This is a genomic window from Posidoniimonas polymericola, assembly GCF_007859935.1.
Classification (GTDB): domain Bacteria; phylum Planctomycetota; class Planctomycetia; order Pirellulales; family Lacipirellulaceae; genus Posidoniimonas; species Posidoniimonas polymericola.
On the sequence record NZ_SJPO01000005.1, the window covers coordinates 403,701 to 461,371 of the forward strand.

The window sequence follows — 57,671 nt, forward strand, 5'->3', positions numbered from 1 at the left end:
ATTGGCGCCGGTTACGAGGCGAGCATGGTCCGTGTCGGCCGGGCCATGATCGAGACCGCCTCGTCCATCGGCGAGTCGTTCCCGGTCGCGGCCGAGGCGTGGCGCCAGATCACCGCCGGCAACGCGGCCGCTTTAGGGTGGCAAGACGCGGGCCACTTGCGGGTCGGGGCCCCGGCCGACCTGGTGCTGATCGAACCAAGCGTCCCCTGGCTGGGGGCGAACGTCGACCCGCTGTCGATGCTGATGTTCGCCTGGGACGACCGCTGGCTGACCCACTGCTGGGCGCGGGGCGAGCTCGCCTACTGCCGCGGTTAGGCCGCGCCGCACAGGTCTTGGCCAGCGAACTGGTGGCGACGGGCGTCGTGGTTGGACGGCCTCGTATTGTCCGAAATATACAGCCGAGGGGACAAAACCCAGGCCGGGCTGGTCCCTTAAATTGCGTTTTACGCTTGTCTCGAAGCGTTCTCACGATCAGCGGCGCACCGCGGCGAGGGGGTTTTGTCCCTGGTTCTTGTCCCTCGTGGCATCCGCCGAGCAGGATCGAACCGCCCCCCGGTCGCCGACCACGCCAACGGCGCAGCACTCCCCTTACATACGGCGTCAGCCGTGGAATTGAGCTGAAGATTCGGCGTTGCGACACCCCATTTGACCGCGTCCGGTGGCGACTTTCTACAACAATCGGGGAGCAGCTTGGCGCCCGACTACGCCCTCGCACCTGGCTCTACAGCTCGTCGTCGGAAACGAGCTCCTGCCCGCGGATCGTCGACAGGGCCTTGAAGGTATCGATATCGATCTGCCGGCTCAGGCCGTGCACCGAGCCGTCCACAAACACAAACTGCACGACGCCCGAGTGCAGCGAGCTGAAGTACGACCACTTGGTGTCGTAGTCCTGGTACTGGGCGGAACTGGCGAACGCCTTGTCCCGCCCCAGGTCGAGGCCCAAGTAGGTCGGCAGGATGTTGGTGCCGATCCACGCATACCCTAGCGAGAAGCCGCTTACCGGCACGGGGCTGCCGCCGTCGTTCACCTCGTAGGCGCCGCCCGTGCTGCCGGGGCACTCGCCAAACATCAGCGTGTTGGAGGTCCCGTCGAGCACCTTGCCGAGCTTGGTCTTAGAGCGGATGCCGAACGGTCCAATCAGCTGCTTGTCGACCTCGTAGGTGTAGCCGTCGGCGGCAGTGACCTTGGTCCCCGGCCCGACCTCGCCGTACACGCCCCAAACGCCCTGATAGTGGGTCAGCCCGAATGCCGACGCGACCGCGCTGGTCTGGGTGTCCCAGGACTTCGACTCCTGAAAGTAGTGAGAGCCGCTCGTGTCCTCGAACGTCGCGACAGGAACCGCCGAAGCAGAGCTGCCCTGGTCGCTAACCAGAACCTTGTCAATTACGCCACGGGACGGCGACTCGGTCGGCGCCGATGGGCAGAGCAGCGCGGGCACGGGGGTCTGGGCCGCCCTGCGGATGGGGATCTTGAAGGACCAATTCAGGTCGTACTGGTCCGGGCCGATCTGGTAGTCGTCGGTCAGGATCTGGTGGAGCGAGGCCTCCTCCAAGAACGGGAGCAGGTTGGCGTAGACGCCGACGAACTGGTTGGACTTGCCGTTGGTGTCGACGACCGATCCCGGGTTGCTGTAGTCACGCCCCCCCATGTAGCCGGGGGGCAGGCGCCGCTGCGACGACTCGTAATTTAGCGCCGCCAGCCCGAGCTGCTTGAGATTGTTGCTGCAGGCCGAGCGGCGGGCCGACTCTCGGGCCGCCTGCACCGCCGGCAGCAAGAGCGCGATCAGGATGCCGATGATCGCGATCACCACCAGCAGCTCTACCAGCGTGAAGGCCGGCAGGCCACGGCGTGACTTGTGGGCAAGAAGGGGCTTCATCGTTTCCATCCTCTGAATCGCTTTGCTCGTGCGTGGGGTAACGGGAGGGCCGTCAGCCCAGGTCCCCGGTAGACTGGAGTTGCTTAGCCTGAAACTCTGCCTGGACCGCTTTGTCCGAGGCGCCCAGGGCGCGGTAGGCGGCGGCCAGCGCGCGGTGGGCCTGGGCGTGGCGCGGGGCCTGGCCGATGCAGAGCTGCAAGGCCTCGACCGCGCCGTCGTAATCGCCGAGGGCGAGCATCGCGCGACCGACCGTCAGGTGCGCCCGCGGGAAGTAGTGGGTCAGCTCGGTGGCGCGGAGGGCGTAGTCGAGCGCTTCGTCTGCAGCGCCCAGCTCTAGCTTCGCTCGGGCGACGCCCGCCAGCGCGACGGACGAGTCGGGGTCGTGCTCGAGGTGTCGCTGGAACGCCTCGAGGGCCTGGGGGCATCGCTTGTCCGCCAGGTAGGCCTCGCCGAGCTTGTTGTCGAGTTCCGGCAGGCGGGTGCTGGCGGCCTCGACCCGCTCGAACAACTCGATCGCGCGCTCGAGGTTCCCCTCGGCGTGCTCGATCACGCCCAGCATCATGTGCACCCTGGGCAGCTCCATGCCCGCGGCCTGCAGCGCCTCGAGCCGCTCGCGGGCGGCGGCTCGGTCCCCCATCGCTAGGTAGCAGTTCGCCAGGAACACCTTGGCCGGTGTGGTGTCGCCGAGGCAGGGATCGATCTCTTCAAGCACCTGGGCAGCCGCCGCGAAGTCACGGGCGTCGAACAGCGACTGGGCCAGCGAGAGCTGGTTCTGAGCAATGGTGTCGCGGACGGTTTTCTCGGATTCTTCGCTCGGCGGCTCGATGTACCCCAGCTCGACCAATTGCTTCAGGGCTTCCCGGGCCTCGACCGGATCGACGCGGACCGAGCCGTCGTGCATGCCGCTGGGGCCGTCGATCTCCTCCCAGCTCTCGATCCGCCGCGGCTCGTCGGGCGCGTGGAGCACCTCAGACAGCACGCGGCCCGGCATGTCGTAGCCGGCGGGGAGCCCGAGCAGGTGTAGCACGGTCGGCGCGATGTCCAGCAGCGTGCCGCCAAACACCCGGCCGCCGGCCTTCACCCCCGGGCCCTGGGCGGCGAGCATCCCGAACGGACGGTGCCAATCGACCGGGCCCGACTTGCCTTCTCGCGGGTCGGGGCGGAGGTGGTCGTTGTGGTAACCGTGGTCCGACATCACGATCACGGCGGTGTCGTCGCCGGCGAGCGTCAGCAGGGTCTGGAGCATCATGTCGTGGAAGCGGTAGATCCCAACCATGCAGTGCTGGTAGGCGTCGAAGTCCTCCCGCGACACCTGCTCCATCTTCGGGGGGTGGAACTCCATAAACTCGTGGCCGAAGCGGTCGATGCCCTCGTAGTAGACCGCGGTCAGGTCCCACTCGGTGTCGGTCATCAGGTGGGTGGCGACCGCGTGCACCGTGGCGGTCTGCGCGAGCATCCGCTGCAGCTGGGCGATCCGGTGAGATGGCAGCTTCGCAACAGCGGCGGCGTCCGGGATAAACGGCAAGATCGCCGACGCGTCGATCTCCCGGGGCCGCACCCTGAGCTCGCCGAGCTCGTCGGTAAGCGTGGCCGGGTGGACCGATTGCTTCGGTGGCGGCGTGATCCCCTCGGCGGTCGCGTTGAAAACCTCAAACTGGTTCGAGACCATCACGCCGTCGATCGGCTCGGCGGGGTGCGACGCGTACCAGCCGACCACGTTCGAGCGGAGCCCGCTCTGCGCAAGGATGTTCCAGAGGGCTTTGCACTTGCGGCTGGTGCTCGCGCTGGGGCGGACGCCCTCGCCGTCGGGGTCGGGCTCGGTAAAGCCGAGCACGCCGTGCCCCGCCGCCCGTTTGCCCGTGGCGATGCTGTTCCAGAGGATGGGCGAGAGCATTGGCTGCAGGCTCGCTAGGTTGCCCCAGCTCCCCCGCTGCATCACGCCGGCTAGCGTGGGCATCAGCCCCTGCTCTACCAGCGGGTGGATCAGCTGCCAGTCGGCGGCGTCCCACCCCACCAGCAGGACGCGGCGCGGCGATCCTTCGGGTTGGCGTCGCTCAACGGACATGCTAGGCGTGGCCCTTGGAGCGACGCAGGGCCATCAGCCCCAGAGAGCCGGCCGCCAGCAGCCCCAGCGTGCCCGGCTCGGGGGCTGCGCCGGCCGCGGTAGACACCACCGGGCCGAACGCGCCGTGGCGGATGGCCCACAGCTCGTAATCCGCCTGGTCGACGACGCCGGCGCTGTCGCCCTCGTAGTCGTCGTTGTCGTGGAAGTCGGGGTTCTGGCCAATGTTGTCGCGGTAGAGCGTGTAGTCGGCCGCGTCGACAACGCCGTCGTTGTTGAAGTCGCCCGGGTTCACCCCGGCCCCGATCTCGCCCGCCAGGATGCCGACGCCCGACTTCGACTCGAACGCCCAGTCGTTGATCACGAACGTCCCGGCGGCGTTGTTGATCGTGACCCGCACCCAGCCGTAGTGCAGGCGTTCGCCGGTCGGGAACGCGAGCCCGATATACGCGTCCTGAACGTCGTTGAACTGGGCGTAGGGATTGAACGGGCCGTACGCCATCGAGCCCAAGAACTCCGGTCCGGCGGTGGTCGCGTCGATCGGGGCGTCCGCGTCGAGGGCCGAAACGTACTTCAGCAGGTCGGTGAAGCCGACGATCTTGCCCGGTGTGTAAGTCACCGTGGCGCCCTGGTAGTTGCCCTGGGTAAAGACGTAATTCTTCAGCTGGATGTCGCCGTAGGCGTCGTTGTCGAGGTTGAGGTTCTGCAGGTTACCCTGGTCGATCGAGAGGTCTTGCGCCCCCGAATAGACCACGACAGCCGAGGCGTCCGAGCTCAAGAACGCGGCCGTGGCGGCCGCGGAGTAGGCGGCCCTGCAAGCGGTCTTAGACCGAGACATGGCGCGTTTCCTTATTTAGTCGGGCGGGCCCAAACGAGCAGACCCGCTTGAGTGGCGTCACGCCGCAGGGAGCACGGCGTGTCGGGTTGGTTAGGCGGCCGCCGCCCCGGGGGTGCACCCCGGGTGGCGACCGTCGCAGCGAATTGTCTAGGCGGCGTCTTGCCGGCGGCGGCGAGCGGCTGCCAATCCAGCGGCGCCGGCTGCCAGCAGGCCCAGCGTGCCGGGCTCCGGGGTTTGACCAGCGGCGATGCCCGCACCAGACACCGTGTTGTAGGCCCAGTCGTTGACGACAAACGTGCCCGCGGCATTGTCGATCGTCACCCGGATCCAGCCGTAGTAGGTATCCGGACCGCTCGGGAAACTCAAGCCAATGTAGGCGTCGGTAGCGTTGTTGAACTGGGCGTCAGGGTTCACGGCGCCGTACGCCAGCCCACCGAAGAAGCTGGGGCCGACCGTCGAGCCGTCGATCGGGTCGCCCGCTGAAAGAGCAGTCGCATAGGTGAGACCCGTCGTGAATCCCACGAGCTGACCGGGCGCGTAGGCAACAGTCGCGCCCTGGTAGTTGCCACCGCCAAAGACGTAGTTCTTCAGCAAGATGTCGTTGTAGGCGTCGCCGTCGATGTTGAGCGACTGGGAAGAGAACTGGCCAATCGCCAGATCCTGCACGCCCGAGTAGCTGATCTGGGCGTCTGCCGTCGTGGCGGCAAGAGCGGCCGCGCCGGCGGCGGCGGAGTAGGCCACCCGCTTGGCGACCTGTGAGGTGGGGAGGGGGCGCTGCTGCGCGTCTTGTTGTGGTGACGTCATTAGCTTGTCGTTCTGAGTGAGACCAGGAACAGATACCTACAGTAGGCCAACCGGGGTCCCGCCCAGACCACGTAGCTTCGGCCAATCAAATCACAAGCTTCAAATGTAAATGTGGCGTGTGCGGGAAACAATCATCGAGGTCGATCATCGACCAAAACGCGGCAATCCGAAACCTCGCGACAGGGGAGCCTCTGCGCAATCGATCGAATGGCGTGCGCAACCGTGATTGGTGCCCGCCAACCGTCCCCCCATTGAGTGTGAGTTCCGATGCTGCGACGGACGACGCCGAGCGACCATTCCGGCGTCGCCGACTAGCCGCGGCTTGGGTCTCCCGACCGCCACAGCGAGCCTATTGCCGAGAGAAGTCCTGCAATAGCAATCGCGGGCGGCAGCGGCGCCGCGGTCGCCGCCGCGGGCGAGGTCCCGTAGGCCTCGCTCCAGGCAAGGTAGTCCTGCGCATCGGTAATTCCGGATGACGCGGTCTCGTTTGCCAGCAGCTCACCGCGCGTTACCGCGTCACGCCACGCCGTGTAGTCGGCGGCGTCGACCAGGCCGTCCTGGTTGTAATCGCCGGGCTTCGCAGGGCGGGCGGACAGGGTCAACGCGTAAAGCTGCACCGCGTCCGAGTCGCCCGCGACCCGCAAGAAATACTCGCCGGGCGAGTCGAGCGCAACGCCTAGCAACTGCTCTGATTCACCGAGCCCGGCAGACGCGGCCGAGGCAACCAGTAAAGGCTCGGCGGCGCCCGCTTGGAACACCTCAACCAGGAGGTCGCTCTGGCTGGACGCGTTCACTAAGTGGTAGAGCTCGTTCGAATTGGCCCGTTCGGTGTAGTTGCGGCCGCGGGGGTCGAGCGTCACGTCGACAACGATGGGCGCGGCGACACTCAGGACGAAGAAATCCTCGTCGGCGGCGCCGGTGATGCTGACGAAGTCCTCGCCGCCAGGCGAGACCATTCCGACCGTGTCCGGCGTGTCGAGCCCGAGGGTGATCGTTTGCCCCTGCAGCAAAGTCCCGAGCGGGGTGGCGGCGGCGAAAGAACCGTTGCCACCCAAGGCGCCCCGCTCGTGCCGATCGCCGTAGAGCGAGTGGATCCCACGGATGTCGTCGAGCTGGGGTCCGTCGTAGCTCAAGGAATTCGACACAAACGGGGACATCAGCACGTGCGTGTTGGACGAGTCCATGTGCGCCAGGCCGAGGCTGTGGCCTGCCTCGTGCATCAGCGTGTTGCGCAGCAACGCGTAGTCGTCCGCTGCGTCGCCGAACCGGACGACGTCGCTGGTGTCGAGGGTCAGGTCGGCGTTGGGAATGAAGCCAGACTGCCCGTAGGTCCCGCCCACGCCATCGAGGGTTGCCCCGCCGAGCCGGATATCGCCCCGCACGCCCAACACGCCCAGGTTCGCGTTGGATCCGTGGGGCACGCCGTCGTCATTCGGTTCGTACACCAGCGAGACGCCGCTCACCTCGGCCCAGCGTTCGAACGACTGCTCGACATAGGCGAACCACGGCCGCTGCTTAAGGTCGGCGCCGCCACCCGCGTAGTTGAACAGCGCATCGAGGTCAGCGATCAGGTCGCTCGAACGACTCTGCGAGCCAACCGCGTTGAGCAGCGTCGAGCCGTCGGGAACGATACTCCACGAAAGCGTGACCGGGAGCCCCGCCGGCTGGGCGAAACTGTCGGTCGCGGTGCTGGACCACCGGCCGTTGGAATAGAAGGCGTTCGACTCCACCGGAACGCAGAACGCGCCGCCAAGGGCTAACAACAGGAGCAGCAGAGCAGATCGCAAATCGAAGAATCCCAGGCAGGCGACACGAACGGGCAGAGCCGTTATTAGAATCACCCGCAAAGCCGCGGACAACGAGATTGTCTCAGCCGACAGCCAGCTTGTCGCCCGCAATCGGGAAATCGCACAGAGCGATCCCGTCGCGAAGGGCGGCGCCGACGCCCCCCACGAATCGATCTGCGCTAACACGAGAGCGGGGCGCCAAGAATCGACCGCCCGCGTCCATTACGATGGAGACCTGGCTAGCAACTCGACCACGACAAACCACAGCGATGGAGATCCATCAATGCGGCGACTACTCACAATCGGCATCGTGATCGGCGGGCTCGCCGCGCTTGCCGCCGCCGCATCGGCGCGAGAGGTGCTCGACGTCGCCCGCCAGTACGACAACGGCGGCGGGTACCACTGGACCGCCGGCAACTCGGGGACGCCCATCGAACTACGATTCGAAAACCGGGTATTGCTCCCGCGGGGCAAGGGCTCGTTCTGCTGCGGGTACACCCTGGCGATCGCGTTCGAGGTCGCCGAAGAACGCGGACTGCTCGCAGGCAAGACGTTCGACGAGATCAGGGCGTTCCAGAAGGACTGGTACGGCGACGGCCCCGACAGCCGCGAGACCTTGATCGTCAAAGCGGTAGAGCGGCTCGGCATCGGCCGGCAAGTCGCCCACCCCGATGCCATGCCAGGCGACTTCGTCCAGCTCTGGCGGACCAGCGGGTCGGGGCACAGCGTCGTGCTGCTGGATTGGGTGAGGGAAGACGGGAAGATTGTGGGGCTGAAGTACCGCAGCTCACAAAAGTCGACCGACGGCATCGGCGACCGCGTCGAGTACTTCTCCGACTCCCCCGGGCACGACGGCAAGGTCGTGCGGGACCGGACCTACCTATGTCGGCTGTTCAAGAACGCGTTGGAACCTAGCATGCAAGAAGCACAGCAGCTCGCCCTCGCTGGCGAGTACTCCCGGGCAGAAGAGATCCTCGCAGCGGCGGCCGCCGACTCTTCGGCCGCGGACGCAACGGCCGCGGCGATTGAACTCGAACGTATCCGCCGCGCCCGCCACGAGTTTGGGCTCAACGGCGACGAGCTGCTCGCGCAGATCCAGAAACAGATCCCCGACGCGACCCTCGCCGACATGGCCCGCTGGCGCGACGCCGGCGACCTGCAGCACCGCACCATCGACGGACAAATCAGCTACTTCCGCCGGGCGGCGTCGAACCTGTTCCGCTTCAACGCCGACGCAAAACGGCGTAGCAATCCGCAAGCGGCAGCCGGCCGCTTCGACCAGACCGGGCTCATCGCCGAGCTAGTCGACTTGGCAGAAGCGTCGGCCGCTCCCGCGGTGTACCCCGTCCGGCACAAGGTGAAATACACCCTGACAATCAAGCCGGGCAACCCGCTAGCGAAACCGGGCGCCAAGGTCCGCGTCTGGCTGCCCTACCCGCAGGAGTACCAGCAGCAACAACAGGTGAAGCTCCTATCGTCCTCCCCCGGGCATCAGAAGATCGCGGCGAATGGCCATCCGCACCGCACGATCTACTTCGAGCAGGTCGTCCAAGACGAAGCGGCGCCGCTGGCGTTTAGCGCCGAGTACGAGTACGTCGTCTCGGCGTGGGCGCCGATGCCGTCGGCCGACGAGGTCCAGTCTTATGATAAAGCAGGCGAGCTCTACCGCGAGTTCACCGCCGAGCGTCTGCCGCACATCGCGCTCGACGACGCGACCCGCGACCTCGCCGCAAAGATTGTCGGCGATGAGCCCAACCCCCTGCTCCGCGCCAAGAAGATCTTCCGCTGGGTCTCCGCCAATATCCCGTGGTGCGCCGAGATCGAGTACTGCCTGATCGACAGCCTGGCCAAGAAGGGCATTGCCGCCGGACGCGGCGACTGCGGCGTGCAGGGCATGGTGTTCATCACCCTCTGCCGGGCGGCGGGCGTCCCCGCCCGCTGGCAGAGCGGCTGGCAGACCAAACCGGGCGAGGAGAACATGCACGACTGGGCCGAGTTCTACGTCGAGCCGTGGGGCTGGCTGCCGGCCGACGCGTCGCACGGCGTCCGTCGGCACGACGATCCGCGTGTGCAGGACTTCCTGTGCGGCGGACTCGACCCGTACCGCATGATCGTCAACCTCGACTTCGCCCGGGAGCTCGACCCGCCGAAGTCCAGCTACCGCAGCGAGCCCAACGACTTCCAACGCGGCGAGGTCGAAATCGACGGCCACAACCTCTACTTCGACCAGTGGAAGTGGGACTTCGAGGTCACCGCCGACCCGCGCGAGTAGGCGACCTCGGCAAGAAGAGTCGGCGACGCGTCCCACGTCAAGGAAAGACGCCGCACGGCAACGGCGTCGCGGACTAGGCGTGGAAGGGGAACCACCGCACCGAGCCGGTAATCGCGGCTTTGGAGAGCGTAATACGCTTCGCCATCGCACGCCAACCAGCAGTCGCAAGAGGCGACTCAGAAACAACTTAGGTCAAGTGGGCACGACAGAACTCGAATCTGTGACCTCTTGCATGTCAAGCAAGCGCTCTAACCAACTGAGCTACGCGCCCTAAGTGCGTTCCGGCTTGCGGCCGGGCTCCTCAGTATAGCGTCGGCTGCGCGGGCGGCTAGGGCTTAGTCTGGACCACGCCGGGAGTGGTTTTGCCGAACAGGTTGGCTGGGAAGGGACGCAAACTCTTCCTAGTTGCCCCACATTTCACGAAATTGTCGGAAATTCTTGCCCGGCAAGGAGTTCCGCCGTTATCCGCCTTGCCGTCCGCCCACTGATGCGGTGTAATCACGGATTGGAGGAACGGCAAGGAATTAGCCGCCGCCTCGAAAACGTATGGAAACTCCCTCCAACTTGGGCTCGGCCCCGATGAAGCGTCTGAACTGGAAGAACGCGATTTATTACGGCGAGGTGTTTGGGTTCGTTTTCGCCTGGGCCGTAGGCTTGGTGATTGCGCTCAGCAGCTCGCGAGACGGCTCCGCCGCGCAAGATACCAACACGGTAGTTGCCGCGGGCGCCACGCCCCGGGCGATTGACTGACGGTCCGCCCCCCCGGGTGGTCCAATTGAATGACGGGCCCCGCGAATGGTGGGACCGGCTGCCGCCAACCAATCTCGCAAGCTCTTCTCGACGCGCCCGCGATTCTGTCCCCGGCCCTGCTCTTGTTGCTTCGGCCGCGCACTTTACGCTACAGCACTATAGGCAAGCAGTAACGATTCTGCTGGCTGCTGCTAGATTGGCGCCCGCCGGTGGTTCGCGGTTTTCGCTCGCTGGCAACCCTGCGCGGCATCCGAAAACCGCGTGCTCCGGCATTGCGGAAGAAGCTGGCGGAACCGCTGGCTGCCCGGCTCTAATTGTCCGCCGCGATCTTGGCGTCGATCTCGTCGGTGAGGTCGGTCTTGTCGCGGCGTCGCAGGTAGAGCTTGATCGGCACCTCCGCAAAATCGCAGACGTCCCGGCACTTGCTAAGCAGGTACCGCTGGTAGGGCGCCGCGATGGCCGATGGTTGACTGCAGAACATCACGATCGTCGGCGGCTCGACCCCCACCTGCGTGGCGTAGTAGATCTTCGGCCGTCGGTTCTGGTAGACCGGCGGCGGGTTGACGCGGACCGCGTCGCGGAGCATGCGGTTGAGCTGCCCGGTGCTAGTGCGCTGCCGGGCCTGCTTGAACAACATCTGCGAGTGGTTCAGCAACGCCTTGACGTTCTTGCCAGTCTGACCGGTGATGAACGCGATCGGCGCGTACCGCAGCGTGCGGAAGGTGTCGTGCAGGTAGGTGACCCACTTCTCGGTCGGCATGGTCTCTGCCAGCAGATCCCATTTGTTAACCACCAGAATGCACGGCTTGTACTGCTGGGCGATGTAGTCGCAGAGCTGCTTGTCGACCTTGCTGATCCGCTCCGAGGCGTCCAGGAACAGCAGCACCACGTCGGCCCGGCGGATGCTGCGTTCGGCGCGGTGGGTGCCGTAGAAGTCGATGTCCTGCTTGCGTCCCTGCCGGCGGCGGAGGCCCGGCGTGTCGATCGCCACGAACGACTTGCCATCGAGCTCAAACCGCACGTCGACGCTGTCGCGGGTGGTGCCCGGAATCTCGCTGACGATCATGCGCTCGGACTGCACCAGGGTATTAATGAAGGTGCTCTTGCCGACGTTGCGACGGCCGACGATGGCGACCTTCATCTCCGTTTCTTCTTCGCCGTCCGACTCCTTGGCCGGCGGCAGCCGTTCCAGGATCTGGTTCATCAGCACCGCGCGGCCGCGGTTCTGCATGGTGCTGATCTTGTCGGCACGGCCGTGGCCCAGGCGGGCGAATTCTTCAGCGGCGCCGTCGAAGGTGTGGTCGTCGGTCTTGTTGGCCAGGCAGATGACCGGCGTTTTGAGGTACCGCAGCCGTTTGGCGACCTCCTGATCGAGGGTGGTCACACCGCTGCGGCTGTCGACAACAAACAGCACCACGTCCGCGGAGTCGATAGCGAATGCGATCTGGTTCTCGATATGTTCGGTAAGGTCGTCCTCGTCGAGGTGCCCCATGCCGCCGGTGTCGACCAGCTCGAAGAACCGACCCTCGTGCTCCATCAGGTGCGTCATGCGGTCGCGGGTGACGCCGGGGCGGTCGTCGACAATGGCGATCCGCCGACCGGCGAGCCAGTTGAAGACGCTGCTCTTGCCGACGTTCGGACGGCCGACGATGACTACCTGGGGGACGCCCATAAAGGGATCGCAGTCGCGACTTGGTGAAGAATCTGGTGAGGGTTAACCCATCTATCATAAGCAGAGCGGCGCTGGCGGTGTAGCGGGCTGAGGGCCGCGGCTGGCCGGATTCGCCGGGGAGACGTAGACTCAGTGCCTTGCCAATCCCCGGAATCTTGCCATGGACCAGCCAGACTACCGCCGCGCACTAGAGCAGTGTCTCGAGGGCCTGCTGGCGGCCGGCGTTCGCCAGCTGCCACGGTCCACCGCCCCGCTGACGTTGCAGGAGACCGCGGCCGAACCAGCGCCGTCCCCATCGACGGGGCAGACTACGATCGACCCGCCCCTGCCCGCAGCGGCGGCTCAAACGCCCGCCGCCCTGCCCGCCTCGGTGACCGCGGCGCCAACACTCGATGTGCTGCAGGGCCAGGTGGCAGACTGCCGACGCTGCGACGAACTGGCCCGCACCCGCACCCAGACGGTGTTTGGAGTCGGCGACCCCAATGCCCGGCTCTGCTTCATGGGCGAAGCTCCCGGCGCCGACGAGGACCGGCAGGGCGAGCCGTTTGTCGGCCGCGCCGGTCAGCTGCTGGACAAGATTATCCAGGCGTGCCGGATGCAGCGATCGGAGGTTTACATCCTCAACACGCTGAAGTGCCGGCCACCGGGCAACCGCAATCCGAAGCCGGAGGAGGCCGCCAACTGCAGCGGATTCCTCAACCGCCAGCTCGAGCTTATCGACCCTGAGTTCATCTGCTGCCTGGGGGCGGTCGCGGCCCAGAGCCTGCTCCAGACTCAAACCCCCATCGGTCGCCTGCGGGGCGGCGTGCACGACTATCGCGGCATCAAGGTGGTGTGCACCTACCACCCGGCGTACCTGCTGCGGAACCCAGCGGCCAAGAAGGACGCGTGGGACGACATGAAGATGCTGATGTCGCTGATGGGGGTCGAACTTTAGGCGTTTTCACCAAGCCTGCTGCCCCGTCGGCGACGACCCTGCCGGTTGCTCTGCTAGCGCAGGTAGACCTTGCCAGTCGTGCCGGTCGTGCCGACGCTAGCCCACGCAGACTTCTCTGGTGGGGCCTCCAAATGCTTTCGATGCCCCGGGTTCGTTGGTAGAGTCAGAGTCATGGCCGCCGGCGTCTGCAGGCGGGCTTACTCGGGGTTCGGAACCCCTCCCGTATGGCTGCCGGCGCCCGCCGAGACCCGCTAACTTTGAGCCTTGATTGATGCTGCCTCACCACCAATCACGTCCCGACGCCGTCGAGCTGCTGCTCCGCAACGCGCAGCTGCGTGACGAACTCGAGCCGTTGTACGACGAGTCCATTGGCTGTGTCGACGTCAACCGGATGACGACCCACAGCGAGAACGAATTCCTGCAGTCGATGCTGGAGTGGGAACGGGCGCCGATGGCGCCGATCTGCGAGTGGTTCGAGCCGCGGCTCGCCCTGCCGTCGCCCGAGGGCGTCGGCGTGGACGAGTTGCCGGCCTTGATTACCGAGGTCACCACCAAGCTGTTCGAGAAGAACATCGTCCTGGACTTCACCGATCACCTGTCCGACCGGCAGCTCTACACGCTAATCTACCGCGACATCCTGCCCTCGTTCGAGAAGAAGATTGACCGGCGGGACAGCTACCTGCACTGGGACTGCGCCAACACCGACGGCGACCCGGAATCGTGGCTCCGCTACTACGCCAACGACGCCGAACGCGAGATGTGGGAACACGAAACAGGCGGCGAACTGCCCGCCAAACAGGAGCTGATGCACCGCCGGCGGCTGCCGGTTGCGCCCCTGTAGCTGACGGCCGTCGAGCCGCCGCCGCCGGACGCCGGGCGGCCTGCTACAGCAGGTCGGGCCAGATGGCGTCGCTGACCAGCAGCCCTTCGCGTGTGAGCCGGAGCCGGCCTTCCACCTGTTCCAGCAGCCCCAGTCCGCAGAGCCAGTCAATCTGCGGACCGGCAAGGTCTTGCACGGCGTGGCCCGTCGCACCGGCGAATGCGAGCAGATCGATCCCTTCGAGGCGGCGGAGCCCGAAGACCAGCTGCTCGCGGGCCCGCATCTCTGGCGATAGCTCCTCACGGAAGGCCACCGGCGATTCGCCGGCAAGCACCCGCTTGAGGTAGGTGGTGGTGCTCTGGTGATTAGTCTCGCGGACGCCGTTGACGTACCGTGCGGCGCCGGGCCCTGCGGCGTAGTAGCCGCGCCCCGACCAGTAGGCCTCGTTGTGCCGGCTCCGCCGCCCCGGGCGGGCGAAGTTCGATACCTCGTAGTGCTCGAAGTCGGCGGCGCCCAGCCGGTCGATGGCTGCCAGGTACATCTCTCGCTGCAGGTCTTCGTCGACCTCCAGCAGGGCGCCCGACTCGCGGCGGGACCAGAAGGCCGACCCCTTGTCGAATGTTAGCCCGTAGGTCGAGATGTGGCCCACGTCGAGGCTCACGGCGCGGCGGAGATCGGTTTCCCACTGGTCGAGCGTCTCGCCGGGCGCGGCGAAGATCAGGTCAAGCGACGCCCGCAGGCCACGCTCGTGGCAGGCCTCGATGGCGTCACCGATCTGCTCGGCCGAGTGGTCCCGCTCCAGCACGGCCAGCTTGTCAGCGTGGAAAGACTGCCCGCCCAGGCTCAACCTCGTGACGCCCGCGGCGGCCAGCATGTCGAGCAATTCACCGCCGACATCGGCCGGGTTGGCCTCAACGGTCCACTCGTAGCCTGGCGCGGGCGGAAACCACTCCCGTGCCGACTGCAGCAGGCGACCTAACAAAGGCGGGCTCAGCCGCGTGGGGGTCCCGCCGCCGACATACAGCGTGTCGACCGGGCACGGCCCCCCCAGCCCGGCGAGCTCCCGCTCGATGGCGTCGAGGTAGACAGTCGACAGGTCTTCGCGGCCGGCGACGACCGTGAAATTGCAGTAGCCGCAGCGGTGCGCGCAGAACGGCACGTGCAGGTAGGCCGAGCGCGGAGGGGATACGGGCATTGCTTGCGGGGCCGGCCCGTGAGGGATCAGCGGCTACTTCTTCTTTTTCTTCGGCGCCGACTTCTTGGCGCCCGCGGCCAGGGCCTTGGCGACTAGCGCTGAGGAGTCGGCCGCGCTCATTCCAGACAGCAGGACAAACGCCTCGGAGATTACGCGTCGCGTCTCGGCGGCGTTGATCTTCGTCTTGGCGGTGTCGGTCCGTCTGGCAACCTCGTTGTAGAACTCGTTAAGCGTCACAGCTTGACTCCAAGTAAAGCAGAGAAGTTGGGATTGGCTTCCTGTGTTTGCACGGCATTCTAGCGCGGTTTGCCGTCCGCTTGAAGAGCAAGCTGGCGGGATCGCGACCATCATTCGACCACGGCAGTCGGTATTCCGTAGAACGCGCGTCGTACAACCCACAATGGTGGCCCAATCTCGGTGATCACGACTTGGTAAACGGCTCCGTGCCTGGTTACCGGGCTATGGTTTCAGGCACAGGGCGACCACCCTCCGGACCGCCCCGCGGTCCCCCGATTTTGACGCATCCCCCACCAGTGGCCCATGGCCGAGCCCCTCCCTCAAACAGCCGATAAGGGAGCGCAGATCCGGCGGAAGCTCACCGCGCGGACGCTCGTCGCCCTGGCAGTTTCTGGGGGGATCCTCCTGGCCGAGCAATTGCACACCTACCAAGGCCTGCGTCACCGGCTGGTGGACGCCGAGCTGATTAACAGCTTCGGTCGCCAGAGGATGCTGTCGCAGCGGATCGCGAAGCACCTGTACGCATTGCGAGACGCCAACTCCACCGCTCCCCAGCTGCTGGACGACCTCAGCCGGACGCAAGCAGAGTTCGACGCCGGCCACCAGCGGCTACTGGACTGGATCCCAGAGGAGGAAGATCCCACCCGCCGCATGGAACTGGAACGAATGGCGGCGCAGCTGACCCCGATCGCCGACAAGATCAACAACGCCGTCGGCGCAATGACTGATCGCGGCGGGGACGCCGCCGAAGCCACCCCGATTGACAACGAACTCGCCGGTCTGATCGCCTCGTGCGACGAGTTCTGCGCGATGATGGAGGAGGTCACCGGGGGACAGTCGACGCACCTCCAAGCAAACCTGGGGGCCGACGCCTGGACCCGCACGATCCTTCAGGTGTCGCTGCTGGGCGGGCTGGCGGTGCTGCTGATAATGCTGGTAATCCCCACGATCGCACACGCCGCCGAGAGCCACCGAAAACTAGCCGACGAGCTGGCGAACAGCCTGGTGCAGCAGGCCAAACAGGAGAAGTTGGCATCGGAGATCCGCCGGATGTCGGCGCTGGACCACGCCGTGCTCGAGACCGCCGCCGACTCGATTGTCGTGATCGACAAGACCGGGACCATCCTCAGCGCCAACGGCGCCGCCCACCGGACGTTCGTCGCAGAGCCAGGGTCGCTCGTCGGCTCGAACGTCGCGCGGCTGATGCCTGAGCCGCACGCCGGCAACCACGACGGCTACGTCCGCCATCACCTCGACACGGGCGAGAAGCGGATCATTGGCACCACACGAGAGCTGGTCGCCCGGCGGCTCAACGGCGAGGCGTTCCCGATGGAGCTATCGGTCGCGTCCACCATAGTCGACGGCGATGTCTATTTCACGGGTTTTGTTCGCGACATCAGCGAACGCAAGCGACTCGAGCTGCGGCTGCTGCAGTCCGAGAAGCTTAGCTCGGTGGGCCGACTCGCCGCCGGCATCGCCCACGAGATGAACACGCCGCTACAGTTCATCAGCGTCAACACGAAGTTCCTACAAGAGTCGCTTGAGGCCTTGGTGAAGGGACCCCGGAGACCGATAGGAGAACCCGCCCGTCCTTCGATCGACACCGATTTCTGCACCATGCTCGAGTGCATCGACGAGAATATCGAGGGCGTCACTCGGCTGGTCGACATCGTGCGGTCGATGCAGGAGTTCAGCCACCCGGGCGATCTGCGCAACAGCAGCTTCGACCTCAACCACTGCGTGGAGTCGGTGTTGAAGATCAGCCGCAACCGCTGGAAACACGTGGCGTGCTTGGACCTGCGGCTCGGTAAGGATCTACCTCCATGCGAGGGGTCTTCTAATGAGATCGGACAAGTGATCCTGAACCTGATAGTCAACGCGGCAGACGCCATTGCCGAGCAGCGCGGGGTCGACCCAGCCGAGCTCGGTTCCATCACGATCCGCACCACCCAGGAGGGGGGCAACCTGCTGCTGGAGGTAGGCGACGACGGGCCTGGCATCCCGGCCGATGTGCTGCCCCAGATCTTCGAGCCGTTTTTTACGACTAAGCCGGTCGGGGCCGGCACCGGACAGGGACTGGCGATTGCTTACGACATTGTGGTGAACAAGCACGGCGGCGCCCTCGATGCGGAAAGCGCTGTCGGTGCAGGATGCTGGTTTACCGTAACTCTGCCGGTTTCCCGTCCCGACCCTGCCGTGCAGGAAGTAGATTCTTTGGTGTCCCCGGCGGCGCCCGAAACCACAGCCCCTTAGTGCGCAACAGAACGCGGAGCGAACTCTGATGACGAGCAGAATTCTTTTTGTCGACGACGAAGGCATCGTGCTGAAATCGCTTAACCGCGCGCTCAGCACCACCTATGACATTACGACTGCATACTCGGCCGAGGAGGCGTTGGGCCTGCTCGCCGATCAGAAGTTTGCCGTGATCGTCACCGACATGCGCATGCCCGGCGGCGACGGCATGTGGCTGATCCGGAAGGCGAGCGAGATCTGCTCCCACTGCCAGTTCATCGTGCTGACCGGAAACTGCGACGACGCCACCCGCGAGAACGCGATGGCGACCGGCAAGGTGTTTGCCTTCCTCAACAAGCCTTGTCCGATTGAGCTGCTCGAAGAGCAGATCGAGAAGGCGATCGCCGCCCGCATGGAGGCCTACCAGGTGTAGCGCGGTCTGCTACTCCTGAGCGTCGTGGCCTTCCATGCCAAGCGAGCCCATCTTGCGGTACAGGTTGGTGCGGAACACCCCGAGCAGCTTCGCGGCCTGGCTGATATTGCCACGCGTCTGGTCGATCGCCTGGGCGATATAGCGGCGTTGGAATTCCTCGGTTGCCTGGCCGAGCGGGAGGCCCAGGTCGAGCAGGGAATCGCCCCCCGAGTTCGGCGCGGCAATGAACGCCAGGTCGTCGGACTCGATCTTGTCGCCGGTCGAAAGATAGGCCAGCCGCTCCATCATGTTCCGCAGCTCGCGGACATTGCCCGGCCACCGGTGGGCCGCCATCAGCTTCTTCGCCTCGGCGGTCCACACCGGTTTTTTGCGCCCCGCGGCCCTGCAGAACTGACGCAGGAAGTTGTCGGCCAGCAGCATCAAATCGTCACCTCGCTGTCGCAGCGGCGGCAGCTCGAGCGTCACGACGTTCAGCCGAAAATACAGGTCCTCGCGGAACCGCTTCTCGCGGACCAGCTTGGCGAGGTCCTGGTTGGTGGCAGCCAGCACGCGGACGTTCACCGGGATCTCCACCGACCCGCCCACCCGCACGACCTTCCGCTCCTCGAGCGCCCGCAGCAGCTTCGCCTGCCCGCCGAGGCTCATGTCGCCGATCTCATCGAGCAGCAGGGCGCCGCCGTCGGCCAGTTCGAACTTGCCCGCGCGGGTCTCGCGGGCGTCGGTGAAGGCCCCCTGCTCGTGCCCGAACAGCTCGCTCTCGAGCAGCGTCTCGGCGATGGCGGCGCAGTTGACCGCCACAAACGGCGCGCTGCGGCGTTTGCTGTTGTAGTGGAGCAGTCGGGCCACGACCTCTTTGCCGCACCCGTTCTCTCCCAGGATCAGCACCGAGAGGTCGGTGTCCGCGACGCGTTGCACCGTTGACCGCAGGGCCTGGATCGCGGGGCACTCGCCTACCAGTTGGATCGCGGACGCCTGCTCCTGAACGTACAGTTCCTGCCGCTCCAGGAGGGACTCGAATTCCTGAGTCGCGGCGAGCACGGCCGAGGCGTGCTCCGCGAATTCGAGCAGCCCCTCCTGGTCCGCGAGGGAGAACCCCGGGGCAGACTGCTTGTTGATGAGCTCGAACACGCCCAGCTTTTCGCCGCTGGCGGTCTGCAGTGGAACCGCGAGCAGCGACTCGGTCCGGTACCCCGTCTTCGCATCGATGGAGTGGTCGATGGTGTGAGCGTCGTTGCCGGGCGAAACCCGACGGGGCTCGCCGGTCGCCAGCACCTCACCGACGACGCCGGCCGAGTCCGGCACGCGGAGCTCGCCGCTCTCAATGCCAATCGCGGGGCGGCCGACGAGCGTCGCGGACTTGCTGTCCCACAGGAAGATGCTAGCCCGATCTGAATCGAACAGCCGGCACGCCGCGTCCGCCATGCTCTGCAAGAGCTGCCCGAGGTCGTCGGACAGCCGCCACTGCCGACTGAGGTCCAGGAGCGTGGCCGACCGCTCCGCTTTCCCTTGCAGGCTTTTCAACCGGGCTCCCGCCGCCAGGCAGCTCCCCACCAGGTCGGCCAGGTTGGCGAGGTCGCCTGCCTCGATCGCCGGCCGAACGAGCAGCACCTCGACTCCGCCGGCCAGGGGCGCGGCGGACCACTCTCCCTGGACGCAGGGGCGCCCCGCGTCGAGCGCTTCGGCGGCCAGTTCGATTGGGGCCGTCTTCCCCACAGCGGCCAGCACTTCCCACTCTGGCGGCGAAGCCCTCAGCAGCGTCACCGCGTCGACGCCAGGCTGATCAACGACCGCCTGGGCTAGCACTACGGGGACCTCCTCCGGACCACCACGCGCGAGGGTTTTGAGCAGGGCGGACCACATAGACGAGGACGCAGCAGGGATGAGATCGGACATTCAGTCGCCGCGCGGCCGCGGCCAGTCTGGACATCATGGGGGATCGCGGCCGCCCGTCAAGCGTCGCAGGCTGCCGCCCATCAACTGCGGCGGCCATTTCGACAGTCACGCACGTCCCCGAGAGGGGGCGTGAGCTGGTCAACCGGCGGCGCACCTGAACGGCCGCCGCTCAGGGCAAATGGTGCAGCCGCTACAGACGGAAGAGTTGTTTCCGAAGAGTGCGGTTCTCCCCCCTTCGGTTGCAACCGTTTTGACATGCACGCATTCAGCCGTAAGCTTCCTGAGTAGAACTCCATCGATTGTCCCCGCGCATTCTGAACTGTCGGACGCCGCTAATCCACACCTTCTGATCATTCGGCCGGCGTCCCGGACAAGAGTCACGGCCTACCTAGAGCACCAGCGAACCGAATGAGCTCACCGCAGCCGCCAGCGATCGATCTCGATGAATTACTCGGGCGGTGCCTCGGCAACCTGGAACTAGCGGAGAGCGCTGTCTCGGCGTTTCTCGAAGAGTTCCCCAGCAACTACCAACAACTGGACGCCGCGGCTAGCCGGTTTGAACCAACGACGCTCGCGGCGGTCTCGCACCGGATGAAGGGCGCCGCGCGGAATATCGGCGCCACCCCGCTGGGCGACATGCTCGCCTCGCTCGAGCAGCTGGTCGACGAGGCGGGGCACAACGAGATCCGAACCTTGGTAGACAACATAGCCCTCGAGGCCCGTCGCCTCGAGGAAGCACTCAGCTGAACCAACGACAGCTGGGCCGAGCGGCGATCTGCATCGCCAACCCACCGCTCTCGAGGCCGACATGCAAGTCCTGATCGCTGAAGACGACCGCAGCAGCTCGATTGTCCTGCAGGGCGTGCTCGGCGCGTTGGGTTACGACGTGCTAGCCGCGACCGACGGCCAAACCGCTTGGGAACTGCTCCGCGACAACGATTGTCGGATCGTCATCTCCGACTGGCAGATGCCGCGGATGGACGGGCTCGAACTCTGCCGACGGGTCCGCGCTCGCGACGTCGGCTGCTACGTCTATTTCATCCTGCTCACCAGCCGGTCCGGGTCGCACAACCTGGTGGAGGGCCTGCAGGCAGGCGCCGACGACTTTGTCACCAAGCCGTTCGACGCCGAGGAGCTGCGGGTCCGCATGAAGAGCGCCGAGCGGGTCGTGTCGCTCGAGAGCCGCGACCTGATCATCTTCACCCTCGCCAAGCTGGCCGAGTCACGCGACCCAGAAACCGGCGCCCACCTCGAACGGGTGCGTGAGTACGTCCGGATCCTCTGCAAACGCCTGCAGGACGACAAGGCCTGCCGCGGCAAGATCGATCAAGACTTCATTCAGCTGATGTACCTGTCGAGCCCGCTGCACGACATCGGCAAGGTCGGCATCCCCGACAACGTGCTGCTCAAGCCCGGGCGGCTGACCGACGAGGAGATGGACTGCATGCGAGAGCACACGGTTATCGGAGGGACCACCCTCGACGCCGCGCTCGCCTCGCACCCGTCGGCGTCGTTCCTGCGGGTCGCCAGCGAGATCGCCTGGACCCACCACGAACGCTACGACGGCCGTGGCTACCCCAACGGCCTGGCGGGCAAAGACATCCCGCTGTCGGGCCGCATTATGGCTCTGGCAGACGTCTACGACGCCCTCACCACCAAACGCGTCTACAAGGACGCGATGTCCCACGAGACGGCCCGCGAGATCCTGCTGGAGGGACGGGGCACCCAGTTCGACCCCGCGGTGGTCGACGCGTTTCTCGCCGGCGAGTCGGACTTCCTCCGCATCAAGAAGATGCTGCAGGACTCCGAGCCATTGGCGCCGCAGGCGACGCCCGCACTTGCCCCCACCGCCAGCTGACCGCTGCGTCAGCGGCTCGCCTCTGGGTTCGGTGTGCGGTCCTCAACGGCGGCTGTCGCAGGCCCGACCGAGTGCGGGCTGTCAATCCGACGCCGCGCAGAGTCTCTGGCGGCGAAGTTGAGAATGATGCCAGAGGCGTCGCGGCTCATCCCGAGGTCGGCGTCGGAGTAGCCCGCCTCGACGAACAGCCGCCGGCAGTCGGCCTCCTCGCGTTCCAGGAAGAACCAGTCGGTAAGCCACTGGTAGTCCGTCTTGTCATACCGGTGACGGTCCTTGAACGCGACGTACAGCACGCCGCCGGGCCGCAGCATCGACTTCCAACCCTTGAACATCGCAATGAGCTGGCGGTCGCTGAGGTAGTCGCAGAGACCGACGCTGTAGATCACGTCGAACAGGCCGTGCTCCTCGATGAACCTCTTGGGCGCCTGCATGCGCAGCGCGTTGTAGCGTACAAAGCTGTACTCGAAGGGGCCCGGGTTCTGCGTCAGCTGCTGCTCGGCGAACGCCAGCGAGTCCTCGTCGTAGTCGACGAACGTCACCGAGACGTTGGACTGCGGTGGGCAGGCGACGCCGTCCTCGAACTCGCGGCACGGCCCGCACGCCACGTTCAGCACTCGCACGTCCCCCGACCGCTCTTCAAACTCACCGGCCAGGAACTCCCGGACGGCGTCCTTGCGAGCGGGCACGGCCCTGCCGAGCTCGGTGGCCAGGAAGAACAGGTCCAGCAGGCCGCCGATCCCCTTGGACTTGGGCTCGGCCTCGTAGATGGAGGTCAGCATCGCGTAGTCGCCGGCGTAGCCCTGCGGCTTGGTCCGGGCGCGGTCCATCATCCAGCTCTGAGAGAACCAGGGCTCGATGGCCTCCTGAAACCGCTGCTGCACCTCGCGGAGCGCCGGCTCGTCCCCGGCAAGCCGCTGCTCAAGGAGACGGCAGGCCTCTCGGCTGTCGGAGAGCAGGCTGAGCAACTGTTCGTACGCTTCGTCGCGACGCGCCACGGCCTCGGTATCGACCCTCTCCGAGAGTGAATGGAGCCCTCCTGTGAGACGGGCGACGTCTTCGCGGAAGAAGGTATCGATCAGCGTGACTTGTTCAACGTCGAGCATAGGGCGTCCTACGGTAGTTGGGCCTCGTAGCGATAACTCGTTGGGATAAGAAGAGACGCCTAGCAGGTCTCGCCGCCCCTGTATCAGCGTTAGGCTTGCGCACCCGCCGTTCACGGCGCCGCGCAAGCCACATATCCGGTTATAAATACGGCCAGGACGCGTCGCAATGAACTACGCGTACACCTCTAGCTTTTTGGCCTACGGATTCACGCGAACGGACGGCCCAAGCGGCAGATGCCGAAGCCGTTCACTAGCCTGAGCAATTCAACATCGACCGGAACTGCCGCTACTACCGCTGCGATCGTAACCCGGGCGGTTTCAATTCCACCACGCCCGCCGCCGTGGCAGACTGATCGCCGTAGCGCGCAGCGGAGCGACATAATGTTGTATGGCCCATTCCTCCAAGCCTGCCTCCAACCATCGCCCTGCCATGCCCTCGCCCCCCGATCCGCACGACGACTCGCCGGTCGTCTGCGCGTACATCGCAGGGGAGGACCACCGAGCGATCCGTGCCACACACGAGGCGTACCCCAATCGGTTCTCAAGCCTCAAGTTAATCGACTCGTGGCCCGAAGTCAGCACGCTGGTCGGCTCAGAACGCGTCTCCGGCGCCAGGCGCCTGGTCAGCGTGCTCGACTACTCGGAGATCTCGCACGGTAAACGGATGCGGCTCGACCGCGACTCGATCTACCTGAAGCGGGTTCGATCGGACGCCGTCGCCGGGCTTGTCGCGTGGGAGGCCTGGGCCGACTACCGCGTCGCGGTCTTCTCTCACACCGAAGGTGACACGCTCGAGGCCGTCCTGGCTGGCCACCGCCTGGGAGTCGAGCAAACGCTCGAGCTGGCGGTCCGGATCCTCGACGGGCTCGACGCACTGCACGAGCATAAAATCACCCACGGCGACCTGAATCCCCACTGCGTCACGCTCGTCGACGGCGAAGCCGCCTCGGCCGTCCTGCACGGCGCCGGGGCGCCCCCACCAACCAGCAACGTCAGCGAAGATCCGCGGGCCCTGCTCCACGCTCTGTACTGCTCTCCCGAAGCCGCGGGCGCCATTGAGTACGACACCGGTCCTTGGTCCGACCTCTACTCTCTTGGGATTTTGCTGTTCCGCGCCGTGGCCGGCGTGCCCCCATTCAGAGCCGAGGATATCGGGCAGATCCTGTTCGAGCACGTGACGGCGCCGATTCCATCGCTGGAATCGTTCGGAGTCGAGGACGCGCCGTCGGCGTTCGAGGCCTTCCTCGGGCACCTCCTCAAGAAAGACCCCCGCGATCGGTACCAGACCGCCGCATCCGCCATGGCGGATGCGAACAGGTTGGTGGCGGCGTTGCGGGCAGGCGACACCGAGCCTCAGATCGAAATCGACGCGTCCGCACAGCGGTGCAGGATCGCCGAGCCGGCGTTCGTCGGGCGACAACGCGAGCTCCAGGCGTTGCTCGAGGCGGTCGAGGACGCCAAACGTGGCGCCGGCGGGGCCGTCCTGCTCGAGGCGCCGTCGGGCGGTGGCAAGTCGCGGATGCACTCCGAACTCATGCAGATCGCCCGACGAGAGTCCGTGTGGGTCCTCACGGGGCAGGAGACCAACGACAACGGCCGCCGCAACCTGACGATGCTCAATGGCGTCGTCGCCGACATCGTGAGTCTGGCGTCGCGGCAGCCGGAGGTGGCCAGCCAGTTCACGTCGTCCCTGCGGCGGGAGTCCACGACGCTCACCTCGGTCCTGCCGAACCTCGAACCGCTGCTGGGCGACCACGAGCACGTGTCGGCGCCCGAAGAATTCGGCGAGACCCGCGCCGTCCGGGCGCTGATAGCGCTGCTCGACGCCCTCGGCGCCGCCGAACGCCCTGCCCTGGTCTTCTTGGACGACTGCCAGTGGGCGGACGCGATGTCGCTGAAGCTGCTGCAGCAGTGGTCGCGGGCCCAGCCGGAAGGGGGACGCTATGTCACGGTCGTGGTCGCGTTCCGCTCCGAGGAGGCGGCCCCCGACCACCCGCTCCGCCGCGTCGCGGCGATGCGACAGATCAAACTCGATCCACTCGACGAAGCCGAGATCCGTCAGCTGGCCGAGTCGATGGCCGGTGAGCTGCCCGAAGAGATTCTCGAACTCACCGTCCGGCTCGCCGAGGGCAGCCCCTTCATGGCGTCGGCCGTGCTGCGAGGCCTGAATGAAAGCGGCGCCCTGGTAGCCGGCTCCAAGGGCTGGCTGGTCGACCGCCAGAAGCTCGACGACTGCCAGTCATCCGACCAGGCGGCCAAGCTGCTGAGCCGACGCGTCGACCTGATGAGCGAGCCCGCCATCCGCCTGCTCTCGATCGGCGCCGTGCTCGGCAAGGAGTTCGACGTCTCGCTCACGGCGAGACTAATGGGGGTCGAGCCGGAGGCGTTTGTCGAGGCGCTCGACGAGGCCAAGGAACGGCGGCTTGTGTGGGTTCGACCCGACCGCACCCACTGCGTTTTCGTCCACGACAAGGTCCGCGCCGCCGCGCTCGAACGGCTCGACGACACAACCGCCCGAACCGTCCACCGCCAGGCGGCGGTGCTGTTGTGCGGACATCCGGGCAGCAGCACCGCGGAAATAGCCCACCACTTCGACGCTTGTGGCGACTCGCACGCGGCCCTGCACTTTGCCATGACCGCGGCGGTCCACGCCCGCAAGCGGTACGCGCTGGATGTCGCTGAGGATCAGTACCGGATCACGCTGCGGGGCGTGCCGGACGACGACCGGGTCACCAAGTGTCGGATCAACGAGGGGCTGGGCGAAGTGCTCATGCTCAAGGGGAAGTACGACGAGGCGTTCGCCTGCTTCACCAGGGCGACGCCGCTGGCGAACGGCAAGCACTCGCAGGCGTCGATCCGCGGCAAGCTCGCCGAGCTGAGCCTGAAGCGCGGCGAGATGGAGCTGGCGGCCAGTGAGTACGAGTCGGCCCTGCGTCGGCTCGGCTACTTCGTGCCGCGTCACGCTCTGATGTGCGTCCTGTTGCTGGCCTGGCAGGGGCTGGTGCAGCTGGCGCACACGCTCGCCCCAAGGATCTTCCTGCACCGCAAGCAGCGGCTGCCGGACGCGTCGGAGAGGCTCCGTCTGCAGCTGCTGAGCGGACTGTCGCACTCGTGCTGGTACGGGCGGAGCCGGACAAAGATGTTCTGGTCGCACCTGGCCGGCATGAACCGGGCGGAACGCTACCAGCCGTCGGCCGAGCTTGCCGACGCCTACTCGAACCACGGCGTCGGGATGTCGCTGTTCGCGCTCACCGGCCGGGCCGAGACCTACTGTCAGAAGGCGCTGGACACCTACGCCGCGTTGTCGGACGCCTGGGGACAGGGCAAGACGCTGCACTACTGGGGGATCGTACTGTACGGCGCGTCGCGGTTCCAGGAGTGCATCGAGAAGTGCCGGGAGTCGGTGCGGCTCCTGGAGCGGATGGGCGACTACCAGCAGATGCACCTGGCCAGGTACCAGATCGCCGCGTCGCACTACCACCTAGGCGACTTCTTCAACGCGATCGAGCAGGCCAAGCTAAACCGCCAGTCGGGGCTGGTCACCGGCGACACGCAGGCCGCGGGGATCAACCTTGAAATCTGGGCGCGGTCCACCAACGGCGACATGCCGCGTGACCTGATCGAGGAGGAATTCAACCGCGACCGATTCGACCCGCAGGGCGCGGCGCAGGTGACGCTCGCCAACGCGGTGGTGCTGCTGCGGGATGCGCGTGAAGAAGAAGCAATCGCGATCATGCGCGACGCCCTCCACAGCACTCATGGCAGGGGCGTCAAGAACTTCTACACCATGCCGCTGCTGGCGTGGGTCGCCACCGCGTCCCGCAGCCTGGCCGAGCGATGCAGCCCCTACGACGCCCACCGGCTCAGGCGCCTGCTAAAGCAGACGCTCGCCGACGCTCGACGGGGCCTGCTGCAGTCGTGGGCCTGCCGCAACGACGCCCCCCGGATGCTGCGTGAGGCGGCGGTCGCGTCGGCGATGCTCGGACGGCCGGTCCGCGCCAAGCACAAATTGTACGCGGCGCTGCACATCGCCAAGAAGCAACGCGCCCGATTCGAGTTCGCACTCTGCCTGCAGGCGTACGGCAAGATTGGCGAGCCGCTCGGCTGGGACAAGGCGTCGGCGCGACTCGCGTCGGCGCAGAGGACGCTCGACCTGCTGGCGTTCCGCGCCCGCGGCGACCAGGCCTCGGAGGCCGATACGGGCCGCGAGTCACTCTCCCTGGTCGACCGTTTTGACACGGTTCTCGAGTCCGGACGCAGCATCGCGTCGTCCCTCGGCTCCGAGGCGATCTACCAGCAGACCCAGCGGGCGGCGCTGCGTCTGCTGCGTGGGCAGGAGTGCGTTGTCTGGGACGCCGACGCCAGCAGGGTCCAGGTGCAAACACACGTCAGCTCGCCCGAGCAGGTGCGGACGCTCCAGATCGAGCACTACCGCGACCTCATCGACGAGGGTAGCTGCTGGGGCCCCCAGCTAGCCCCGGTCTTCTCGGCGGATGGCGTCGAGAGCGACCACGGTTCCTGCCTCGCGGCGCCGATCCTCGTGCGGGGAAGGATCACCGCCATCATGGTTGTCGCGCACCGCGACCTCGACAACCTGTTCGGCGAGGACGAGCTGAGGCTGGCGGAGTTCATCGCCACAATCGCCGGGGCCGCGCTGGAAAACGCCGCGGGCTTCCAGCAGCTCCAAGAGCTGAACGCCACACTCGAGGCCCGCGTCAGCGAACGCACCGCGGTCGCCGAAGGCAAGGCCCGCGAGCTGGCCGAGTCCAACCAAGAGCTCCTGCGGGTCGCGACCGAACTCCGCGAGAAAGAAGAGCAGCTGCGGGTGGCCATGCAGGCGGCCGAGGCCGCCAGCGAGGCGAAGAGCCAGTTCCTCGCCACGATGAGCCACGAGATACGCACGCCGATGAACGGCATCCTCGGCATGGCGGAACTGGCGCTGCGGAGCGAGCTCACCCCACAACTCTCGACCTACCTGCAGACGGTCAAGCAGTCGGGCGAGGCGCTGCTGATGCTGCTCAACGACGTGCTCGACTTCTCAAAGATCGAGGCCGGCAAGATGGAGATCGAGGAGATCGAGTTCGACCTCCGCGCCGTGGTCAGAGATGCGGTCAAACTGATGTCGGCCGCGGCCGGCAAGAAGGGGGTCGAGCTGCTCTTCCAGGTCGCCCCCCGGGCGCCCAAACTAATCCTCGGCGACCCCAACCGCCTGCGTCAGATCATCGTCAACCTAGTAGGCAACGCCGTAAAATTCACCGACGAGGGCGAGGTAGTGGTCTCAGCCGAGGCGGCGCCCAAGCTGGGCCGAGGCTGGGTGCTGCGGTTCTCGGTCCGGGACACCGGCCCCGGGGTTCCGGCGGAAAAACAGAACGAGATCTTCGAAGCCTTCCGGCAGAGCGATGGCTCGACCACCCGCAAGTACGGCGGTACCGGCCTCGGACTCTCGATCTCGACCGAGCTGGTCGGCCTGATGGGCGGCCGTATCTGGCTGGAGAGCGAGGTCGGGCAGGGCTCTACCTTCTTCTTCGAGATCCCGCTGCGGACCGATGCCGCCGCCACGCCACCAGCAGAACCCGAGCGGCGGCTAGAGGGCGTGCACGCGATGGTGGTCAGCGACTGCCAGAGCGGCGCGGACCTCTACGCACGCACACTCGAGCGGCACGGAGCCTCGGTGTCCCAGGTCGGCCCCGAGACCGACCTGGCGGCCGCCGCCGGCGCGGCTCCAGGCGAGCGGCGCCTTGCGGTTGTTGACCTCTCGAATCGCGGAAACTGGGGACCTGAGCTCGCGGGCCGGTGGCCTTCGCTCAGCCGCGAGCACGACTGGGAGACCCTCTGGCTCACGCCGGTCGACTGGGTCGACACGCCGGACCACCAGCTGCAAGGGGTTCGCATCACCAAACCACTGGCCGACGGCGATCTGATCGCGTCGGCGATTCAGGCACTGCGGCTGATGACCGCCGTCGAGGCAGCGGAGCCAGAAGACGAATCAATCGATTCACGGCCCCTGAAGATCCTGCTCGTCGACGACAGCCAAGTCAATCAGCAGGTGGGCGCCGGCCTCCTTGCCACGCAGGGGCACAAGATCACAACCGCCGACAACGGCGCTGAGGCCCTGCAGGAACTTGCCGCGGCGGACTTTGATATCGTGCTGATGGACCTGGAAATGCCGGTCATGGACGGGCTGCAGGCCACCCGCAAGATCCGCGAACGGGACGCGCAACGCGGCGCGCACACGCCCGTGGTTGCGATGACGGCCCACGCACTCCACGTCGTTCGTGAAAAGTGCGAGCAGGCCCAGATGGACGCCTGCCTGACCAAGCCGATCGACCCGCGGGTGCTGTTCGAGGAACTGGCGCGCCTCGTGCCGAGCGGGGTGGAGGCCTGAGGGCGCCCCACCGTGGCCCGCCCTACCAACGCGCCTAGTAACGCACGGTAAAACCGGCTGACAGGGCGTCCGCCGAGACCTCGCTCTTCACCGAAGACCCCGGTATCGCGCCGAAGGTGGGCAGCGTCCACGGTCCCGAAGCCTCGCCCTCGAAGCCGTGCAGGTAGGCGATGTTGAAGCTGGTCTTGGCCGAGACGTCCATCGTGGCGCCGATCGAGACAATGTGGCCGATCACCAGCGGCGAGCCGACGTTGAAGAACGCGGTCGAGTCGCTGATCGGATTCGACTGGTAGTGGTAGCCCATCCGCAAGATCAGCCGCTCGGTGGCCTGAATCTGAGCCGCGGTCGAAACCGAAAACACGTTGTCCCAGCCCAGACCGGTCGCCGCGCCAAAGGCGTTGTATCCGGCGGTCCCGAAGCCCTTGGTGTTCTTGTAGTCGAAGTACCTCAGGTCGAGCCCCCAGGCCACGTGCCTGATGCCGGTGTAGCCGAAGCCCAAGGAGGCGACCATCGGCAGGTCGACATCGAGCTTGTCCAGCCGGGGCGCACCGACCTCGTCGGTGGTGTTGAACCGGAAATCCTCAAACCAGGTCGGCGACTTCAACGACGCGCCGACCGTCCAGTCGCAGTGGGAGTCGTAGTACACGCCGAGCTGGAACGCGCCGCCGTAGTGGTAGCGTGTGCCCAGGCCGTCTCGGTAGGTGAAGGCGGTATCGGTGTTGGCGTCGTCGGGCGGGGCCAGGAACAACGGCGCCGCGTTAAGAGTCCCCATCGCGAGAATCGGCGAGAAGCCGACCGACAGATTCGGCGTCACCTCCAGCGCGGCGGCGGGCGCGACCTCGAACACCTGGAACTCCGCGAACACGCGGCCCAGTCCGTTCGGCTGGGGCGCGAGCACCGGGTTCGTGAGGCTCGAGGGGTAATTCGCCTTGAAGCCGGCCACGCCGTACATGCCGAAGCCGAGCGTGAGCGGGCTGCAGCAGTTGCGTTCCACGAGGCCGACGGCCGGGATGAGTGAGGCCCCGGTTTCGGCTTCGGTCGAACCGGAACCGGCAGCCGGGAAAGCGGAGCTGAGGGTCTCGGTCTGGAGCAGCAACTCGGCGCCGACCGTCACTTCCGAACGCCGCAATCCGGTCATCGTGGCCGGGTTGCGGAAGATGGCCCCCGCCGCGTCAACCGGCAACGCCGTGCCGACGCCGGACATGCCGCGGTTGACGGTGCCAACCCCGGGCATGATGAGCCCCTGGGCGTTGGCCGCAGGCACGAAGACCGAGCATGCAACCGCCGCAACGCAGCAGGCCAACCATCGCTGTTTCCGGTCGCTAGTCATCGAGGATTCTCGCCATGCACCTGGAAGGACTCACGCTCGAGGAGGCGAACCGACGCCCCGCGTCTCACGGTCGGTATCGGCCGGCGAGCCCGGTCCTAGCGAACGTTCCGGTCGTGCGGCGTGAGGGAATCCGCGGAGCGGGTCGAACAACCGGCAAAGTTTGCGCAGTCGGTCCCCGGCGTCGACTCCGCGTTCGCCTTCCCGCCGCTAGCATCGACGCGGCAAGAGCGATCAACAGCCCACGGCGAACGACCTCAGGCAGACGCCCCGGCGTTCGAGGGTGAGCCGCACGCCGGCGGCGTAGCCGACTGCCCATGGGGTGTCGCCGTGTAAGCAGATGCTGTCGCACCGGACCGCGGCGTCGGGCCCATCCACCGTAGAAACCGCGCCTTCTAGCGCCAGGCGGAGCGCCTGACGGACGACCTCGGCCTCGTCCTCGTGCAGCGCCCCCGGCTCGTCGCGCGAGACCAACCGCCCCGAGGAATGGTAGGCCCGATCGGCGAACGCCTCGGCGTAGAAGGGCACGCCGGCGGCTCTGGCCGCCGACTCCATGCAGGAGCCCGCCTCGCCCAAGAGCGCCAGCGGGCGCGGCCCCTCGCCGGCGATCGCCGCGGCCGCTTCGGCAAGCGCGGGGTCCGTTCCGAGCTGGTGGTACAGCGCGCCGTGTGGCTTGACGTAGCCAACCGACCCGCCGGCGGCTTCGGCGATTTCCGCCAGCGTGTCGATCTGCCGCCGCAGCAGATCACTCGCCTGCTGCGGAGTGATTGGCAGGTTCCTACGCCCATAGAACTCGCGGTCGACGTGGCCCGGGTGGGCGCCGATCGTCACGCCGAGCTCAACCGCCCGGCAGGCCGCGGCCCGCATCGACGCGAGGTTGCCGGCGTGTGCACCGCAGGCGATGTTGGCGGAAGTCACGTAGGCCAACAGCTCGTGGTCGTTGCCGGCCCCTTCTCCGACGTCGGCGTTGAGATCGATCGATCGCATCAGGCTCTCCGGATGGCCTCTCTGACGCCTGCGTGCACCGCTTGCAACTCTCTCTCGACCTGGTCGTAGAGACGCTCGGCGTCTGCCAGGCTCACCTCGCGGAACGTCAGCGATTCGGCTGGCCGCAACTGTGCCAGTATCGGTAAGTCGACCGCCGCAACACAACCCGCAACGGGGTAGCCGCCGAGGGTTTGGCTATCGGCAGCCAGGATAATTGGCTCCCCCCCAGGGGGGATCTGCACCGCGCCGGGAGCGACGGGACGCGACTCGCTGGCCCCGGGAGTGTCGGCCGGAATGGGGTTCCCCTGCAGCCGCACGCCCATCCGATTCGACTCCGACGCGACCCGAAACTCTCCGCCCAGCAGGCGACGCCAAGCGAGATCGCCGACCGCCCCAATGCCGCCGTGGCGGACGATCCGCAGCGTGGCGGCAGCCCGGGGGGACGCGGGGACGAACCACCCGGTCGGGTCGCCAGAGTCGGTCAGCTCGCCCAGACAGGCAAGCTGGTCCCCCGCCGCCAACGCCCGACCGCGATGGCCGCCGAACCCACCCTGCAGATCGGTGTCCGCGCTGCCGAGCACACACTCCGCGGCAAAACCGCCGGGCGCCGCCACGTAGGCCCGCGCACCGGTGAGCCCGCGCAGGTCCAACTGCTCGCCCGCTCGGAGCCTAACACGCCGAGCGCCGCCGAGGGCCTCGGTCACGCCACCGGCGAGTCCCAGCACTACATCGTGCAGACACTCAACAACCGGGCCCACGAGCGTCGACTCGATAGCGACCGCATCCGGCGCGTTGCCGACCAGCTCGTTGGCAAGCCGCAGCGACGCTGTGTCCATCGCCCCCCCTGCCGCGACGCCCCATTGCCGCACACCGGCTCGGCCCAGCGATTGCAGACTGCTCTGCACGCCTGGCGAAGCGACCCTCAACACCGCCCTGCCCTCGCGATGAAGTGGACGCTCCTCTCGGCCCTGCTCGGTGGCGGCTAGCTGACCACGGTCGATAGGCTCAAACCGCACCCGGTCGCCGGCCTGCAGCAGGCCAGGTGGGTCGGCGTAGGGATCAAACAGCTTCTGTGGGCACCGGCCAATCAGGTTCCAGCCGCCCGGTGACGCGTTAGGGTACACCGCGGTGTACGGGCCGCCGATCGCCACCGCGCCCGCGGGCACGCGGGTCCTTGGCCGTGCGCGACGCGGCACACGCAACCCCTGGGGCAAGCCCTCCAGATAGGCAAAGCCCGGCGCAAAGCCGACCGCACCGACTCTGTAATCCGCGTCGCAGTAGAGCTGCACGACCTCGTCCACGCCGCACCCGGCGTGCTGTGCTACGAGCGGCAGGTCGGGCGCAAAAGCCTCGTCAAAACAAACCGGCAGCGTGTGCACAACCGGCAGGACTGCGGCGGCTTGCGTCGCCATCGCTAGGCTGCTGCGCACCCACGCGGCCACGGTCTCGTGCCGCCGCCCCCCGGAGCCGCAGGGGATGGCGTCCGGGTCGAAGAATATTCCAAGCGCAGTGAACGCCTGCGTAACATCCGTCACGCCGGGCAGCGGGTTGGCCCGCAGCCGATCAGCGAGGGCGGTCACGCGTTGCCGCGAGTCGGTCGCGTCGGGGTCGAGCTGCACCACCAGCGCAGCGTCACCGAGCGGTTCGATGACAGGGGCGGCGGAGGCGGCAGCAGACGGGGACGAGTTAGGCACGGTCGCTATTCTGGCGGGCAACCGGCCGATCGTCCATGCACCGGCTGTCTTATTGAGACGCGTTCACAACACCGCCGCCGACAGGGCCGGCCGCCTCGCCTGTCCGCTACGCCGTACTCCGCCTACAGCGGCCTAGCCGCGGGCCAGGGCGTCGCTCTGGTCGACGAAGTCGTCGCCGTCCCACTCGGTGTCGGCCTTGACCATCTTCTTCTTTTCGTGCTCGGCCTTCTTAGCGGCGCGCGCTTCGGTTTGCCGTCTGACCAAGTCCGCGTGGGTGGTGAAGTACTGCAGCGAGTGCCCCCGGAAATCGTTGAGCGAGTCGAACTTGTGCTTCTCCATGAAGGCCAGCAGCTGCTCCTTCATCGGCGCCACGACGCCGTAGCCGGACTTCATCACGCCGGTGCAGACCTGCACCGTGTGCGAGCCGAGCAGGATGAACTGCGCGGCGTCCTCGCCGGTCTCGACGCCGCCCATGCCGCTGAGCGTGCGGTCTGGGAACTCGTCGCGGAGCACGGTGGCGATCTCCATACACATCCGCAGGGCGATCGGCTTGACCGCCTGGCAGCTGTAGCCGCCCGGCGTGGTGTAGCCCTCGACCGTCGGCTCGGGCCGCAGGGTCTCGAGGTCGACGCCGATTACGCTGCGGATCGTGTTGATCGCCGAGACGCCGTCGCACCCGGCGCGGAGACTCGCCCGCGTAGGGTCCTCGATGTGGGTGACGTTGGGTGTCATCTTGGCCCACACCGGCTTCTTGGCGACTTCCATCACCCAACCGCAGACCTCTTCGAGGATCTCGGGGTCCTCGCCCATCGCGGCGCCCATCTTCCGCTCCGGCAGGCCGTGGGGGCAGCTAAAGTTGAGCTCGAACGAGTCAACGCCCGCCTCCTCGCAGCGACCGATGATCTCCTGCCAGGCGTCCTTGTTGTACTCCTCCATGGCCGAGCAGATCAGCACCCCCTCAGGGTGCGAGTCCTTGAGCGCCTTGAACTCGTCGATCCAGGCCTCGAATGGCCGATCGCTGATCAGCTCGATGTTCTCCCAGCCGTAGATCTCATTAGACCCGTCCGCCTGTGTGTGGCGGCTCCGCAGGCGGCCGTAGCGCGGCTGTACGTTGACCACCTTCGACGCGTCGAGGCTGACCGTCTTGCAGATCACGGCGCCCCACCCCTCGTCTAACGCGCGGCCGATTACCTTGCCGTTCGTGCCTGGAGGGCCCGAGGCAATAACGAACGGGTTAGGGAGCTTGAGCCCGTTGACTGTGGTCGCTAAGGTTGCCATCGCTACCTCAAAGAGTTTGTTAACCACAAAGAATCGAAGACACGAAGGTGTCGCGTCAAGCGCTTCGTGTCCCTTATGATTTTGTGGTTATTTGATTCTCAGGTTTTCGAGCACCTCGTCCAGGGCCGCTGCCAGGTAGTCGGCGTCGTCCGCCGTGAGGCACATCGGCGGCTTGATCCGCAGGGTGTTGCCGTACAAGCCGCCTTTTCCGATCAGCACACCGCGGTGCTTCATCTGCTCCATCACCTCGGCCGCCTCGGTGTTGGCGGGCTCTCTCGACTGCCGGTCGCGGACCAGTTCGACGCCGAGCATCAGGCCCATGCCGCGGACCTCGCCGATCAGCGGGTGCTTGTCCTGCAGGGCAAGTAAGCCTTCCATAAGCCGCCCGCCGACCTCGAGGGCGTTCTGCTGGATGCCGTCCTCGTCGATCACCTCGAGTGTGGCCAGGCCCTGGGTCATGCTGACTGGGTTGCCGCCGAAGGTGTTGAAGTGGATCCGGTTGGTCATCACCTGGCTGATCGCCTCGGTGGTGGTGAAGCCGCCCAGCGGGGCGCCGTTTCCGATGCCCTTCGCCATCGTAATGCCGTCCGGCACGACATCGTAGTTCTGGTGGGCCCAGTAGTGCTTGCCGGTGCGGCCGAAGCCCCCCTGCACCTCATCGGCGATGCAGATGCCGCCGGACCTCCGTACGATCTCGTAGACAATCTGAAAGTACTCCTTCGGCGGCGTGACCGTGCCGCCGACGCCCTGGATCGGCTCACCGATGAAGCACGCCACCTCGCCTGGCGTCTGGTAGCGGATCACCTCCTCGACGTCCCGCGCGCACTTCAGGTCGCACGACGGGTACTCCAGCCCGTACGGGCAGCGGTAGCAGTAGCCGGCGTGCGTGTGGTGCACGCCCGGCGCGTTGTTCTGCTTGAACTTCCAGGTGCCGTGGGCGGTGAGACCCATCGCGGTGGCGGTGCCGCCGTGGTAGCCGTTGCGCAGCGCGATCACCTCGGTGTTGCCGGTGTGCTCGCGGGCGCTGAGGATGGCAATCTCGTTCGCCTCGCTGCCGCTGTTCGTGAAGTAAGACCGCGTCAGCCCGTCGGGCATCTTGCTCGCCAGCTTCTCGGCGAACCGGGCGATCGCTGGATGCAGGTAGATAGTCGTAGTGTGCTGCAGTTTGCCATTCTGTTCGTTGACCTTCTCCATTACTTTGGGGTGGCAGTGTCCTACGCTCACGGTGACGATGCCGGCGAACGCGTCGAGGTAGCGTTTACCCTTTTCGTCCCACACGTACTGCATCTTCCCCTCGACCACCATCAGGGGCTCTTTGTAGTACGTGATCACGCCCGGTGAAACGTACTGCTTGCGCATCGCAATGACCTCCTCACGCGACGGACCGTCGTACGGCGCCGGGGTGTGGTCGATCACGGGGAGTTGAAGCTTCGCGTCGGTAGACATACGGCACATCCTAGTCAACTAACCACAAAGTACACGAAGAGCACGAAAGAGGTCGCAAGCTAGGTAACCCTGGGAATAGTGCTTAGTGTTCTTTGTGTCCTTAGTGGTAAAAACAATCACTCCCCTTCGCCAACATCGCCCGCCTCCGGCACCAAGACCCCCGGGTCGTGCAGGCCGCGTTCTTCCTTGGTGCCGGGGATCAGGTTGTCGAGTGCGATGCCAAGGATTGCCGCCACGGCCATGCCGGTCCTACCAATCGCGCCCACCACCGCGGCGACGCCCTGCGGTAGTTCGGCCAGCATCGCGGAACCGGCGTCGCTGCCGAAATAGGCGGGCACGCTCAGCCCCATGAACACAGCAAAACCGCCAATTAATAGATTACGGTCGCTGTCGAGGTCGGCCTTCGCAAACTGCCTCACGCCAACCGCGCTGATCAGCCCAAACATGACGCAGTACAGGCCGCCTACCACCGGCTGGGGAATGGCGGCCGCGACCGCGCCAAACTTTCCGAACAATCCCAAGAGCACGAGCATCCCGCCGGCGACCTGAACGACGTAGCGGCTCCCGACCTTGGTCAATCCGACTAGCCCGACGTTCTCTGAGTAGCTGGTCGAGCTAAAACCACCCAACACGCCCGTCAACGCACACGCGACTCCCTCGAAACCAATGCCGCGGGAGATCTGCCTAGGGGTGGGGTCGCCCCCGCCTGCCATGTGGCTGCAGGCGTGGTAGTCGCCGAACGATTCGATCATGCTCGCCAGGTACCCGGCCAGCACAGCCACGATAAATGCGCCGCTGAATCGGGGGATTCCCCACGGGAGAATGACGCTTGTGGTTCGCACCCATTCGGCGTTGTTGACCGCGTCAATACTGACCCGAGCGGGGTGCCCTTCGCCGTAGACGCCGGTGGCGGTAAGCAGCCCACACAGGCCAACCGCCGCCAGGATCGCCAGCAGCATTGGGAACAGGCGGAACACCAAGCTGTGCCGGGCGGCGACTAGTGAGAACCCGATGATCATGGCCATCGTCAGCAGGCTAGTCGGCCAGTGGCTCGCGGCGACCGGGGCGCCGGCCTGATACAGCGCCAGGCCGATCAGCATGATCACCGGACCGACCACCACCGGCGAGAGAATCTTGCGGACCTGCCCCATCAAACCCGAGAAGCCGATGGCCGCCTCGACCAGCGCGCCCAGGATCACGGCCCCGGCGATGTACTGCATGCAGAGCCCACCGTCGCCGGCGAAGCCACCCTCGGACGCCGGGGCCAGCACGGTTGGGATGATTACGGTCGTGAAGGCGGCCAGAAACGAGAAGCTGACGCCCTGGATGATCGGTAGCCGCGACCCAAGTGTCGACTGCAGCAGCGTCGCGACGCCGCTGCATAACATCACCGACGAGATCAGCAGCGCCGTGTCGGTCGGAGACATCCCCATCTGTGGGGCCAGCAGCAGCGGCACCGCTACGGTCGAGCCAAACATCGTCAGCACATGCTGCAGCCCCAGCACCACCGCCCGCCCAAGGGGCGGCCGATCGTCGAGGCCGTAAATGACGCTACTATGGTCCATCACTTCCTTCGGCTTAATTCACGCGTTCCCGGCTCCACAGAAAAAGATCGCCGCTGGTCGCTATTGCTAGCGATAGCCCATTAGGTGAAAACCCCGCGGCTCGAAGTTCGCGTTCAACACCGATCTTCCATCGCCTCGTTCCCAGAGAGTACGGACTCGACCGGCCCTCAGTAAGCATCAGTGTGTGTTCGGGCCATTGCAGTACAAAATCGCTGAGCCACCAACCATCGCTCGTGGTTGTCGGAAGCCCCCCTCCGTGCAATCCAGAGATTGAAACATCCGCCGATCCGATTGGGCCAAAGCCTTCAGCCACTAGAGTGCCAGTGTCGTATCGATATCCGTCGTCTGATATGTCGCGTGCGATCCGTTCCCCAGAGTTTGCGTCGAACACACCGCGCCCTTGCGATGACACTACTAGCAGATGCCGCGAATCTTCTGTGAAACCGATTTCCGTTAGCCCGCCTATGCATGACTGGAAAACCAGGCTCCACGGTGAAGGAGGCGGTTCAATGTCTTGAGCGACCATTATGGTGAACAGGTCGCGAAGATGCTGTGGGACAGTCTCAGGGACACTAGAGATCTGTTTCCTTCGCCACATGACGCCTCGAATAAAACTGGCTAAAGATTGCAAAGGCAGACGCCACCTAAGTGTTTAGCGCGGGGGGTGTTACAATTCCGTGATCGCCCCGTAAGTCTCTGGCCGGCGGTCGCGGAAGAACTGCCAGGTGTTCCGCACCTCGCGGATCAGGTCGAGGTCCATGTCGGCGATGACGATGTCGTCCTCGTCGCGTTTGTCGCTCTGGGCGATGAACTGCCCGCGGGGGTCGACGAAGTAACTCTGGCCGTAGAACTCGCCGATCCGCCACGGCTCCTCCCAGCCCGGCCGGTTGATCGCGCCGACAAAGTACTGGTTGGCGACCGCGTGGGCCGGCTGCTCGAGCTTCCACAGGTACTCGCTGAGCCCCGCCACCGTGGCCGACGGGTTGAACACGATCTCGGCGCCGTTCAGGCCCAGGCAACGGGCGCCGTCGGGGAAGTGGCGGTCGTAGCAGATGTAGACGCCCACCTTGCCCACGGCGGTGTCGAACACGGGATAACCAAGGTTGCCCGGGCGGAAATAGAACTTCTCCCAGAAGCCGGGCTGGCAGTGCGGGATGTGGATCTTGCGGAACTTGCCGAGGTACTCACCCGTGGCGTCGATCACCGCGGCCGTGTTGTAGTAGACCCCGGTCAGGTCCTCCTCGTACATCGGGACGACCATCACCATCTTGTGCTTCTTGGCCAAGTCGCACATCAGCTTGGTGGTCGGCCCGTCCGGGATCCGCTCGGTCAGCTCGTACCACTTGGTCTCTTGCTCGGCGCAGAAGTAGGGCCCGTAGAAGATCTCCTGCAGGCAGCAGACCTGGGCGCCCTTGCTAGCGGCCTCTTCGATCATCGCCACGTGCTTGTCGATCATCGCCTGCTTGATCTTGGCGGTAGGCGACGTGGTGGGCTCGCAGGTAGTGGCCTGGATCAGGGCGCCACGAACAGGGCGGGGCATACGCGGGACCTTCGGTAGAGGAATGCGGGAAGCTGCGTCGGTTGGTCCGCCCTTCCCGCGTGCTGGTTTTGAGCAATCTGCGGGAGTTGGTATCTTAACGCAATCAACAGTCTTGCACTAATAGTAAATTTGCGTGAGCGGGGTTCACGGCTGCACCCTTCCGTATCCTGGCGGCGCCCTTCCCTTGCCCGGTGGCTACCGATGAACCCGTTCCGTTCGCCAACCGCAGACGAGGCGCCGATCGATGACTCGGTGCTGGCGGTGTCGTCGAACCGGGGCCCGGCGATCGTCTTCGCGATGCTTGCATGGGTGCTCGCACTTGTGTGGAGCGGAATGATGCTCTGGGAGTCTGGTCCCTACTCGTGGTGGTCACTCGGGATTCCCTTCTGCTTTCTGATTGCGATCCTTGCTTCGATGACGGCGGCCGGGCACTGCGAGATACTTGCAATCGGCGGCCGGGAACTCACCATCTATTGCCCATCGCCGTTAGACGGCGGTCGCGTCACACTAGGCATTGAAGAAGTTGAGAGCATCGAGTGGGGCATCGGCTACGAATGTGATACCGTAACCCTCAAGCTTGGCGAATCCGTCCACGGCGCCGTCTACCGATCGAAGGCGTGGTCCAAGGCTTCCCCCGCGACGCGTGAAGTCTGCTGGCAGGTCGACCACGACGCCTCGATGAACTGCGAGCGTTCTGAAATCCGCGAAGCCCTCCGGCAATGGCTGAACGACGCGAACCACCCCGACGACAAGAAGCAACTCACCGTAGCACGAATCCCATGAGCACCACCGCACCCCAAACCGTCCCCTTCCTCATTGGCGGCCAGTGGCTCGAGCTCGACGCCGACGCGTTCGAGGACGTCTACAACCCGTCGACCGGCGGGGTGATCGCCCGCACGCCGCTCGGCGGGCCGGCGGAGGTCGACCGCGCGGTGCAGGCCGCCGCGGCCGCGCTGCCCTCCTGGGCCGACACGCCGGTCGTCGAGCGGGCCCGCGTGATGTTCCGCCTGCGGCAGCTGATGGACGACCGCTTCGAGGAGATCGCCAAGCTGGTCACCCGCGAGCACGGCAAGACCATCGCCGAGGCCCGCGCCGAGGTGATCCGCGGCGTCGAGATGGTCGAGTTCGCCGCCGGCATCCCCAGCCTGATCATGGGCGAGGTGCTCCCCAACATCGCCGCCGGAGTGGACGCGTCCTGCGTCCGCCACCCGGTGGGCGTCTGCGTGGGCATCACGCCGTACAACTTCCCCAACATGGTGCCGCTGTGGATGGTGCCAGTGGCGATCACCTGCGGCAACACCTTCGTGCTGAAGCCGTCGGAGAAGGTGCCGTTGTCGGCCGTGCTGCTGGGCGAGCTGCTCGACGAGGCCGGGCTGCCGCCGGGCGTGTTCAACGTTGTGCACGGCGGCAAGCCCTGCGTTGACGCGTTGCTCGAGCACCCGCAGGTCGCCGCGATCTCGTTCGTCGGCTCGACGCCGATCGCCGAGTCCATCTACAGGACTGGCACGGCCAATGGCAAGCGGGTGCAGTCGGCCGGCGGCGCCAAGAACCACCTGATCATCATGCCCGACGCGGACATGGACCAGACCGTCAAGGCGCTCGCCGCCAGCGCGTACGGCTGCGCTGGCCAGCGCTGCATGGCGGGCAGCATGGCCGTGGCGGTCGGCGCCGCCGGCGACCCGCTGGTTGACGGGCTGGTGGACTTCTCCCGCAAGATGACGGTCGGCCCCAGCGACCCCGACGTCGACGCCGACGCCGAGTCGGTCGACATGGGCCCCGTGATCCGCGACGCGCACCTGCAGCGGGTCGCCGGTTACCTGGACATCGCCGGCGAGGACGGCGCGACCGTCGCGCTCGACGGCCGCCGCGGCGACTCGGGCGGCGCGTTCCTGATCGGCCCGAGCGTCGTCGACCGGGTCGAGCCCGGCATGCGGATCGCCAGGGAGGAAGTCTTCGGGCCGGTGCTCAGCGTGTCGCGTGTCGCCACGCTCGAGGACGCGTTGGCGCTGGGCGACGACTGCGAGTACGGCAACGGCGCGGTGATCTTCACGCAGAGCGGCTACGCCGCCCGCGAGTTCACCCAGCGGTTCAACGCCGGCATGATCGGCGTGAACGTCGGCGTGCCGGCGCCGATGGCGTGGTTCCCGTTCACCGGCTGGAACCGCTCGTTCTTCGGCGACCTGCACGTGCAGGGCCGCGAGGGTATCCAGTTCTATACCCGCCAAAAGGTCGCGCTGACACGGTGGCCCCGCTCCGACCAGTCGCACGCCGACCCGGTCTGGAAGACGTCGCGGTAGACCCGCCTTCTTACTGCGCGGCGGCGGCCCCGGGCCCCTTGCCCGGAAACGCGCCGAAGCTCATGTACAGCTTAGCGAACGGCGGCTTGAGCCCCACGGCGGCCTGCAGGATGGCATCCGGGTCGCCACCGCGGAGGGCGGCGTTCAGCTTCGAGAGCGACGCCCGAACCTTGTCGACGCCCTCGCCGATTTGAAGCGGGCTCGGCCAGCCCTCGGGCGCCGCTGGCAGCTCGAAGCTGGTCTGCTCGGCCAGCGCCCAGGTGTGCGACGCCTCGGCGGCCAGCTGGCGGAGCTCGGCCAGGTACGCCTGATCAACGTCGGCTGCCGGCTTGTCCTTGGCCGGCTTGACGATTTCCTCCATCACGCGGTGGTAGTCGCTCAGCACGTCCAGCGGGTACGCAACGCCGAGCGACCGGCGCCGCTCTGCCAGCAGTGCGCGGATCGGCTCGAGCGACTCATGGGCGGCGAGGGTCTCGCCGCTCTCGGCCAAGCCGAGGGCGTCCTCAACAATCTTGCTTACGCCGCCAAACAGCACGCCGGCCACCCCGACCGACTCAGCCCGCTCAACGAGCTTGGGCAGCCGCTTCTGCAGGCGGCCGATTGCCGCGACGCCCTGCTTCTGCTTGCCCTGGTTGGTCAGCGCGAGCGCTGGGATATACAGCTGATCGAGCGCCGCTGACACGGCGATCAGTTTCGCCTTGGCGGTCGGCTCCAGCCTGACGGCAGCCGCCTGCTTGTAGTCGGGGACCTGGTGCGCCTGCTCGGCCTCCTCGAATCCGGAGTCGACAAAGCCCGACACCACCTTCGCGTGGGCCTGGATCAGCGCAACCACCTTCGGGTCGGCAGAAGACTCGACGACCTCGACGCCGTCGGGGATCTCCTTAATCTGCATCTGGACCTTGTCGGCGTTCGCAAAGACCTCGTTGAACAGCGGGTCCCAGCGGCGGACCGGGCTGCCGCCCTCGATTCGCTTCTTCATCGCCGCCACGTGGTCGCGGATCTTGGCTACGAGCTCGGGGTCCGCGGAGGTCGTCTGGGTGCGGACGCCGTTGGGGGTCTTGGTGACGGTGCGTTCGATGTCGCCGTGCTGGCCGAGCAGCTCATGGAAGACGTTGCGGTCGTGGTTGAAGGCCTCGTCCTGGCCGCGGCCAAAACCGCCGCCGCCCCGGCCCCGCCCGATCGGCTGCGACGCAGCGTCAGACACGATCAAACCAACTAGGACCAACAGCACCACGCCGGCGCCCACTCTCAACGGCTGATATCCAAACACAACCAGCTCCTTTCCCAACCTGAACGCGGCGATCGCCGGCCCCGAACGAGACCAACCCGCCACGCAATGCAACGACTTGTATCGATAGTACGATATATCGGTCGGAGCGGATAGCGACAGATTGTCGCGGAGCCCTTTCAAGAATCGGTGTCGTGAGGGCCAGCGATCCACGGATTACTGGGCGGCGGTTAGGCCGGCCTGCTGCGACTCGGGCAGACGCTGGGCCGCGAGCTGCCGCCACGCCGGTAGGCGAGGAAGGCAGGAAGCCGTTGAGCGGCAGGCCGACGCCGCGACGACGACGCCCCAAGGACGCTACAGCGACGCTCCCCATGCAGAACCGTCTGGCGAGCCCCCATTTTGCTGTTCCAGGCGGTAAGAATTGGCGCGCCGACTACTGCAGATCACCCACCCGCAAACGCCTGTGACCACGCTGAGCACCGCGCCGATCCCCAACCATTTGGCTAGCATCCGCGCCTGCTCTAGGCTCTGCCGCGCCTGGCTCGGACTCCCCACGAAGTAGGTGTCTTGGTCGCCTGGCAGGTAGACAATTGGCGTGGCGCCCCCGGCCTTCATCGCGAAGTACTGCTTGCTGTTGAGCGCCACTTCACGGCGGCTGGGCGACCAGATCTCTGGCGCGCTAATCACCGCGCGGTAGTGGTGTTGGTGCTTTGCGGTATTGCTCGAACCGAGCATCTGGTACCAGGGCCGGTCGTCCCACACTCGCTCGACAACGGCGGTTGCACGCCGACCCCCTTCGCCGAGCCTCGTCAGTTTGTCAAAGCGGCCATAGCTCGATAGAGCCAGTCCGCCGAATACCAGAGCGGCGATAACGCAAACGTTGATGAACTTGGTGAAGTTCTGCACCGAGGGCTCGCAATTCGAGGCGTTGGGGGATCTCCCCAAACCTAGCTTACGAAGCAGCCCCACCAGAGTGGGCTCATTAGCCTGCACGGAGCAGCCGCTATAAACGTCAATACCGCGAATCTCCCCCCTTTCCTGAAATCGGGAACCGCTCGTAAGCCGGCCGCAGGGCTGCAGTGACCAATCGAGCCCGGCGCCCACTTGCAGGGGCGCAAAACACTAGCCCTCGCCGCACAACTAGAGGCGACGAGGGCTAGGTGGTAAGGATGTTTCCAGCAACGGAGCTGGGGGGCCGTCTCAGTCAATTTGCCACAGGGCAGAGCAAGCAGCGCCTAAGAGGTGCTATCCGGCGCGTCGACCTTTGGTGCCCGTTCGCGAAGGAACGGAGGTCACGCGTCACAGTAGGTGCATGCCCATGCCCCAGGCAAGAAAGCTGAGTCCGTCTCCCGGCCGCGGCTCCAATCGGGCGGCGCTTAACATCCAAGCGCGAAGAGCAACGACGCAGTCTCCGGTTCCAGAGGGTTCTAACGCGTTGGGGACTTCAAGGCGCCGGCCCAATCATCCGGCACGCCTCCTTGAAGCTCCCCACTGCTTGTCCGGCGGATCTTCCACAGCGGCCCTCCTGAGTACGAGGAAGGAAGTGAAGTCGTCTGCTGGAAGCCTACCGTTTATGGACCCGTTTGTCAAAATTTTTTGAAGGGACTGCGGCAAGTGGAACCAGAGCGATTTTTACCTCGTTCGGCACACAAGAATTCGCCCACGCGTACGGCCTGCGCAGCCTTGATTCGTCGCTAGCGGCGTCGGCGAAAGGCCAGCAGCGCCCAACTCACCACGACGCAGCGGCTGCTGCTTTCGGCGGGCACTGGGTTCGCCACGCCGGTCGGCGCACCCGCGTAGCGGCTTCGCCACACCAAGTAGTCCGCGGTGTCCACGAGCCCGTTGTTGTCTCCGTCGCCCAAATCCGTTGGCTGGTTAAGATGGTCGCGCCAGACGGTGTAGTCGGCGGCGTCGGTGACGCCATCGGCGTTGTAGTCGCCCGCCTTATTCGCGGCGTCGCGGCTGTGGTCGTCGAGGCCGAGGTCATCAAGCCACTCGCCGATGTAGCGGAGGTGCTCGAGGTGGGCGTCGCCGTCGGAGCCTGTCGCGCCCCACAGGGCGAACCCGTCCTGTTGGGCGTGTCGGTAGAATTGCAGCGTGCCCAGGCCGCTCGCCCGCGATCCGCGGGCCGACAGCCCGAGGTGCTGCAGCAGCTCGGCGCCGGTCTCGGCCGTACTCTCATACGTGAAGGTTGGGACCTGCGAATGCGTGAAGACGAACGTCTTGTCTCCACCCGCGGCGCTGGTCGCGAACGCCTTGTAGTCGGCCATCTGCGAGTCGAGCGGAGTCCCGTCGGCGGCGGTGGTCGCGTACAGCGAATCGGCCGCGAGCAGGCTGTCGATCTCACCGAAGTAGGCCTGGGTCGACAAGATCTGCCTCACAGCTCCGTAACCAGCGCTGAACGAAGAGACCGCCAACCGTCCCCAGTCGGCGCCTCGGCCGAAGTCGGCCTGGCCCGCGAGCCGCCCCAAGGCGTCATCAAGCAGCCGCTGGAACAGCGTCGCGTCGGAGAACGGGTTGCTGTACGCGCTGGATAGCCCGCTGTAGTTAACAGTCACGACCACGGCGTTCAGCTTCGCATAAGCCGCGTTGTTCCAAACCGTCTGCGGGTCGCCATGGAAGTGGACCAGCAGGTCGACGTCGCCACGGTGGGTGTAGTCGTTCGGGACAAACAGCTTCCACTGAGGTTCACTGAGCGCGAGTTCACGTCCCGTCGCAACCGGCAGTTGCGCACACGCGGAGCCAACCACGCACAACGGCAACAGAGCCGCAATCAATAGCCTCACCGAATCTCCCTTCTCTGAAGCGGTCGTCATGTCGCACAGACAGGCCTGCCAGGCGTGTCCGCCGCTGCTTCGACAATAGCCTGGATCGTCGCCGCAGTCTACGAATCGCTCGCTCCGCGTCTGACCTGCGATGTCGGGCCCCGCACTGCGCTGCTACAATCGGCCGCGTGACACGCCTCCTCAACCTGCTCGCCAACCTGTTCCCGCTGTGGGTGATTGTCTGCTGCGCGTTGGCGCTGGTGCACCCGCCGCTGTTTGCTTGGTTTGGGCCGTACATCGTGCCGGCGCTCGGGCTGATCATGCTCGGGATGGGCATCACGCTCTCGGCCGGCGACTTCGCCGAGGTGCTCCGCACGCCCCGGCCGGTCCTGCTGGGGGTCACGGCGCAGTTCACCATCATGCCGCTGTTGGGTTGGTCGATCGCCACGGCTTCTGGTCTGCCCAATGAGATCGCCGTCGGGCTGATCTTGGTGTCGTGCTGCCCCGGCGGCACGGCGTCGAACGTGGTGACCTACATCGCCCGGGCGAACCTGCCGCTGTCGCTGCTGATGACGATGTGCTCAACCTTCACCGCCATCCTGCTCACGCCGCTGCTGACCAAGTGGCTGGTGGGCGAGCGGCTGCCGGTGGACGCGTGGGGGCTGTTCCTGTCGACCGTGCAGGTAGTGCTGCTGCCGGTACTGGTGGGCCTGATCCTGCACCACGCGGCGCCGCGGCTGGTGCAGCGGGTGACGCCGGTCGCCCCGCTGGTGAGCGTAATCCTGATCGCGCTGATCTGCGCCAACATCATGGGCCGCAACGCCGAACAGGTGCAGGCGTACGGCGGGCAACTCGCCCTGGCGGTTGGCGTGCTGCACGCCGGCGGATTCGCCCTCGGGTACCTAGCGGCCCGGCTATTTGGCTACGGCGAGCTGGTCCGCCGCACGGTGTCGATCGAGGTCGGCATGCAGAACTCGGGCCTCGGCGCGGCGCTCGCGTCGAAGCACTTCACCAACCCGGCGACCGGCGTCTGCCTGGCGGCCGTGCCGTGCGCCATCTCGGCGGCGGCCCACTCGGTGATCGGTAGCGCCCTGGCGGTGTGGTGGCGTACGCGTGTCCCCGCTTCGGAACCGAGTGAGGACGCCAACCGCTAACCCTCCCGCACGCTCGCGCAAAACAGGGCGGCACCCCAGTCCGAACCGGCGGGGACGCGACCTACAATAACACTGTGCCCCTGCCCTTTCCCCCGCCTAGGTCGATGCCGATGCGTAGCCACCTGCTGCACGCCGTCGCGGTTGCGGTCACGCTGGTCGCCCCGCTAGCGGCCGAGGTGCGCCTGCTAGTTGGCGCCGCCGATCGGGACGCGACCTACACGTCCATCCAGGCGGCTGTCGACGCTGTCCCAACAGGTGGGGCCGAGCGGTACGTCATCGACATCCTGCCGGGGACCTATACCGAACGGGTCAAGGCGCCCTCGAACAAGCCGCGGATCACCTTGCGAGGCCAGGACCCGCTGACCACCAAGATCACCTTCAACGAGACCGCCAACACCCCGCCGAACGAGTCGACCGTGCACGCCACGGTGGTCGTCCTCGGCGCCGACTTCGTCGCCGAGAACCTGACCTTCGAGAACTCGTACGGCGAGGGCGCCCAGGCGCTCGCCCTGTACGCCAAGGCCGACCGGCTGGTGTTCAACAACTGCCGGTTCCTCGGCTGGCAGGACACGCTGCGATCGGAGTACGGGCGGCATTACTTCAAGGACGTCTACGTCGAGGGGAGCGTCGACTTCATCTACGGCAAGGGGACCGCCTACTTCGAGAACGCCACGCTGTTCGCGAAGGCGAATGGCTACCTCACTGCGCAGGGCCGCGAGGGCCAGGCCGAGACCAACGGCTACGTATTCCGCAACGCCACGATCACCGGCGCCCCCGCGGCCACCAGCGTCTACCTCGGGAGGCCGTGGCAGGCGTACTCCCGCGTGGTGTTCATCGACTCCAAGATGGGGCCGCTAGTCGCGCCCGCCGGATGGTCCATCTGGTCAGGCAGGTCTCACCTCACCTCGTTCTTTGCCGAGCATAACAGCACCGACCTCGACGGCGCCCCGCTCGACATGTCGCGGCGCGTTCCCTGGGCGCACCGGTTGACAGCCGACGAGGCCAAGGCCTTCAGCAAAGAGACCTGGCTCTCTGGCGACGACAACTGGCGGCCCGACGAAGTGATCAGCTCATCGACACCGTGACGGTCTTGTTCTCGGTGTAGGCCTCGAGGCCGGCCTCGCCGAGTTCGCGGCCCAGGCCCGACTCCTTGAAGCCGCCGAACGGCGCCGCGGCGTCGAACACGTTGTAGCAGTTCACCCACACGGTGCCGGCCCGCACGCTGGCCGCCATGCGGTGCGCCTTGCCGATGTCGCGGGTCCAGACCGCGGCCGCCAGGCCGAAGTTGGTGTCGTTCGCACGGTGCGCGACCTCGCCCGCGTCGCGGAAGCGCAGCACGCTCATCACCGGGCCGAAGATCTCCTCGCGAGCGATCCGCATCTCGTCGCTGACGTCGGAGAACAGGGTCGGTTGGACGAAGTAGCCCTTGTCGCCGACCCGCTCGCCGCCCGACAACAGCTTGGCGCCGTCCTGCTTGCCGTACTCGACGTAGCGGAGGATCTTGTCGAACTGGTCCTGGTCGACCTGCGGCCCGTGCTGGGTCGCGGGGTCGAACGGGTCGCCCACCTGGCGTTGCTCGTTCGTGGCGACCATCTGCTCGCAGAACTCGTCGTAGATGGAGTCCTGCACGTACACGCGGCTGCCGGCGCAGCAGCACTGGCCCTGGTTAAAGTACAGCCCCATGTGCGCGCCGGCGACCGCGGCCTCGAGGTCGGCGTCGGCAAAGATGATGTTGGGGCTCTTGCCGCCCAGCTCAAACGTGAGCCGCTTCATGGTCTCCGTGGCGTCACGCTGGATGATCTTGGCGGTGGCCAGCTCGCCGGTGAACGCGATCTTGTCCACGCCCGGGTGGCGGACAATCGCCGCGCCGGCGGTCGGCCCGTAGCCCGGCACCACGTTGATTACGCCGTCGGGGATGCCGGCGTCCTGGGCCAGCTTGGCCATCCGCAGGCACGACAGCGGCGTCTGCTCGGCCGGCTTCATCACGATCGTGCATCCGGCGGCCAGCGCGGGGCCCCACTTCCACGCGCACATCAGCGCCGGGAAGTTCCACGGGATGATCTGCCCCACCACGCCTACCGGCTCGCGGCGGGTGTAGCAGAAGTAGTCGCCCTTGATCGGCACGGTCGAGCCCTGGATCTTGTCGGCCCAGCCGGCGTAGTAGCGGATGCACTCGATCACCAGCGGGATGTCGGCCGCCGACGAGTCGCGGATCGGCTTGCCGTTGTCGAGGGTCTCCAGCGCGGCGAGCTCGTCGGCGTGCTCCTCGAGCAGGTCCGCCAGCCGGTACATCAGCCTGCCGCGTTGCCGCGCGTCCATCTTGCCCCACGGCCCGTGGTCGAACGCCTCGCGGGCGGCGTCCACCGCCAGGTCGACGTCTTCTTTGTCGCCCTCGGCGATTTCGGCGATCACCTCTTCGGTGGCCGGGTGGATGGTCTGGAAGGTCTTGCCGCTGGCTGCCGGCAACCACTTGCCCCCAATAAAGCATTGGGTCTGCTTAACCTGGGGCCTCTGGGTCGTTTCAGTGAACATGGCCATGGGAATAGCTTCCTTCGGATAGTCGACGGGACGCGTGTGCTCGAACGAGACCGCGGCAGAAAAGTTCCTGCCCGAAATTCTAAAAGATTCCCCTCCAGATGCCAGTCAAATTAAGACATCCCCACTACAGACGATTGATTGTTTTCCGCTTTGTGGCAAGCTATACGGCCCGAGCCCGCTCTGGCGCACGCAAAGCTTAGTCGGCGGCTCGGTAATCCACAGGACGGGTTGAATCCGCCCCGCGTGCTGGACAGCGGCTCCCCAAGTGGCCGCTGTCTACCGCCGCGTGGCCAGGGCAAGCGGCAGGGGCAACCATGGAAGCGGTATTCACACCTCGCCAAGTCGCTACGGCGCTCGGCGTCAGCGAGTCGACCATCAAACGCTGGGTCGACAGCGGCCGCCTCCGCGCCACAAAGACCCTCGGCGGCCACCGCAAGCTGCCGCAGGGGGCGATCGTCTCGTTTGTGCGGGCCACCGGCCAACAGATCGCCGACCCGGAGCTGCTCGGCCTGGTGGCCAACGCCGGCAGCCTCGACCCGGAGTCGCTGCAGGACGAACTCTACGACCGCCTCACCGACGGCGACGAGCCGGCCGTCCGCGGCATCATGGTCCGGCTGTACCAGAACGGGCTGCCGATCGCCGATCTTGGCGACCGGCTGCTCTCGCCCGTGTTCCGCCGCATCGGTCAGCAGTGGGCCGCCGGCGAGCTGCAGATGCACCACGAACGCCGCGCCTGCACCACCGTGCTCGCCGTGCTCCACGAGATCCGCCAGTGGATCGCCCCGCCGGAGCCCGACGCGCCGCTGGCGCTGTGCGCCTCGCCCTACACGGACTACGCCCAGACGCCGCTGTGGCTGCTCGAGCTGACCCTGCTGAACGCCGGCTGGAACGCCTGCGCCGCCGGGGCCGGTCTGCCGCTCGACCAGATCTACAACGCGGTTCAGCTGCACCGCCCCCGGCTGATCTGCCTGAGCGCGACCCACGTCCCGCACCTGCCGACCTTCGTCAAGGAGGTGAACGAGGTGCTCGCCGACGAGCTCTCGGCGAACGTCTCGCTGGTGATTGGCGGCTGTGCGGTCGAGGGCGTCCGCACCACCGAGCTCCGCTGCGACCTGCTGGCGAGCTGCCTGGCCGACCTCGAGCTCTACCTCGCCAAGATCGGCAACGCGGGCGTCGCCCGCGTCGGCGTCTAGCGCGACCGCTGCTTCCTCACGCCCTGCGACTTCGTGACCCGTTCGTACGGCCGCTGCAGTTCGCGAGCCGCCGCTACAAACCCTTGTGCTTCTCGACCATCCGGCCCGGGCTGCCCATCACGTTGTAGCCGCAGTCGAGGTGCAGGATCTCGCCGGTGACGCCGCTCGACATGTCCGACAGCAGGAAGGCGCCGCTCTTGCCGGCCTCCTCGTGCGTGACGTTGCGGTTCAGCGGGGCCATCCCCTCGTACAGCTTGAGCATGTCGTCGACGCCGGCGCCGCGGCCGGAGATCGTCTGCATCGGCCCGGCCGACAGGGCGTTCACGCGAATGCTGTCGGCGCCCAGCTCGTAGGCCAGGTACTTCACGCAGCTGTCGAGCGCCGCCTTGCAGACGCCCATCACGTTGTAGCCCTGCACCATCTTCTCGCCGCCGTAGTAGGTCAGCGTGAGGATGCTGGCGTCCGGGTTCAGCAGCGGCCGCACCGCGTTGGAGAGCGCCAGCAGGCTGTACGCGCTGATCTCCATCGCCAGCTTGAAGCCGTCGCGGCTCGTGGCGACGGTCTCGCCACGCAGGTCCTCGGGCGGCGCGAACGCGATCGAGTGCAGCACGAAGTCGATCTTGCCGAACTCGCTCTTGGTCTTCTCGGCGACCGCCGCGATGTGCTCGTCCTTGGTGACGTCCATCGGGATCACGAACTTGGCCGACGGGTTCCCGTCGATCAGCTTGGTGAGGCGGCCCTCGTTCTTCTTCCGCGTGTCGTCCGGCTTGTCGGGCATGTGGGTGAAGCCGCACACGCCCCCCTCGTTCATCACCCGCTCGGCGATCGCCCAGGCGATCGACTGCTTATTGAACACGCCCGTGATCAGGCCCTGCTTGCCTTCGAACAGTCCGGCCATGAGGATTTCCGCTTCGCTGTGGTAGTAGGTGAGGGAGAGTTGCTGAGCCCCACAATTTACCAGGGGCGGCGGAGGTCGGAAACGGGTCGCGTGGACGGGCGACTTTTGTCCCTAATTCCGACATTGATTCATAGGGACACAAGTCGGGGCCTGCGGCCGCCGGGCGATTCATTCCAGGCTTGTATAGCAGCAGCAAATGACTTGGGCCGGCTTGTGGCCGGCCGACTTTTGTCCCCTTCTGCGTGCCGCAGCGGACAAAACGCCCCGCTCGCGGCGCGTTGCCAACTTAGCGTTCGGCGCCAGCCGAACCCTCCTAGCGACTACGCACCACCTCCCAAACTGCCGGCTTCCACCGGCAGCTAAACACGGATGGCGAGCGTAGGAGACTCGTTGGAACCTCCCCAATTGGACCGCGCGGCGCGGCCAATTTCTACAACCAAATGGGGCCGACAGAAAAGTAGTTGGGGGGGCCGGTTAGCGCTGGATTCCCCGCTAATACAGCGGCGGTTTCCAGCGTGCCGCGTCGATGATCGACCACAGGTGGATGATCCAGCCGAGCAGGATGATCCACAGCAGCGACGCCAGCACAAACTGCACCCCCGCGGCCACAAACCGGCCCTGCACCAACTGGCCCAGGCCAGGGATAAAGAAGCTGCAGACTGCAGCAATCACGTTGCCGGTAGAACCTTGACCGGACATCTGGAGTTCCTCGCTCATAACAGGAGTTCGCGGCGGAGAGGTCGATCTTGGGTCGCCGACACGCATTTTTGGTGGGTGCCCGGGGCGCTCCGCGACAGCGGAAGCCCCGGCGATGTACTCGCCGTTGCTCGTCGGCGTCGGGGGCTTCCCTACGGGAGCGCCCCCGGCACCCGCCAGGCAGCTACGCCACCTTCGCGTCGTCGGCCTTCTCCGGCACGCCCTTCAGGATCCCCTTGAGCACCGTGTCGGGGCTGACGCCCTCGGCCTCGGCCTCGAAGTTGAGGATCACGCGGTGCCGCATCGCGGGCGTGAACACGCGGCGGATGTCCTCAAAGCTGACGTTGTACCGGCCCGACAAGAGCGCGCTGAGCTTGCTGGCGAGCGCCATCGTCTGGGCGCCGCGGGGGCTCGCGCCCCAGCGGAGGTACTGGTTGGTCTCCGGCGTGGCGTACGGCCCGTCGGGGTGCGTGGCGAGCACCAGCCGGGCGATGTAGTCCTGCACGTGCGGCGCCAGGATCACCTCCCGCACTAGCGACTGCCACTTCACGATCTCGTGGCCGTCCATTACCTTCTCGGGCGTGACGAACGACTGCTTGGTCGTGCGGTCGATGATCGTGTTGAGGTCCTCGCGGCTCGAGTAGCCGACCACCAGCTTGAAGAAGAACCGGTCGAGCTGAGCCTCGGGCAGCGGGTAGGTCCCCTCCTGCTCGATCGGGTTCTGGGTCGCCATGACGAAGAACGGCGGCTCGAGGTCGAAGGTCTGCCCGCCGGCCGTGATCCGCTTCTCCTGCATGGTCTCGAGCATGGCGGACTGGGTCTTGGGCGTGGCGCGGTTGATCTCGTCGGCCAGCACGATCTGGGCGAAGATCGGCCCCTTCTGGAACTCGAACCGCCGCCGCCCGTCCGGGTCCTCGACAATCAGGTTCGTCCCCAGGATGTCCGCCGGCATCAGGTCGGGCGTGAACTGGATGCGGCTGAAGTCGAGGTCCAGCGTCTGCGAGAGCGTGCGGATCAAGAGCGTCTTGCCGAGCCCCGGCACGCCCTCGAGCAGCGTGTGCCCGCCGCAGAACAAACAGGTCAAGACGCCGTGCACAATCTCGTTGTGCCCGACAATGACCTTGCTGATCTCGTTGAAGACGGCCTTGTAGCGCTCGGAAAACTCCGCGGCGCGTTTTTCGATGGATTCGCCGATGGACATATGCGCAATTGCGTTAAAGTCTGAAGGTTCGGTTGATCAGTAACCTACGGCGGAAGCCGTTGGGTTGCGAGTCTGCCCACGGCTTCCGCCGTGGGTTAGTTGTCAATTAGGGACGGGCGCTCGACGCCGGCACGGTGGCTTGAGGGCCATTCGATTGGTTTGCCGCCGATTGCCACGCGGGGAGCAGCACGGCCAGCAGATCTCCCACGATCCACACCACGACGGCGACCGCGAAGAACCAAGTCACTGGAGACGTTTTTCGGCGTTGCTTTATCGGGTTGGACTCCGGTCGAGTGGTTGGTGACTCATACGGGTTTGGCTCGGACGCGTTCATTCAACAGGCCCAACGGGCCGCGCTATCACAGCCCAGGGCGCAGCCCTGGGCAAACGGTATCGCTCTCGTGTTCATGCGGTTGCCGACCCAGGGCTGCGCCCTGGGCTGTGTTAGGTTGGCCCTTCAGGCCAAGGGGTTGTGATTGGTATCGCCTCTACCCCACGGCTTCCGCCGTGGGTTACTCGTTGGGGCGGCACTCGCTTCTTGCTGGTCAAGAGCCAACAGCTAGTCGCCAATAGCCCCAGAACTCACTTCTTCCGCTTCGCGTCTTCTTTCGCCTTCTTGAGCCGGGACAGGTAGCTTTCCTCTTCTTTTGGTTCTTCCGTCATGCCGCCGCCTGACTGGGCCCGTTTGGGGTCGGTTTTGGGGGGCGTTTTGACGTCGGCCAGCGGGACTTCGGCCTGCGGGGCCTGTTCATCGTAGTCGAACCTGGTCTCGGCGGCGCGGCTCCCCGCTGCCCGGCTTTCTGCGGCCTGGCGGATCTCGCGTTTCTTGCTTTGCAGTCGACTCATCGTCGGGGCGGTGGCGACTTGTTCCGCCTGCATGAACACGTGCACCTTCACCCACTCGACCGCCGGCTGGGTCCAGCTCAGGTCGAACTGCACCCGGCGGACGAACACGTCGGCGAAGAACAGGCAGCTCGCCAGCATCACCAGCAGCGGCCAGCGGTCCTGGCTGCTGACGGCGCGGGGCATGTCGCGGCGGTACGGGTCGACCGCCACCAGCGAATCCGGGATGTCGCCCGTGGCGGGGAGCTCGACGCCCGCCTCCTCGTCGATCAGCTTGCCGGGCTGGCCGCCGCGGGGCTCGAGGTTGGCGATCTGCGTCAGCAGCGGGCGGTTGGTCTCACGGTCGCGGAACTCGTCGCTGTAGCCGACATTCACGCCGGTGCGGATCATCGGCTGGCCCGGGCCGGGGTTCACGGCCAGCATGTAGCTGCCGGAGTCGGCCGTGTCGAACTCGCCGACGTAACGGCCCGGGGCGACCTGCTCGATCACGACCGTCTTAGCGGTCATGTCGGGCGCGAGGACCGTGGCGGTCATCGAGCCGGTGTTGATGAACTGGTCGTCCTTGTCGAGCGCGTCGACGACAATGCGGGTCTGGCCGTCGCGGACCTCGGTGGCGACCGAGTAGTTGCCGGTGTCGCCGGTGGGGCGCATCGACCAGCGGACCAGCTGGCTGTAGAAGCGGCCGTAGTTTTCCCAGGCGGTCCAGTCGTTGGCCCAGCGGGCGCCGGCGTCGGTGCTGACCACCGCCGACTTGCCCAGGCCGTAGGTCCACACCGCCAGCAGCGTGGCGTGTTTGGCGTCGGCGTCCGGGGCGATGGCGATCTGCTCGACCAGCGTGTTGTCCTTGAGCGTGCTCTTCACGTAGCCGGTGATCGGCGGCAGGCCGTCGACGCCCTGCAGGATCTCGTGCAGCGAGTTGGTGACGATCGGCGGCGTGGGGCTCTCGAATTCCTTGGTGACCGGCCGGGCGATGCGGCGGGCCTCGCGCTTGTAGATCTTCGGCAGGGCGTTGGCGTTCTTCACCACGTAGAACTTGCCGCCGGTCTGCAGGGCGATGTTCTGCATCATCTTCAGGTCGCCGTGGCCGCCGAGCGCGCCAACCGCGACCGTGGTGATCTGGATATTCTGCTTCTTGAACGCCGCGATCGTCGACGCCTTCGGGGGCGAGGGGTCGCCGTCCGAAATGATAATGCAGTGCTTGATGGCGGGCGGAGGGTTGGTGAGCTTGGCCAGCGCTCCCGCCACTTTGACCATGCCGGGGTCGAACTGCGGCATGTCGCCCACGACCAGTCGGTCGACGCGGGACATCATCTTCGCCCGGTTCGGCCCGACCTCCAGCATGCCGTTGGGGTGGTTCCAGAGCCACTGGTCGTCCTGGTTCCACTGGATCAGGCCGCAGTAGTCCTTGGGGCCGAGCGTGCGGATCGCCTCGCGGGCGATCACCTTCTGCCAGTAGTTGCCCTTGGCGAACTCGCTGGCGTGCATGATCATCGCCAGCGCGCCGATCGGCTCGACCTTGGCGGCCTTGATGCGGAAGTCGACCGGCAGGGCCTTCTCGACCTCGGTCCCCTCCCAGTCGCCGGCGCCGAGACTGCGGTCGCCGCCCAGCATGATCAACCCGCACCCCAGGTCCTCCGTGTTCGAGACCAGCATCTCGAGCTGCGCGTCGCTGAAGCCGGCGATGGTGTCGGTGTCGACGCCCCCCTGGGCGTTGGCGGTGAAGCCGCTGCTGCGGGGGACATTGGCCAGCACCACCGAGTCGTACCGCTGCAGCTCGGCCAGCGAGGTGAAGAGCTGGTCGCTCGGCTGCAGCGTGACCTCCAGCCCCTCGCCGCGGAGCCGGTCGACCATGAACGCGAACTCGCCGGGGTGCTCCCAGTCCTCGATCACCAGCACGTGCCCCCGGCCGCGGACGTGCGTGAAGGCGGTGGCCGTGTTGTTCTGGGTCGAGGCGTCGCCGCCGCCGGCGTCGGGCTCGAAGCGGGCCTCGTAGGTGTAGAAGTCGGCCTGCTCGATCTTCTCCTGGATGCCGAACACGTTCTTGCCCGGCTTCAGCTCGACCGGCTTCTCGACCAGCGTCTCCTCACGCTCGCCCGTCTTGCGGACCAGGCGGAGCTTGCCCTTGGCGACGCGGTTAGGATCATCGGGCGGTGGTTGATTGTCCAAGACCACCCGCATCTCAAACGGCTGATCGCGCCGCACGTCGGGCGGCAGCACCACCTTGTCCACGGAGACTTCGCTGCGGGCCTCCAGCGGCACCGGCAGCACGTCGATGCTGATGCCGGCGCCCGCCATCGCCCGGGCCTGCCGCAGCGCGTTGCCGATGTTCTCGTTGCCGTCGGTCACCACGACAATCCGCTTGGCGGCGTCGGGCGGGAAGAGCGACATCGCCTTCTGCAACGCGCCCTCGAGGTTCGAGTAGTTGCGGTCCGGCGTGCTCTCGATGCGGGTGATGCCGTAGTCGAAGTCGACCGGCGGCAGCTCGACCTCCGCGTCGCGGCCGAAGACGATCACGCCCGCGCGGTCCTCCTTGTCGTCGCGGCGGTGCTCGCTGACCGAGGCGTTCACAAACCGCCGCATCGCGTCGCGCTCGTCCTCGGGGATGCTGAGTGACTGGTCGAGCAGGTACAGGACCGTCAGCTTGTCGGACTCCTCGCGGTGCTGCATGTCGGCGATCGCCAGGATGATCAGCCCCACCACCAGCGACCGCAGCACGAGCGCCGTCAGCCACCGCCACCGCCCCAGGCCCGAGAGGCTCCGCCGGCCAATCGCCACCAGCGCGACGACCAGCACCGCCAGCAGCCCCAACAAGTAGGGCCACCACGGGTTGTCGAAGGGGAGGTTGAGATCGGACATTTAGGAGGTTTGAACCACGAAGGCACGAAGACACAAAAGGATTACCGCTAATTGACCAGACGCTTTATGCCGTCCTTGATCAGCACCGAGTTGAAGTTAATCAGTTGAGGTCAGACATTTAGGAGATTTGAACCACGAAGGCACCAAGACACAAAAGGATCACCGCTAATTGACCAGACGCTTTATGCCGTCCTTGATCAGCACCGAGTTGAAGTTAATCAGCAGACCGAGGCGATTTCCAGACAGCTTGAGGTAAGTCAAAAGTTGTGCCGTGTGTATAGGTTCGAGCGAATCCACCGCCTTCAACTCCACCACAACCTGGTCTCCAACCAGCAGATCGAGTCTCAACCCAGCATCTATCTCGATTTCATCGTATCGAATAGGCTGAGCCTCTTGGCGACGAACCGGAATCGATCGTTTCGTTAACTCGTAGCTGAGGCACGTCTCATAGACAGATTCCAGCAAGCCCGGTCCGAGCGTAGAGTGTACCCGAAATGCGGCGTCAACAACCTGCTTGGCAATCGCTTCAGTGGACGCTGGAATGGGATCATGCATGGTTGTCTCGTCCTTAGTGCCTTCGTGTCTTGGTGGTTTATCTCGTAGGCAATTCCGTCAAATCGTGATGGTTTGCACGCGGTGGTTGTAGGTGTCGAGCACGTGGACGCGGCCGGTCGAGTCGCGGGCGAGGGCCCAGGGGCGGTCGAGCTGGCCCGGGCCGCGGCCGGACTCGCCCCAGCAGCCGAGCGACTCGCCCTCCTGGGTGAACACCTGCACGCGGTTGCCGCCATGCTCCACCAGGATCACACGGCCGGCGTCGTCCATGGCGATGTCGTACGGGTACGACAGCTGTCCGGGCGCCGTGCCCTCCTCGCCCCACATAAACAGCAGCTCGCCCTCGGTGTCGAACACCTGCATGCGGTGGTTGCAGGCGTCGCAGACCCAGATGCGGTCCTGGGGGTCGACGTACAGGTTCTGCGGGCGGACAAACTGGCCCGGGTCGGCGCCGTGCGA

The 57,671-nt window shown here is 66.1% G+C and carries 42 protein-coding genes and 1 tRNA gene (2 of these 43 cut by a window edge); 15 read left to right on the forward strand and 28 right to left on the reverse strand.

Annotated elements, in window-relative coordinates:
• Nucleotides 1-315, forward strand: partial view of an amidohydrolase family protein gene (locus Pla123a_RS12545; RefSeq protein WP_146587414.1) — the end only. Its footprint begins 906 nt before the window's first position; the window shows 315 of its 1,221 coding nt (coding positions 907-1,221); the start codon falls outside the window, past its left edge; it ends in the stop codon at nucleotides 313-315.
• A 406-nt stretch (nucleotides 316-721) separates the two neighbouring features.
• Here the strand turns inward: Pla123a_RS12545 and Pla123a_RS12550 are convergent, their stop codons facing one another.
• The 5 genes from Pla123a_RS12550 to Pla123a_RS12570 all read right to left on the reverse strand — a co-directional run bounded on the left by Pla123a_RS12550 (nucleotide 722) and on the right by Pla123a_RS12570 (nucleotide 7,367).
• Nucleotides 722-1,876 carry a DUF1559 domain-containing protein gene (locus tag Pla123a_RS12550; RefSeq protein ID WP_197527914.1) on the reverse strand — a complete coding sequence of 385 codons (1,155 nt, stop codon included), beginning with the start codon at nucleotides 1,874-1,876 and terminating at the stop codon, nucleotides 722-724.
• A gap of 52 nt (nucleotides 1,877-1,928) precedes the next feature.
• On the reverse strand, nucleotides 1,929-3,941 hold the full coding sequence (locus tag Pla123a_RS12555) for an alkaline phosphatase family protein (RefSeq protein ID WP_146587417.1): 2,013 nt from the start codon (nucleotides 3,939-3,941) through the stop codon (nucleotides 1,929-1,931).
• A 1-nt stretch (nucleotide 3,942) separates the two neighbouring features.
• Entirely contained in the window at nucleotides 3,943-4,776 is an 834-nt protein-coding gene (locus tag Pla123a_RS12560; RefSeq protein WP_146587419.1) for a PEP-CTERM sorting domain-containing protein, read from the reverse strand.
• Between the two features lie 147 nt (nucleotides 4,777-4,923).
• Complete coding sequence (locus Pla123a_RS12565) at nucleotides 4,924-5,580, reverse strand: PEP-CTERM sorting domain-containing protein (protein WP_146587421.1); 657 nt, start codon at nucleotides 5,578-5,580, stop codon at nucleotides 4,924-4,926.
• Between the two features lie 311 nt (nucleotides 5,581-5,891).
• Nucleotides 5,892-7,367: a matrixin family metalloprotease gene (locus Pla123a_RS12570; protein WP_197527915.1), complete on the reverse strand. Its 1,476-nt coding sequence runs from the start codon at nucleotides 7,365-7,367 to the stop codon at nucleotides 5,892-5,894.
• A gap of 283 nt (nucleotides 7,368-7,650) precedes the next feature.
• Here Pla123a_RS12570 and Pla123a_RS12575 point away from each other — a divergent pair, with 283 nt between their 5' ends.
• Nucleotides 7,651-9,639, forward strand: a complete 1,989-nt coding sequence (locus Pla123a_RS12575; protein ID WP_146587425.1) for a transglutaminase-like domain-containing protein — start codon at nucleotides 7,651-7,653, stop codon at nucleotides 9,637-9,639.
• A gap of 197 nt (nucleotides 9,640-9,836) precedes the next feature.
• Here the strand turns inward: Pla123a_RS12575 and Pla123a_RS12580 are convergent.
• Nucleotides 9,837-9,910 (reverse strand) — tRNA-Val (locus tag Pla123a_RS12580).
• A gap of 308 nt (nucleotides 9,911-10,218) precedes the next feature.
• Here Pla123a_RS12580 and Pla123a_RS24645 point away from each other — a divergent pair.
• Nucleotides 10,219-10,389, forward strand: coding sequence for a hypothetical protein (locus Pla123a_RS24645; protein ID WP_197527916.1), 171 nt, complete (start codon nucleotides 10,219-10,221; stop codon nucleotides 10,387-10,389).
• 310 nt (nucleotides 10,390-10,699) lie between these two features.
• On the opposite strand, the gene der is transcribed toward Pla123a_RS24645, so the two are convergent.
• Nucleotides 10,700-12,061 (reverse strand): ribosome biogenesis GTPase Der, encoded by a 1,362-nt coding sequence (gene der, locus Pla123a_RS12585; RefSeq protein ID WP_146587427.1) that lies wholly within the window; start codon nucleotides 12,059-12,061, stop codon nucleotides 10,700-10,702.
• 160 nt (nucleotides 12,062-12,221) lie between these two features.
• On the opposite strand from der, the gene Pla123a_RS12590 reads away from it, so the two are divergent.
• Nucleotides 12,222-12,998, forward strand: a complete 777-nt coding sequence (locus tag Pla123a_RS12590) for a uracil-DNA glycosylase (protein ID WP_146587429.1) — start codon at nucleotides 12,222-12,224, stop codon at nucleotides 12,996-12,998.
• A 271-nt stretch (nucleotides 12,999-13,269) separates the two neighbouring features.
• Nucleotides 13,270-13,839: a hypothetical protein gene (locus Pla123a_RS12595; RefSeq protein ID WP_146587430.1), complete on the forward strand. Its 570-nt coding sequence runs from the start codon at nucleotides 13,270-13,272 to the stop codon at nucleotides 13,837-13,839.
• A gap of 43 nt (nucleotides 13,840-13,882) precedes the next feature.
• On the opposite strand, the gene hemW is transcribed toward Pla123a_RS12595, so the two are convergent.
• On the reverse strand, nucleotides 13,883-15,013 hold the full coding sequence (gene hemW, locus Pla123a_RS12600; protein ID WP_146587433.1) for a radical SAM family heme chaperone HemW: 1,131 nt from the start codon (nucleotides 15,011-15,013) through the stop codon (nucleotides 13,883-13,885).
• A gap of 33 nt (nucleotides 15,014-15,046) precedes the next feature.
• On the reverse strand, nucleotides 15,047-15,250 hold the full coding sequence (locus Pla123a_RS12605; protein ID WP_146587435.1) for a hypothetical protein: 204 nt from the start codon (nucleotides 15,248-15,250) through the stop codon (nucleotides 15,047-15,049).
• Between the two features lie 303 nt (nucleotides 15,251-15,553).
• Here Pla123a_RS12605 and Pla123a_RS12610 point away from each other — a divergent pair, with 303 nt between their 5' ends.
• Together Pla123a_RS12610 and Pla123a_RS12615 are read left to right on the forward strand one after the other, a co-directional pair.
• Entirely contained in the window at nucleotides 15,554-17,503 is a 1,950-nt protein-coding gene (locus tag Pla123a_RS12610; protein ID WP_146587437.1) for an ATP-binding protein, read from the forward strand.
• 28 nt (nucleotides 17,504-17,531) lie between these two features.
• Nucleotides 17,532-17,915: a response regulator gene (locus tag Pla123a_RS12615; RefSeq protein WP_146587439.1), complete on the forward strand. Its 384-nt coding sequence runs from the start codon at nucleotides 17,532-17,534 to the stop codon at nucleotides 17,913-17,915.
• 9 nt (nucleotides 17,916-17,924) lie between these two features.
• Here the strand turns inward: Pla123a_RS12615 and Pla123a_RS12620 are convergent, their stop codons facing one another.
• Nucleotides 17,925-19,808: a sigma-54-dependent Fis family transcriptional regulator gene (locus tag Pla123a_RS12620; protein WP_146587441.1), complete on the reverse strand. Its 1,884-nt coding sequence runs from the start codon at nucleotides 19,806-19,808 to the stop codon at nucleotides 17,925-17,927.
• Between the two features lie 408 nt (nucleotides 19,809-20,216).
• On the opposite strand from Pla123a_RS12620, the gene Pla123a_RS12625 reads away from it, so the two are divergent.
• Both Pla123a_RS12625 and Pla123a_RS12630 read left to right on the forward strand, forming a co-directional pair.
• The gene (locus Pla123a_RS12625) at nucleotides 20,217-20,555 is read left to right on the forward strand and encodes an Hpt domain-containing protein (RefSeq protein ID WP_146587443.1); all 339 of its coding nucleotides are present in this window, start codon (nucleotides 20,217-20,219) and stop codon (nucleotides 20,553-20,555) included.
• A gap of 61 nt (nucleotides 20,556-20,616) precedes the next feature.
• Nucleotides 20,617-21,666 carry an HD domain-containing phosphohydrolase gene (locus Pla123a_RS12630; RefSeq protein WP_146587445.1) on the forward strand — a complete coding sequence of 350 codons (1,050 nt, stop codon included), beginning with the start codon at nucleotides 20,617-20,619 and terminating at the stop codon, nucleotides 21,664-21,666.
• A gap of 8 nt (nucleotides 21,667-21,674) precedes the next feature.
• On the opposite strand, the gene Pla123a_RS12635 is transcribed toward Pla123a_RS12630, so the two are convergent.
• Entirely contained in the window at nucleotides 21,675-22,769 is a 1,095-nt protein-coding gene (locus tag Pla123a_RS12635) for a class I SAM-dependent methyltransferase (RefSeq protein ID WP_146587447.1), read from the reverse strand.
• Nucleotides 22,770-23,199: 430 nt separating this feature from the next.
• On the opposite strand from Pla123a_RS12635, the gene Pla123a_RS12640 reads away from it, so the two are divergent.
• On the forward strand, nucleotides 23,200-29,154 hold the full coding sequence (locus Pla123a_RS12640; protein WP_197527917.1) for an ATP-binding protein: 5,955 nt from the start codon (nucleotides 23,200-23,202) through the stop codon (nucleotides 29,152-29,154).
• Nucleotides 29,155-29,188: 34 nt separating this feature from the next.
• On the opposite strand, the gene Pla123a_RS12645 is transcribed toward Pla123a_RS12640, so the two are convergent.
• From Pla123a_RS12645 to Pla123a_RS12680, 7 genes are all read right to left on the reverse strand, one after another.
• Nucleotides 29,189-30,484 carry an OmpP1/FadL family transporter gene (locus tag Pla123a_RS12645; RefSeq protein ID WP_146587451.1) on the reverse strand — a complete coding sequence of 432 codons (1,296 nt, stop codon included), beginning with the start codon at nucleotides 30,482-30,484 and terminating at the stop codon, nucleotides 29,189-29,191.
• 231 nt (nucleotides 30,485-30,715) lie between these two features.
• The gene (locus Pla123a_RS12650; protein WP_231956419.1) at nucleotides 30,716-31,468 is read right to left on the reverse strand and encodes a 5-oxoprolinase subunit PxpA; all 753 of its coding nucleotides are present in this window, start codon (nucleotides 31,466-31,468) and stop codon (nucleotides 30,716-30,718) included.
• On the reverse strand, nucleotides 31,468-33,162 hold the full coding sequence (pxpB, locus tag Pla123a_RS12655; RefSeq protein ID WP_146587453.1) for a 5-oxoprolinase subunit PxpB: 1,695 nt from the start codon (nucleotides 33,160-33,162) through the stop codon (nucleotides 31,468-31,470). Before pxpB ends, Pla123a_RS12650 begins: the two co-directional genes overlap by 1 nt.
• 132 nt (nucleotides 33,163-33,294) lie before the next feature.
• Nucleotides 33,295-34,440, reverse strand: coding sequence for an NAD-dependent dihydropyrimidine dehydrogenase subunit PreA (gene preA / locus Pla123a_RS12660; protein ID WP_146587455.1), 1,146 nt, complete (start codon nucleotides 34,438-34,440; stop codon nucleotides 33,295-33,297).
• 87 nt (nucleotides 34,441-34,527) lie between these two features.
• Nucleotides 34,528-35,886: an aspartate aminotransferase family protein gene (locus Pla123a_RS12665; protein WP_197527919.1), complete on the reverse strand. Its 1,359-nt coding sequence runs from the start codon at nucleotides 35,884-35,886 to the stop codon at nucleotides 34,528-34,530.
• A gap of 116 nt (nucleotides 35,887-36,002) precedes the next feature.
• On the reverse strand, nucleotides 36,003-37,451 hold the full coding sequence (locus Pla123a_RS12670; RefSeq protein WP_146587460.1) for a uracil-xanthine permease family protein: 1,449 nt from the start codon (nucleotides 37,449-37,451) through the stop codon (nucleotides 36,003-36,005).
• Nucleotides 37,452-38,118: 667 nt separating this feature from the next.
• Entirely contained in the window at nucleotides 38,119-38,991 is an 873-nt protein-coding gene (locus Pla123a_RS12680; protein WP_146587464.1) for a nitrilase-related carbon-nitrogen hydrolase, read from the reverse strand.
• A 201-nt stretch (nucleotides 38,992-39,192) separates the two neighbouring features.
• Between Pla123a_RS12680 and Pla123a_RS12685 the strand changes: the two genes are divergently transcribed.
• Together Pla123a_RS12685 and Pla123a_RS12690 are read left to right on the forward strand one after the other, a co-directional pair.
• The gene (locus Pla123a_RS12685; RefSeq protein WP_146587466.1) at nucleotides 39,193-39,774 is read left to right on the forward strand and encodes a hypothetical protein; all 582 of its coding nucleotides are present in this window, start codon (nucleotides 39,193-39,195) and stop codon (nucleotides 39,772-39,774) included.
• Entirely contained in the window at nucleotides 39,771-41,288 is a 1,518-nt protein-coding gene (locus Pla123a_RS12690) for a CoA-acylating methylmalonate-semialdehyde dehydrogenase (protein ID WP_146587468.1), read from the forward strand. Before Pla123a_RS12685 ends, Pla123a_RS12690 begins: the two co-directional genes overlap by 4 nt.
• A 10-nt stretch (nucleotides 41,289-41,298) precedes the next feature.
• Here the strand turns inward: Pla123a_RS12690 and Pla123a_RS12695 are convergent, their stop codons facing one another.
• From Pla123a_RS12695 to Pla123a_RS12705, 3 genes are all read right to left on the reverse strand, one after another.
• The gene (locus tag Pla123a_RS12695) at nucleotides 41,299-42,558 is read right to left on the reverse strand and encodes a hypothetical protein (RefSeq protein WP_146587470.1); all 1,260 of its coding nucleotides are present in this window, start codon (nucleotides 42,556-42,558) and stop codon (nucleotides 41,299-41,301) included.
• Nucleotides 42,559-42,870: 312 nt separating this feature from the next.
• Nucleotides 42,871-43,422 (reverse strand): hypothetical protein, encoded by a 552-nt coding sequence (locus Pla123a_RS12700; protein ID WP_146587472.1) that lies wholly within the window; start codon nucleotides 43,420-43,422, stop codon nucleotides 42,871-42,873.
• 788 nt (nucleotides 43,423-44,210) lie between these two features.
• Nucleotides 44,211-45,332 (reverse strand): hypothetical protein, encoded by a 1,122-nt coding sequence (locus Pla123a_RS12705; RefSeq protein ID WP_146587474.1) that lies wholly within the window; start codon nucleotides 45,330-45,332, stop codon nucleotides 44,211-44,213.
• 137 nt (nucleotides 45,333-45,469) lie between these two features.
• On the opposite strand from Pla123a_RS12705, the gene Pla123a_RS12710 reads away from it, so the two are divergent.
• Complete coding sequence (locus Pla123a_RS12710; protein ID WP_146587476.1) at nucleotides 45,470-46,435, forward strand: bile acid:sodium symporter family protein; 966 nt, start codon at nucleotides 45,470-45,472, stop codon at nucleotides 46,433-46,435.
• 110 nt (nucleotides 46,436-46,545) lie between these two features.
• Nucleotides 46,546-47,520, forward strand: coding sequence for a pectinesterase family protein (locus Pla123a_RS12715; protein WP_197527920.1), 975 nt, complete (start codon nucleotides 46,546-46,548; stop codon nucleotides 47,518-47,520).
• Here Pla123a_RS12715 and Pla123a_RS12720 read toward each other — a convergent pair.
• Nucleotides 47,501-48,973 (reverse strand): aldehyde dehydrogenase family protein, encoded by a 1,473-nt coding sequence (locus Pla123a_RS12720; protein ID WP_146587480.1) that lies wholly within the window; start codon nucleotides 48,971-48,973, stop codon nucleotides 47,501-47,503. The two genes, Pla123a_RS12715 and Pla123a_RS12720, sit on opposite strands and share 20 nt — an antisense overlap.
• A gap of 314 nt (nucleotides 48,974-49,287) precedes the next feature.
• Here Pla123a_RS12720 and Pla123a_RS12725 point away from each other — a divergent pair, with 314 nt between their 5' ends.
• Complete coding sequence (locus Pla123a_RS12725; protein WP_146587482.1) at nucleotides 49,288-50,166, forward strand: helix-turn-helix domain-containing protein; 879 nt, start codon at nucleotides 49,288-49,290, stop codon at nucleotides 50,164-50,166.
• A 73-nt stretch (nucleotides 50,167-50,239) separates the two neighbouring features.
• Here Pla123a_RS12725 and Pla123a_RS12730 read toward each other — a convergent pair whose 3' ends face one another.
• From Pla123a_RS12730 to Pla123a_RS12755, 6 genes are all read right to left on the reverse strand, one after another.
• A complete protein-coding gene (locus tag Pla123a_RS12730; protein ID WP_146587484.1) occupies nucleotides 50,240-51,064 on the reverse strand; it encodes an enoyl-ACP reductase FabI in 825 nt (274 codons plus the stop codon).
• A 492-nt stretch (nucleotides 51,065-51,556) separates the two neighbouring features.
• Nucleotides 51,557-51,781: a hypothetical protein gene (locus Pla123a_RS12735; RefSeq protein WP_197527921.1), complete on the reverse strand. Its 225-nt coding sequence runs from the start codon at nucleotides 51,779-51,781 to the stop codon at nucleotides 51,557-51,559.
• Nucleotides 51,782-51,944: 163 nt separating this feature from the next.
• Entirely contained in the window at nucleotides 51,945-52,961 is a 1,017-nt protein-coding gene (locus Pla123a_RS12740) for an AAA family ATPase (protein ID WP_146587486.1), read from the reverse strand.
• Nucleotides 52,962-53,543: 582 nt separating this feature from the next.
• The gene (locus tag Pla123a_RS12745; protein ID WP_146587487.1) at nucleotides 53,544-56,660 is read right to left on the reverse strand and encodes a VWA domain-containing protein; all 3,117 of its coding nucleotides are present in this window, start codon (nucleotides 56,658-56,660) and stop codon (nucleotides 53,544-53,546) included.
• Nucleotides 56,661-56,825: 165 nt separating this feature from the next.
• Complete coding sequence (locus Pla123a_RS12750; RefSeq protein ID WP_146587489.1) at nucleotides 56,826-57,215, reverse strand: GxxExxY protein; 390 nt, start codon at nucleotides 57,213-57,215, stop codon at nucleotides 56,826-56,828.
• Nucleotides 57,216-57,272: 57 nt separating this feature from the next.
• On the reverse strand, nucleotides 57,273-57,671 hold the 3' portion of the coding sequence (locus tag Pla123a_RS12755) for a hypothetical protein (RefSeq protein WP_146587491.1). It continues 531 nt past the right edge of the window; only the last 399 of its 930 coding nucleotides appear in the window; its start codon lies beyond the right edge, outside the window — the gene reads right to left on this strand; the stop codon is at nucleotides 57,273-57,275.

Excerpts from the sequence above, each read along its gene's own strand:
- Pla123a_RS12550 (WP_197527914.1), bottom strand. The coding sequence starts at position 1,876 with ATGAAGCCCCTTCTTGCCCACAAGTCACGCCGTGGCCTGCCGGCCTTC.
- Pla123a_RS12555 (WP_146587417.1), bottom strand. The coding sequence starts at position 3,941 with ATGTCCGTTGAGCGACGCCAACCCGAAGGATCGCCGCGCCGCGTCCTG.
- Pla123a_RS12560 (WP_146587419.1), bottom strand. The coding sequence starts at position 4,776 with ATGTCTCGGTCTAAGACCGCTTGCAGGGCCGCCTACTCCGCGGCCGCC.
- Pla123a_RS12565 (WP_146587421.1), bottom strand. The coding sequence starts at position 5,580 with ATGACGTCACCACAACAAGACGCGCAGCAGCGCCCCCTCCCCACCTCA.
- Pla123a_RS12575 (WP_146587425.1), top strand. The coding sequence starts at position 7,651 with ATGCGGCGACTACTCACAATCGGCATCGTGATCGGCGGGCTCGCCGCG.
- Pla123a_RS24645 (WP_197527916.1), top strand. The coding sequence starts at position 10,219 with ATGAAGCGTCTGAACTGGAAGAACGCGATTTATTACGGCGAGGTGTTT.
- der (WP_146587427.1), bottom strand. The coding sequence starts at position 12,061 with ATGGGCGTCCCCCAGGTAGTCATCGTCGGCCGTCCGAACGTCGGCAAG.
- Pla123a_RS12590 (WP_146587429.1), top strand. The coding sequence starts at position 12,222 with ATGGACCAGCCAGACTACCGCCGCGCACTAGAGCAGTGTCTCGAGGGC.
- Pla123a_RS12595 (WP_146587430.1), top strand. The coding sequence starts at position 13,270 with ATGCTGCCTCACCACCAATCACGTCCCGACGCCGTCGAGCTGCTGCTC.
- hemW (WP_146587433.1), bottom strand. The coding sequence starts at position 15,013 with ATGCCCGTATCCCCTCCGCGCTCGGCCTACCTGCACGTGCCGTTCTGC.
- Pla123a_RS12610 (WP_146587437.1), top strand. The coding sequence starts at position 15,554 with ATGGCCGAGCCCCTCCCTCAAACAGCCGATAAGGGAGCGCAGATCCGG.
- Pla123a_RS12615 (WP_146587439.1), top strand. The coding sequence starts at position 17,532 with ATGACGAGCAGAATTCTTTTTGTCGACGACGAAGGCATCGTGCTGAAA.
- Pla123a_RS12620 (WP_146587441.1), bottom strand. The coding sequence starts at position 19,808 with ATGTCCGATCTCATCCCTGCTGCGTCCTCGTCTATGTGGTCCGCCCTG.
- Pla123a_RS12625 (WP_146587443.1), top strand. The coding sequence starts at position 20,217 with ATGAGCTCACCGCAGCCGCCAGCGATCGATCTCGATGAATTACTCGGG.
- Pla123a_RS12630 (WP_146587445.1), top strand. The coding sequence starts at position 20,617 with ATGCAAGTCCTGATCGCTGAAGACGACCGCAGCAGCTCGATTGTCCTG.
- Pla123a_RS12635 (WP_146587447.1), bottom strand. The coding sequence starts at position 22,769 with ATGCTCGACGTTGAACAAGTCACGCTGATCGATACCTTCTTCCGCGAA.
- Pla123a_RS12640 (WP_197527917.1), top strand. The coding sequence starts at position 23,200 with ATGCCCTCGCCCCCCGATCCGCACGACGACTCGCCGGTCGTCTGCGCG.
- Pla123a_RS12645 (WP_146587451.1), bottom strand. The coding sequence starts at position 30,484 with ATGACTAGCGACCGGAAACAGCGATGGTTGGCCTGCTGCGTTGCGGCG.
- Pla123a_RS12650 (WP_231956419.1), bottom strand. The coding sequence starts at position 31,468 with ATGCGATCGATCGATCTCAACGCCGACGTCGGAGAAGGGGCCGGCAAC.
- preA (WP_146587455.1), bottom strand. The coding sequence starts at position 34,440 with ATGGCAACCTTAGCGACCACAGTCAACGGGCTCAAGCTCCCTAACCCG.
- Pla123a_RS12665 (WP_197527919.1), bottom strand. The coding sequence starts at position 35,886 with ATGTCTACCGACGCGAAGCTTCAACTCCCCGTGATCGACCACACCCCG.
- Pla123a_RS12670 (WP_146587460.1), bottom strand. The coding sequence starts at position 37,451 with ATGGACCATAGTAGCGTCATTTACGGCCTCGACGATCGGCCGCCCCTT.
- Pla123a_RS12680 (WP_146587464.1), bottom strand. The coding sequence starts at position 38,991 with ATGCCCCGCCCTGTTCGTGGCGCCCTGATCCAGGCCACTACCTGCGAG.
- Pla123a_RS12685 (WP_146587466.1), top strand. The coding sequence starts at position 39,193 with ATGAACCCGTTCCGTTCGCCAACCGCAGACGAGGCGCCGATCGATGAC.
- Pla123a_RS12690 (WP_146587468.1), top strand. The coding sequence starts at position 39,771 with ATGAGCACCACCGCACCCCAAACCGTCCCCTTCCTCATTGGCGGCCAG.
- Pla123a_RS12705 (WP_146587474.1), bottom strand. The coding sequence starts at position 45,332 with ATGACGACCGCTTCAGAGAAGGGAGATTCGGTGAGGCTATTGATTGCG.
- Pla123a_RS12715 (WP_197527920.1), top strand. The coding sequence starts at position 46,546 with ATGCGTAGCCACCTGCTGCACGCCGTCGCGGTTGCGGTCACGCTGGTC.
- Pla123a_RS12720 (WP_146587480.1), bottom strand. The coding sequence starts at position 48,973 with ATGGCCATGTTCACTGAAACGACCCAGAGGCCCCAGGTTAAGCAGACC.
- Pla123a_RS12725 (WP_146587482.1), top strand. The coding sequence starts at position 49,288 with ATGGAAGCGGTATTCACACCTCGCCAAGTCGCTACGGCGCTCGGCGTC.
- Pla123a_RS12730 (WP_146587484.1), bottom strand. The coding sequence starts at position 51,064 with ATGGCCGGACTGTTCGAAGGCAAGCAGGGCCTGATCACGGGCGTGTTC.
- Pla123a_RS12735 (WP_197527921.1), bottom strand. The coding sequence starts at position 51,781 with ATGAGCGAGGAACTCCAGATGTCCGGTCAAGGTTCTACCGGCAACGTG.
- Pla123a_RS12740 (WP_146587486.1), bottom strand. The coding sequence starts at position 52,961 with ATGTCCATCGGCGAATCCATCGAAAAACGCGCCGCGGAGTTTTCCGAG.
- Pla123a_RS12745 (WP_146587487.1), bottom strand. The coding sequence starts at position 56,660 with ATGTCCGATCTCAACCTCCCCTTCGACAACCCGTGGTGGCCCTACTTG.
- Pla123a_RS12750 (WP_146587489.1), bottom strand. The coding sequence starts at position 57,215 with ATGCATGATCCCATTCCAGCGTCCACTGAAGCGATTGCCAAGCAGGTT.